Below are 57,118 nucleotides of genomic sequence, written 5' to 3'. Positions count from 1 at the left end.
TTCCGGCCACCGGCGGCTACCCCAACGGCCAGGACGGCTACTACGTGCGCAAGTACATCTACAGCGCGCTGGCCTCGGTGCGCTCGGCGCAGCGCGCGCAGTACGTGGAGGACAACTGGCAGGTCAACGACCGGCTGCTGCTCAACCTCGGCCTGCGCCTGGACCAGTTCACCAACTACAACCGCGACGGCGCGCCGTACATCAAGCAGACCAGCGGGCAATGGGCGCCACGGCTGGGCTTCAGCTGGGACGTCGACGGCGATGCGCGCTTCAAGGTGTACGGCAACGCCGGCCGCTACTACCTGGCGCTGCCGCTGAACCCGGCGTTTAATGCCGCCGGCGCCACCCTGGCCACCTCGACCTACTATACCTACGGCGGCATCGACGCCAACGGCTATCCGACCGGCCTGACCCAGATCTCCGGGGCGGTCTCGTCCAACAACTACTACGGCATCCCGCCCGATCCCAAGACCGTCGCCACGCAAGGCATCAAGCCCTCGTTCCAGGACGAGTTCATCCTCGGCTTCACCAAGGCCTGGGGCGACAGCTGGGTCTACGGCGCCAAGGGCACCTACCGCGTCCTGCGCAGCGGCGTGGACGACTACTGCGACAGCGAGACCGTGTTCGCCGCCGCCGCGGCGCAAGGGCACACGGTGACCCTGGCCAGCAATCCGGTCAGCTGCTGGCTGATCAACCCGGGCCGGGCCAACACCTTCACCCTGGTCGACACCTCGGGCAACTACGTCAAGGTGCCGCTGAGCAACGCGCAGTTCGGCTTCCCGGCGTTCAAGCGCAACTACTACGGACTCAACCTGTCGCTGGAGCATCCGTTCGACCAGCGCTGGTACGGCCGCCTCGACTACACCTGGTCGCGCAGCTACGGCACCACCGAGGGCCAGTTGCTGTCGGGCATCGGCCAGACCGCGGTGTCCACCACCCAGGCCTGGGACTTCGCGCAGCTGATGGAGCACACCAACGGCCCGCAGAGCAACGACCACACCCATCAGTTCAAGTTCTACGGCTACTACCAGCTCAACCCCGCATGGCTGGTGTCGGCCAACCTCAAGCTGATCTCCGGTTCGCCGTTCAGTGCGCTGGGCTCCTACGGCCCCGACCACAGCGACCCTTCCGGCTACGGCATCGCCTATCACTACTACCAGGGCCAACCGGCGCCTCCGGGCAGCCAGGGCCGCCTGCCGTGGCTGCAGCAACTGGATCTCGGCGTGTCGTGGCGGCCGGCCTACGCCGACCGCAAACTGGCCTTCACCCTGGACGTGTTCAACGTCTTCAACGGCCAGGCCACGCTGTGGAAGTATCCGTACTCGGAGACGGGACCCGGCAATCCGGATCCGGTGTACGGTGCGGCACTGCTGCGCCAGGCGCCGCGGTCGCTGCGGTTGAGCGTCAGCTACGACTACTGATCCGCTGCACAGCGATGCGAAGGACGCCGGCCACGCAAGGCCGGCGTCCGCGGCAGCCTTCAGCCGGCGACACTGGCGGCGTACAGCCGATCGGCGAGCGCCACGATCTCCGCGGCATCCTGGACCCGCGCGCGCCATGCCGCGGGAATGCCTTCGACGCCATAGAAAGCACCGGCCAACTGTCCGCAGATCGCGGCCGTGGTATCGGCGTCGTCGCCAAGATTGGCCGCGCGCAACACCGCGTCGGCGAAGCACTCAGTGGTCGCGAAACACCACAACGCCGCCGACAACGCATCGACCACGTAGCCGGTGCCGCGGATCTGCGTTGCCGGCACCGCCGCGTGGTCGCGGGTGGCCAGCGCGCGCAGCGCCGGGGTCTGCATCGGCGGCGCATCTGTCGGCTGCAGCACCTGCGCACGGTTCTCGCCCAGCAGCGCGGCCCGCAGTTGGAAGGCGAACAGCCGGCTGGCGTCCAGCGCCTCGGCCGCGGCATGCGTGGTGCGAGAACTGTCGGCGGCACGCGCGGCCAGTTCGTCGGGGAGGTGCGCGTAGAACATCGCCACCGGCGCCAGCCGCATCAGCGCGCCGTTGCCGGCCGCGCGCGGATCGTCGCTGCCGCTGAACGCCGGCCCGCCCTGCAGGTAGCGCTCCAGCGCCGCGCGCACCGTGTTGCCGATGTCGAAGCACGTGCCGGTGCTGCTCAGGTAACCGTGCCGGTACCAATTGCAGTAGCGGTTCATCTGGTCGGCGGCGTCGAAGCCCTGCCGGTACAGCAGGCTGTGCGCCAGGCACAGCGCCATCGAGGTGTCGTCGGTCCACTGCCCCGGCTGCAGCTCGAACGGGCCGCCGCCGACCATGTCGTCGATCGGCGCGAAGCTGCCGGGCGCCTTGAATTCCAGGGTGGTCCCCAGCGCGTCGCCGACCGCCAGTCCCAGCAGGCAACCGCGGAAGCGGTCGCCTGGCGTCACCGCGGCACTCACCGCGCGGCCCGCTGCGCCTGCTGCTCGGCCAGGGTCAGGGCGACGTTGTCGCGCAGGTAGGCCGGTTCGGCGCGCTCCGGCGCGATGCCTTCGCCGCGCGCGTACGCAGCCGCGGCCAGGGTCAGCACGTCGGCGGCATGCGGCAGCGCCTGCGCATCGGCACTGCGCCAGTGCGCGCCGAAGCGGCGCTGCAAGGTGCCATCGACCGCCGTCAGCCCGGTGCCGACCGCAGCCCAGGCCGCATCCGGCTCCGGCAACACGAAGGCCTCCGGACTCAGCACCTGCTCGGCGGTCAGCGCCTGCAGGCCGCCATCGGCCTGCCGTGCGTAGGCCGCGGTGTAGACCTCGCCCATGCGCGCATCGATCGCCGCCAGCACTCGCGGCGCGTCGGCCGGCGCGCGCAGCGCCAGCACCTGCAGCGTGGACACCGGCAGTACCGGCAGGTCCAGGGCCAGGGCGATGCCCTGCGCGACCGCGATCGCCAGACGCACGCCGGTGAACGCGCCGGGACCGCGGCCGAAGGCCACCGCATCGAGCTGGCGGCGGCCGATGCCGGCCTCGGCCAGCAATTGCTCGGCCCAGGGCAGCGCCAGTTCGGCGTGCCGCCGCGGCGCCAGGTCGAAGCGCTCCAGCACGCGGTCGCCGACCAGCACGGCGACGGAACAGGCTTCGGTGGAGGTTTCGAAGGCGAGCAGATTCATTGGAGGCTGGGAATCGGGAATGGGGATTGGGGAATCGGAAAAGCAAAGGCGGCGCGTCGGCTAGTTTGACGTGGCCGGTGGCGTCGCGGCCTCGGGATTATCGCCCAGCGCCGGGGCCTCGGCGGCGAAGAACTGGCGCACGTCCTCCACGTCGCGGGTGCGGGCGAACGGCGGCAACGAGTCCAGGAAGGTGCGGCCGTAGGACTTGGACAGCAGGCGCGGGTCGCACAGCACCAGCACGCCGCGGTCGCGCTCGCTGCGGATCAGCCGGCCCACGCCCTGCTTGAGCGCAATCACCGCCTGCGGCAACTGCTCCTCGCGGAACGGGTTGCCGCCGTCGCGGCGGATCGCCTCCAGGCGTGCTTCGAACACCGGATCGTCGGGCGCGGCGAACGGCAGCTTGTCGATCACCACCACGCTCAGCGCATCGCCGACCACGTCCACGCCCTCGCGGAAACTGGCCGAGCCGAGCAGCACGCCGTTGCCGGAGGCGCGGAAGCGCTCGAGCAAGGTCGCGCGCGGCGCCTCGCCCTGCACGAACAGCGGCCAGGGCCCGTCGCGCAGCGCCTCGGCCGCCTCGCGCAGCGCGCGGTGCGAGGCGAACAGCAGGAAGGCGCGGCCCTGCGAGGCCTCCAGCACCGGCTGCAACGCGGCGATCAATGCGGTGCCGAAGCCGCGCGCGGCGGGATCGGGCAGCGCCGGCAGGTAGCACAGCGCCTGCCGCGCCCAGTCGAACGGGCTGGGCTGCAGCAAGGTCATCGGATCGCGCAGGCCCAGGCGGGTGGCGATGTGCTCGAACTCGCCCTTCACCGCCAGCGTCGCCGAGGTGAACACCCAGGCCGCGCGCGAGGCCTCGCGGTGCGCGCGCAGCGGCCCGGACACGTCCAGCGGCGTGCGCTGGCAGCGGAAGCCGCGCGGGGTCAGTTCGTACCACAGCACGTCGTTCGATGGCGCGTCCGCTTCCGGCTCGGCTTCGAAGTCCGGAATCGGCGCATCCTCGCCGAGCCAGCGGCCCAGCCGCGTGCGCAGTTCGCGCGCGCGCGCCGCGCAGGCGTCGAAGCCGGGCGAAGCCTCGCGCAGCACCGCCAGCGGCTCCTGCAGCCGCGCCAGATCGGCCAGCAGCGCGTCGAAACCGTCGCGCACCTGCGGCTTGGCCAACAGCCGCCATTGCGTGCCGCGCGCCGGCAGCCCCTCCATCGCCGCGCGCAATTCGCGCAGGGTCTGTTCCAGCGCCTGCGCCGGCGCCTGCAGGCTGGCCAGCGCGCCGGCGACATTGCGACTCTCGGCCACGCAGTCGCGCGCCAGTTCCTGCAGCGGGCGCATGCCGAAACCTTCGCCGAAGAAGTTCGCCGCCAGCTCCGGCAACTGGTGCGCCTCGTCGATCACGAAGGCCTGCGCCCCGGGCAGGATTTCGCCGAAACCTTCCTGCTTCAGCGCCAGGTCGGCCAGCAGCAGGTGGTGGTTGACTACCACCAGGTCGGCCGCCTGCGCGCGCTGCCGCGCCTGCACCACGAAGCACTCGCCCCAGAACGGGCATTCGGTGCCCAGGCAGTTGTCGACGGTGGAGGTGACCAGCGGCAGCAGCGGCGAGTCGTCGGCCAGCGCGTCCAGTTCGGCGATGTCGCCGAAGCGGGTGCGCCCGCTCCAGGCGACGATGCGCTGGAACTGCGCGACCTGCTCGCGCGCGGTGAAGCGCGGCTCGCCGCGCGCCTGCTGCAGGCGGTACTTGCACAGATAGTTGGCGCGCCCCTTCAGCAGCGCACTGCTCAGGCCCACGCCCAGCGCCGCGCGCACCCGCGGCAGATCGCGGTGGTAGAGCTGATCCTGCAGCGCGCGCGTCCCGGTGGACACGATGGTCTTCAGCCCCGACAACAGCGCCGGCACCAGGTACGCATAGGTCTTGCCGGTGCCGGTGCCGGCCTCGGCCAGCAGCACGTCGCGCTGCTCGAACGCCTCGGCGATCGCCGCGGTCAACCGCAACTGCGCCGGCCGCGGCACGAACGCATCGAGCTGACGCGCAAGCGCCCCGCCTTCGCTGAGGGCTTCGGTGCTTGCGTGAGCTAACGACATGGGAATGGAGAGTCGGGAATAGGGAATGGTTAGAGCAGCAGCGCTACCCGCTCACTGTGACTGCCGTCGGCAGAGCGGGAAGACCGAACGCCGCCAGGGGGACGAGCCGCCAGAAACGCAGTTCTACCCATTCCCCAATTCCCGACTCCCCATTCCCGGCCCTCAGTACCTCTTGATCCCCGGCACCGTGCACCCGGCGATCTGGGCGTGCGCCGAGGCGGCGTTTTCCTTCTGCCCGCGCGCCAGGCGCGCCTGTTCGATGGTCGCCCAGTGGCGGCGGCACAGCGGGCCGGTCTGCGAGCCCAGGTCGATGGCGCGCTTGGCGAAGGCTTCGGCCTGGGCGTCGTCCTTCTGCAGCAGCGCCACTTCAGCGCGGTCCTGCAGCAGCGCCGGGTCGTCCGGCACCAGCTTCAGCGCCTGGTCCAGCGCGGCGGCAGCACCGGCCAGGTCGCCGGCACTGCGCTTGCGCTTGGCGCTCTCGCGCAGATCCTCCACTTCCGGATCGCGCAACGGCTGCACGCTCAGTTCGGTGTCGTCGGCACCGCCGCTGGCGTCGATCGCGGCGATGCGCTGCGCCGGCGTGGTGGTGTCCACCGGCGCGGCCGGCGGCGGCGGCGGCGGTGCGCTGACGCAGGAGGCGAGCAACAGGCTGAGGGCGGCGATGACGGGAAGACGTGGGGTCATGAGCGGTATCCGGGATCCGGGAATCAATGCGCCGGCGGCGGCGCGGCCGCGTCGGCAGGCGGGTCTTTCTTCTTGTCCAGGCCGAACCAGCTGCGCCAGCCGCCGCCCTGGTGTTCGCCCTCGGCGGGCGCGGCGTCTTCCGGCAGCGCCTGCGGCGGCGTGCACGCGGCATACGCCGGCACGAAGCCGACCACGAACGGGAACTGGCGCGCGCCGGGGCAGGTCGCGTCGGTGCTGTTGTACCCCACCGGGTCCATCCACTGCCAGTCGATGCCCTTGCCCTGCACCTGCAGCGGCGCGCTCGGCAGCCGCGAGAAGATGCCCGACCACACCCGCATCGCACCGGTGGCGCCGTACAGGCCGGTCTGCTTGTTCTGGTCGTTGCCGATCCAGATCACCGCCAGGTGATCGCCGGTGTAGCCGGCGTACCAGCTGTCCACACCGTCGTTGCTGGTGCCGGTCTTGCCGGCCGGCGACAGCTTGCCCAACCCGTCGCTGAGCAGTTGCCGCGCGGTGCCGTTGCTGACCACCTGCTGCAGCGCCATGCCGACCAGGTTGGCGGCGATGGAGTCGCCTTCCTGCGCCGGCGCCGGGGTCTTGTCGTAGCGCTTGAGCAGCTTGCCCTGCGGATCGAGCACGCCGCGCACCGCATGCAGCGGCTGGATTTCGCCACCGGAGGCCAGGAACTGGTACAGCTGCGCCATCGCGTACGGGCTCTGGTCGGTGGCGCCGAGGATCAGCGAGGGATTGACCTCGGCCTCGATGCCGGCCAGCACCTTCACCAGCTGCGCCACGCGCTCCGGCCCGACCTGCATGCCGATGCGCACCGTGGCCTGGTTGTAGGAATGCGCCAGCGCATCGACCACGCGCACCGTGCCGTGGCTGCGGCCATCGGAATTGCCCGGGCTCCAGGTGCGGCCGCGGCCCAGCTGCACGGTGACCGGGGTGTCGTCGACCCAGCTGGCCAGCGAGTAGCGGTCCGGCTGCGCCAGCGCCAGCAGGTACACGAACGGCTTGAGCAGCGAGCCGACCTGGCGCTGCGCCTCGATCGCGCGGTTGAAACCGGGCTGGGCCACGTCGCGGCTGCCGACCACCGCCAGCACCTCGCCGTTGTGGGTGTCGGTGAGCACCAGGCCGGCCTGCAGCGGCGGGCGCTTCTTGTTGGTTTCCAGCGCGGTGATGGTGCGCGTCACCGCGCCCTCGGCATAGGCCTGCGCCGACGGCGACATGCCGGTGAGCACGCTCAGGCCGGCGCCCTGCAGCGCGCTTTCGGGGTAATCGCGCGCCAGCTGGCGCCGCACCAGGTCGACATAGGCGGGGAACCGGTTGGCCGCGACCAGGCCGGGTTCGGCCGGCACGCCCAGCGGCGCGGCCAGCGCCTTGCGATAGGTCGGCTCGTCGATCAGTTCGCTCTCGCGCAGCTTGCCGAGCACGAAGTTGCGCCGGTCCAGCGCGCGCTCGGGATAGCGCCGCGGGTCGTAGTAGGACGGCCCCTTGACCAGGCCGATCAGCAGCGCCACCTGCTCCGGCGCCAGCGCATCGAGTTCGCGGCCGAACCAGAACTCCGCGCCCGAGGCCACGCCATGCACCGCCTGGCTGCCGCGCTGGCCCAGGTACACCTGGTTGAGATACGCCTCCAGGATGGTGCGCTTGTCGTAGCGCGCCTCCATGATCAGCGCGTACAGGATCTCGTTGAACTTGCGGGTGACGGTCTGTTCCTTGCCGATGCCGAGCAGGCCGCTGCGCGCCAGCTGCTGGGTCAAGGTGCTGGCGCCCTGCCGGCTCTTGCCGCCGGAGCGCACCATCACCCAGGCCGCGCGGACCATGCCGCTGAGGTCGATGCCGTGGTGCGAATTGAAGTCGCGGTCCTCGACCGCCTGCAAGCCGGTGACCAGCAGTTCCGGCACCTCGTCCACGCGCACCAGGCGCCGCTCTTCCTGCTTCTGCCCGTACAGCGTGGCGATGCGCGCCGGATCCAGCCGCGCGGCCTTGAGCGCCTTGCGGGTCTGCGCATCGCGCAGCGCCACCACGCGCCCGCCGGCCAGGCCCACCTCGATGCGCCGCGGCGCGACCCGCCCGTCGACATCGACGTAGCCGCGGCTGGCGATGGTGAAGCGGCTGCCGTCCTGCTGGTAGCTGCCGGGGCGCTCGGCACCGGCGTCGGCGCGATAGCTGGCCGCATCCAGTTCGGTCTTCAGCGTCTGTGAGTCCATCGCCGTGTCCGGCGCCAGTATCAGCGGCCGCGCGTACACACGGGTGGGAATCTGCCAGCGCAGTTCGCCGAAACGCTGGGTGACCTGTTTGTTCAGATAGACCGTGTACGGAATCAGGAAGCCCAGGCCGAGTGCGGCGGCGGCCAGGCCCCAGGTGAGCAGACGGCGGCGCCATACCGTGGCGGGGCTGTCCAGGGCGTCGTCCTGATCGTCGGTGTCGTGATCGTCGTAGCGTCGGGGCACGGGAATGCGAGAATGTAAATTCCGCCGAGTCTAGCGCAGCCCAGCGGGCAGCGCGGCGCGACGGCCTCTTCGTTTAAGTTGGAGTGGTACCGGATGTCGATGTCGTGGGCGAATACGCGCTACGCCCTGAACCGCCTGGCCGGCCTGGTCCGGCGCGGCCTGACCAGCCTGCGCACGCGCGGCTGGCGCAGCACCTGGGAGCGCCTGCGCGTGCATGCGCAACCGCTGCCGCCGCCGCAGCGCGCGCTGTTCGCGGTGCAAGCGGCGCCGTTCGCGCCGTTCGCGGTGCCGAACAGTCCTGCGCCGCTGGTCAGCATCGTGATCCCGGTCTACAACCACGTCGCGCACACCCTCGCCTGCCTGCGTGCGCTGGCCGCGCATCCGCCGGCCGCGCCCTGCGAGATCCTGGTGATCGACGACGGCAGCAGCGACGACACGGCGCAGTGGCTGCCGCAGGTGGTCGGCCTGCACTACCACGTGCGCGAGCGCAACGGCGGCTTCATCGCCACCTGCAACGACGGCGCGGCGCGCGCGCAGGGCCGCTACCTGGTGTTCCTCAACAACGACACGGTGCCGCAGCCGGGCTGGCTGGACGCGTTGCTGGACACGTTCGCGCAGCTGCCGCAGGCCGGCCTGGTCAGCGCGCAACTGCTGTATCCCGACGGCCGCCTGCAGGATGCCGGCGGCGTGGTCTTCGCCGATGGCAGCGCCTGGAGCTACGGCCGCTTCGAGTCGCCCGACGATCCGCGCTATGCCTACCTGCGCGACGTCGATTACGGCAGCGGCGCGGCGCTGGCGATCGAGCGCGCGCGCTTCCTGGCGCTGGGCGGTTTCGACACGCGCTACATGCCGGCCTACTACGAGGACACCGACCTGGCCTTCGCGGTACGCGCCGCCGGCTTGCGCACGCTGGTGCAGCCGGCCAGCCGCGTGGTGCACGACGAGGGCACCAGCAACGGCACCGACACCGGCAGCGGGATCAAGGCCTACCAGGTACGCAACCGTGCGGTCTTCGCCAGCAAGTGGGCCGAGGTGTTGGCGCAGCACCTGCAACCCGGCGAGGTACCGGTGCCAGCGCTGCTGCATCGCCGGCAGCGCCAGGTACTGATCCTGGACGAAGCGCTGCCGCAGCCGGACCGCGATTCCGCCTCGCTGCGCCAGCTCAACCTGATCCGCCTGCTGCTGGAGGAAGGCGCGCACGTGGTATTCGTGCCCAGCGAACGCAGCTATGCCAGTCGCCACAGCGAGACCCTGCAGCGGCTCGGCGTGGAGGTGTGGTACGCGCCCTACCTGAAGAACCTGACCTGGTTCCTGCAGCAGCACGGCGCGCGCTTCCATAGCGTACTGCTGGTGCGCCACCACGTCGCCCATGCCTGCCTGCCGCTGCTGCGCCGGTTCGCGCCGCAGGCACGGCGCCTGTTCGACACCGTGGACCTTCACTACCTGCGCGAGCGCCGCGGCGCCGAACTCGCCGGCGACGCGCGCCTGCTGCGCGAAGCCGAGCGCACCCGCGCGCGCGAGCTGGAGGTGATGGCGCAGGTCGACGTGACGGTGCTGGTCAGCGCGGTCGAACGCGAACAGTTGCAGCGCGAGGCGCCACAGGTGCGCACGGCGCTGATCTCGAACCTGCATGAGGTCGCCGGTCCCGGTCTGCCGTGGGCGCAGCGCCGCGACCTGGTGTTCGTCGGCGGCTTCCGCCATGCGCCCAACGTGGACGCGGTGCGCTGGTTCCTGCAGGAGGTGTTCCCGGCGGTGCGCCTGCGCCTGCCGGAGGTGCGCTTCCACTGCATCGGTGCGGACATGCCGGAGGACATCCGCCGTCTCGGCGAGGCCACCGCGGGCGTCGAACTGCTCGGCCACGTCCCCGAGATCGCTGCCTACATGGACGGCATGCGCATCGCCGTGGCGCCGCTACGGTTCGGCGCGGGGGTCAAGGGCAAGGTCAACCTCAGCATGGCCCATGGCCAACCGGTGGTGGCCACCGCCTGCGCGGTGGAAGGCATGCATCTGCGCGACGGCGAGGACGTGCTGATCGCCGACGACCCCGCCGCGTTCGCCGACGCCATCGCGCAGTTGTACGCCGATCCGGCGCTGTGGCAGCGGCTGGCCGACAACGGCCTGCGCAACATCGAAACCCACTTCTCGCTGGATGCCGCCCGCGCCACGGTGCGCGAGGCGTTCCTGGCCTGAGCGGTAATGGCGCACCGTCGTCGATCGCGTCGGGACTGAAGTCCCTCCCACAATGGTGTTGCGAGCATCGCCGCTCTGGCCGGCACCCGGCAGGCGCTGTCGCGCACCCACGTGCGCACTGCAAACCAAGACGCTCGCAGCCCCGGATATACAACCGATCGCCGGAACCTCTCAACACCCCCTGTGGGAGGGACTTCAGTCCCGACGCGCCGCACCATCAGCCTGGGGAAGCCCCCACTTCACTGCGCCCACTAACGCCCCGGACTGAGGCTGCGCAAGCGGCGCTCGAAGGCGGCCAGCTCCGGGGTCGCCGGATCGATCGCGCGGGCACGCTGCAACGCCTGCCGCGCGAAGGCGGCATCGCCGCCGCTCAGGCGCTCGTCGCCGACCGCCAGCCAGCGCTGCGCCAGGCGTCGCCGCGCGGTGGCCAGGCCATTGCCGCCCGGCGCCAGCGCGCGCCAGGCGTCGTAGCAGGCGCTCGCCGCCAGCACCCGATTGCCGCGCATGGCATCGTCGAAACAGCGTCGCAGCGCGGCCAGCACGCGCTGCTCGGCCGCGCGCACGCGCGCATCGCGCGGCGCCAGGGTCTGCGCCGCCAGCAAGGTGTCGTAGGCGCTGGCGCCGGGCGGGGTGAGCCAGGCGCCACGCGCCTCGGCGGCCTGCAGATCGGCCAGCAGGCGCTGCAGGCGCCGCTCGCGCTCGGCCGGCGACACCCGCGAAGGCGGCGTGGCCTGGCTTTGCCGGGCACGCTGCAACGCTTGCTTCGCGTCGGCCAGCGCGCGGCTGTCCGGCGCCAGGGCCTGGCCCTTGCGCAACGCGCGCTCGGCCTCGCCAAAACGGAAATCGGCGGCGGCGCGGCTCGCCTGCACGGCGTAGGCCGCCGCCACCCGCTCCAGGCCGTCGCTGGCGCCGGGCGCATCCGGCACCGCCGCGTGCCACTGCGCAAACGCGTGTGCCGCCGCATCCAGGCGCTGCCGGCGCAGGGCCTGCTCGGCCTCGCGCTGCAGGCGTTCCAGCGCCCGGTTCAGTTCCGCCTGGGTCTCGGGCAGGTCGACATGGCCGGGGTCGTAGCCACGCGCGCGCTCCACCAGCGCCGCTGCGGCGGCCAGGTCGCCGCGCGCCAGGTCGCTGCGTGCGTGCTGCAGCAATTCCGACAGCGCATCCTCGCGACCTTCCAGCGCCGCGGTGCGTTCCGGCGCGTACTCCAGGACACGCTGGTACAGCGGCAGGGCCGCGTCCGGGCCATCGTCCAGATGCCCGTCGTGGCGCGCCTGCGCCGCCCGTTGCAGCAGTTGATCGATGCCGGCGTGCGCGGCCTCGCGCGCGCGCAGTGCCGCCTCGATGCGGTCGGCATCGGCGCGCGGCACCTGCAGCGCGCGCGCCAGCGCCAGCGCCTCGCGCGCCTGCGGAAAGCGGCCGGCGGCCAGCGCCGCGCGCGCCTGCCCCAGCGCTGCGCGCCCGGTCGCGGCCAGCCCGACGCGCGCCTGCATGCGGTCGCTGTCCAGCGCCAGCGCGGCCTCGAAGCGCTCGCGCGCGCCGCTGCCGTCGGCGGCGCTGAGCCGGCCCGCGCGCAGCGCCGCATGGCCCTGGTCGAGCAATTGCTGGATGCGCGTCTCCGGCCAGATCAGGTCGGCCAGCGGGCGGCGAAACACCACCACGGTCATTCCCAGCACCAGCAGCACCGCCAGCGCCCAGCGCCAGACGCGCCGATCGCGCCACAGCGGCACCGGCCGCTGTCTGCGCGTGGGTTCGTCCCTGACCTGATCCGGCGGCATGCTCACCGCACAAGCTTAGCGTTGCCCCGATGACGAACAGCTGTGCGTCGCGCCGGCCGCGCGCACCGTGGGTGGCCCACCCGCTGGCATGCCTCCCGGCCGGGGCATGCCGAACGCACCTCAGCCCAGCCGCCGCGCCTCGTGCACACCCGGCAGCGCGTCGAGCTTGCCGAGCAAGGTGGACAGCTGCCCGTAGTCGCCGACCTTCAGCCGCAGCCGCAGTTGCGCCAGGCCGCTGTCGCGCACGTTCTCGCTGTTGATCTCCAGCACGTGCGCCTCTTCCTGGGCGATCAGGTTGGTGATGTCCTTGAGCAGCCAGCGCCGGTCCACCGCGCGCACCAGCACGTCGACCTCGTAGCCACCGCCGGCCTGGCCCCACTCCACCGGCAGCACCCGCTGCGGATGACTGGCGGCCAGCCGCGCGAACGCCGCACAGTCGCTGCGATGCACGGTGACGCCGCGGGTGCGGGTCAGGTAGCCGGCGATCGGCTCGCCGGCCACCGGCTGGCAGCAGCGCGCCAGTTGCACCAGCAGATTGCCGACGCCCTGCACGGTGAACTTGGACTTGCCCAGGCCGGTGCGGCGGGCGGTGGGCCGTGGCATGGCCGGCGCGGCCGGCTGCGCCGCGGCGCGCTCGGCCTCGTGCAGCGCGCGCCCGACCTGGCTGGGGCCGACGTCGCCCAGCGCCACCTGGATGTACAGCTCCTCCACGCCGTCGGCATGGAACTTCTTCGCCGCCGGCAACAGGTCGGCGTGCTGCAGCCCCAGGCGCTTGAGCTCACGCTCCAGCAGCTCCTTGCCGGCCTGCACGTTGCGCGCGCGGTCCAGCTTGTGGAACCAGGCGCGCACCTTGTCGCGCGAACGCCCGCTGGCCAGGTAGCCATTGGCCGGCAGCAGCCAGTCGCGGCGCGGCTCGGCCTCCTTGCCGGTGAGGATTTCGACGCGGTCGCCGCTGCGCAGCTTGTGGGTCAGCGGCACGATGCGGTTGTTGACCTTGGCGCCGCGGCAGCGGTGCCCGACCATGGTGTGCACGTGGTAGGCGAAATCCAGCGGCGTGGCGCCCTGCGGCAGGTCGATCACCTCGCCCATCGGGGTCAGCGCATAGACCCGGTCCTCGACCAGCTCGGCGTCCAGCGCCCCGGCCAGCCCGCCCTGCTCGCCGTCCTGCGACTGTTCCAGCAGTTGCCGCATCCAGGTGATCTTGCGGTCGAAGGCCTTCTCCGCGCCCTTGCCGCCTTCCTTGTACTTCCAGTGCGCGGCCACGCCCAGCTCGGCCTGCGCGTGCATGTCGTGGGTGCGGATCTGCACCTCGATCGTGCGCCCTTCCGGGCCGACCACGGCGGTGTGCAGCGAGCGGTAGTCGTTGGCCTTGGGCCGGGCGATGTAGTCGTCGAACTCACTGGGCACCGGCGCCCACAGCGCGTGCACCACGCCGAGCGCGGCATAGCAGGCGGCGACGTCGTCGACCATCACCCGCACCGCGCGCAGGTCGTACAACTGGTCGAAAGCCAGGCGCTTCTTCTGCATCTTCCGCCAGATGCTGTAGATGTGCTTGGGCCGCCCGCTGATCTCCGCGCGCAGGCCCTGCTCGGCCAGCGCCTTGGACAGGATCTTCTTGACCGCCTCGATGTAGCGCTCGCGCGCCACCCGGCTCTCGTCGACCTCGCGGGCGATGCGCCGGTAGGTGTCCGGCTCCAGGTGCCGGAACGCCAGATCCTCCAGCTCCCATTTCAGCTGCCAGATGCCCAGGCGGTTGGCCAGCGGCGCGTGGATGTCGCGGGTCAGCTGCGCCAGCGCGCGGCGCTGCGCCTCCGGCGCCTTGTCGGCCACGCGCATCTGCGCCAGTTGCCGCGCCAGCAGGATCGGCACCACCCGCAGGTCCTGCACGATCGACAGCAGCAGCCGGCGCAGGCCCTCGCTGTTGCGCCCGGCCTCGCGCCCGGCGTGCAGCGCCCACACCGGGTCGGCGGCGTCCTGCGCCTCCAGCAGGCCGGCCACCGCCTGCGCCCGCGCCGGTGGCGCCACCGGCAGCTGCGGCAACTGTGCGCGCAAGGCCGGCAGGTCGAACAGCAACGCCGCCAGCAGCGAGGCCTCGTCGGCAGACAGCAACGCCAGCGCGTCCAGGGTGTCGGCCAGCACCGGCCACGGCAGCCGCGGCAGCGGCTCGGCCTGTGCCTGCCAGGCCTGCAGCAGCGCCGCGCGCAGGGCGGGCGCCAGGGTCGCGGCCGACGGGCGCTGCAGCAACGCCTCCAGGCCGGAGTGGACGGTGTGGTTCAAGGACGGACGCAGTCGACGAAACGGTGCTGCCTACACTAACGCGCTTGTGCGCGTTCTCACAATTGCGCCGGCCGCACGCCGGGGGCGCCCCGCGGATACGCACCGCCGCGTCACTGTGATCCGGTTGCGACTTGCGGCGGTTTTACCGGAATTTCACAACCGCCCGAATGCCCGCGCCTATGCTCGAACGCGACGGCAACCCGCTGCTGTCTGCATGCGCCGCTGCCGTCGTCCCTAGACCGACTCGAAGAGGAAACGCACATGAAAAAGTGGAACAAGCCTGTGATCCGCGAAATCTGCGTCGGCGCGGAAATCAACTGCTACGCCTCCGGCGAGCTCTGACCCGCGCACTCCTCCCTTCCCGCGACCGAAGCGCGACCGGCCAGGCGCCATCAACGGAGACCGGATGCACCTCATCGTTTTGGGATCGGCGGCAGGCGGAGGGCATCCGCAGTGGAACTGCCACACGCCCGCGAGCCGACGCGCGTGGCAGCAGCACCCGGGTGCCCAACGCCGTACCCAGGCCAGCATCGCGGTCAGCGTCGATGGCCAGCGCTGGCTGCTGATCAACGCGTCACCCGATTTCCGCCAGCAGGTGCTGGCCACCCCCGCACTATGGCCGCAGCGCGACCAGCGCCATTCGCCGATCGAGGCGGTGCTACTGACCAGCGGCGAGATCGACCATATCGCCGGACTGCTGTCGATGCGCGAGAGCCAGCGCTTCGACCTGTACGCGAGTAGCCGCGTGCTCGACCTGCTGGCGCAGAACCCGGTGTTCGACGCGCTGCACCCGGCTTACGTGCACCGCCATCCGTTCGCCCTGGACACACCGCTGTCGCTGCTCGGCCTGCAGGTCACACCATTCGCGGTGCCGGGCAAGGTGCCGCTGTTCATGGAATCCCGCCACAGCGGCGACCTGGCCGGCTCGGCCGAGGAGACGCTGGGTCTGACCATCGACGACGGCACGCACCGCCTGCACTACATCCCCGGCTGCGCGGCGCTGACCGACGCCCTGCGCGAGCGCCTGCGCGGCGCCGAACTGGTGTTTTTCGACGGCACTCTGTGGCGCGACGACGAGCTGGTGCAGTTGGGCATCAGCGCCAAGACCGGCCAGCGCATGGGCCACATGAGCATCGACGGCGAAGCCGGCACCCTGCGTGCCTTCGCCGACCTGGGTGTGGCCCGCAAGGTCTTCATCCACATCAACACCACCAACCCGATCCTCGACGCCGGCTCTCCCGAGCGCGCCACCGTCGCCGCGCACGGCTGGGACGTGGCCCACGACGGCATGGAGATCGCGCTGTGACCCCTGCCGCCCCATCGCCTGCGAGACCGACCCCGTGAGCGCACTGCTGAGCCCGGAACAACTGGAAACCGCGCTGCGCGGGATCGGTGCGCGGCTGTACCATGACCAGCACCCCTTCCACGCCCTGCTGCACAGCGGCCGCCTGAATCGCGGCCAGGTCCAGGCCTGGGCGCTGAACCGCTACGAGTACCAGCGCTGCATCCCGCTCAAGGACGCGGCGATCCTGGCGCGGATGGACGACCCGGCACTGCGCCGGATCTGGCGCCAGCGCATCGTCGACCACGACGGCAGCGCCGATGGCGAAGGCGGCATCGCCCGCTGGCTGCACCTGACCGACGCGCTCGGGCTGGACCGCGACCTGGTGCAGTCCGGCCGCGGCCTGCTGCCCGGCACCCGCTTCGCGGTGCAGGCCTACCTGCACTTCGTGCGCGAAAAGAGCCTGCTGGAGGCCATCGCCTCGTCGCTGACCGAATTGTTCGCGCCCGGCATCATCGGCCACCGCGTCGCCGGCATGCTGCAGCACTACGATTTCGTCTCGCGCGAGGCGCTGGCGTATTTCGAGCATCGCCTGCACGAGGCGCCGCGCGATTCGGACTTCGCCCTGGACTACGTCAAACGCCACGCCGACACCGTGGAGAAGCAGCACCTGGTGCAGGACGCGCTGCGCTTCAAGTGCGGGGTGCTGTGGTCGCAACTGGATGCGCTGCACTTCGCCTACGTGCAACCGGGCGTGGCCTGGCCGGACGCGTTCGTGCCGGACACCGCGCAGGCAGCGGCATGAGCACGCTGGACGCGAGCAGCCAACCGCGGCTCGCCGCCGGCGTGCGCCTGCAGCACGACCGCGCCCGCGACCAATGGGTGCTGCTGGCGCCGGAGCGGGTGATCGAACTGGACGCCATCGCCCACGCCATCGTCTCGCGCTGCGACGGCGTCCGCAGCCTGGCGACGATCGCCGCGGAACTGGCCGCAGAATTCGAGGCCGACCCGGCCGAGGTCGAACGCGACGTGCGCGAGCTGGCGCAGCAGTTGCACGCCAAGCGGCTGCTGCGCGCATGAACACGCCGGTGCCGCCGCCGCTGTCGATCCTGCTGGAGCTGACCCACCGCTGCCCGCTGGCCTGCCCGTATTGCTCCAACCCGATCGAACTGGCCGGCCTGCGCGAGGAACTGGATACGGCCGGCTGGCGCTCGGCGCTGGACCAGGCCGCGGCGATGGGCGTACTGCAGGCGCATTTCTCCGGCGGCGAGCCGATGCTGCGCAAGGACCTGCCCGAGCTGGTCGCGCATGCGCGTGCGCTGGGCCTGTACAGCAATCTGATCACCTCCGGGGTGGCCGGCGGCGCACCGATGCTGGCCGCCCTGGCCGCGGCCGGGCTGGAACACGTGCAACTGAGCGTCCAGGACGCCGACGCCGCCGGCGCCGACCGCATCGCCGGCTACCGCGACAGCCTGGCCAAGAAGCGCGCGTTCGCCGCGGCGGTGCGCGCGCTCGACCTGCCGCTGACGATCAACGCGGTGATCCACCGCCACAATGCCGAACGCGTCCCGGCGATGATCGACTTGGCGCTGGAACTCGGTGCCGAACGCCTGGAAGTGGCGCACACCCAATACTACGGCTGGGGCCTGCGCAATCGTGCCGCACTGATGCCCAGCCGCGCGCAGATCGACGCCACCGTGGCCGCGGTGGAGGCCGCCCGGCTGCGCCTGCAGGACCGCCTGCACATCGACTTCGTCACCCCCGACTACTACGCGCACCGGCCCAAGGCCTGCATGGGCGGCTGGGGCCAGCGCTTCGTCAACATCTCCCCGCGCGGCGACGTGCTGCCCTGCCACGCCGCCGAAACCCTGCCGGACATGCGCTTCGAGAACCTGCGCGCGCGCCCGCTGGCGGCGATCTGGGAAGACGGCGAGGCCTTCGTGCGCTTCCGCGGCAGCGCCTGGATGCCCGAGGTGTGCCAGGGCTGTCCCAAGCGCGAGATCGACTGGGGCGGCTGCCGCTGCCAGGCGCTGGCGCTGAGCGGCGATGCCGCGACCCTGGACCCGGTCTGCGAACGCGCCCCAGGGCACGCGGCGCTGCAGGCGCTGGCGCAGCGCGAAGCCGCCACGCCGGCGCCGGACTTCGTGTACCGGCGACCGCCGCGCAGGTCGGACGCGCCCGCCGCCGCCGAGGACTGAACCGGGCGCCGACGCGGTCCCGGCGCGCCCGGCATCCCGTGCGCATTCACCGCTTGCGACTACACTACGGCGCATCCCACTGCCCGGATCCTCGCCATGTCCTTCGCGCGTCTCGCTCCCCTGGTCCTGTGCGCGGCGCTCGCCGTGTCCGCCGCCCCGGCGCTCGCCCAGCGCACCGTCTCCGGCGATCTGCAGACGCAGATGTCGCCGCAGGAGTTCAAGGCGGCCGGGCTGGACAAGCTGTCGCCGCAGGAGCTGGCCGCGCTGAACGACTGGCTGCAGGGCAAGGTCGCCAAGGAAACCGCGGTGGCGCTGGAGAAGGCCAAGGAAGAAGGCCGCCGCGAGGTGATCACCAAGAATCGCGGCTTCTTCGACTTCGGCAGCGCCGAGCCGATCGAGAGCACCCTGGTCGGCGAGTTCACCGGCTTCGGCAAGGGCCGCCACTACGTGCTGGCCAACGGCCAGGAATGGGAGCAGACCGAGGCGGCGAGCCTGTCCAGCGTGCACCTCACTGCGCCCAAGGTGAAGATCACGCCCGGCATCGTCGGCGTGTGGTACATGCAGGTCGGCAACTACAACACCCGCGCCAAGGTCCGTCGCGTCAGATAGGATCGCGCGCCGTGAACCTGCGTCCGCGGCCGGGACTGGCCGACGCCTCGCACAGCCTCGCCGACGCGCTGCGCCGGCGCCTGCGCGCCAGCGATGTCTGGTTCATCGCCCTGGCCCTGCTGGTCGGTGTGATCGCCGGCCTGCTGACCCTGTTGCAGAGCAGCCTGGCACACGGCGCGCAGGCCCTGCTGTACGGCCTGGAGGCAGACGAGCGGCTCAGCGCCATGTCCGAACTGAGCGTGCACCAGTTGCTGGTGCTGCCGCTGGGCGGGCTGCTGGTCGGCCTGCTCGGCATGGCCGCGCGCGCGCGCAAGCGGCAACTGGTCGACGCCGTCGAAGCCAACGCGCTGTATGGCGGGCGCATGTCGATGCGCGACAACCTGATCGTCTCCGTGCAGACCCTGTTCTCCAACGGCGTCGGCGCCTCGGTCGGCCTGGAAGCGGCGTACACGCAGATGGGCGCCGGCAGCGGCTCGCACCTGGGCCGGGTGCTGCGCCTGCGCCGCGCCGACATCCGTACCCTGGTCGGCGCCGGCGCCGGCGCGGCCATCGCGGCGGCCTTCGGCGCGCCGCTGGCCGGTGCGTTCTATGCGTTCGAGATCGTGATCGGCGCGTACTCGCCATCGGCGCTGGCACCGGTGGCGGTGGCCTCGCTGGGCGCGGTGTTCGTGTCGCAGCTGGCCGGGGTACAGCCGTACCTGCTGCCGGCCTCGGCGGCCTCGGCGCTGGAGGCGCGCGACTACGTGCTGTACGCGCTGCTCGGCGTGCTTTGCGCCCTGCTGGCAGTGGCGGTGATGCGCCTGATCGGCGCGATCGAACAGGCGATCAACCGCAGCCCGCTGCCGCGCTGGGCGCGCCCGGTCGCCGGCGGCCTGCTGCTGATCCCGCTGGCGTTGATCACCCCGCAGGTGCTGTCCTCCGGACACGGCGCGCTGCACCTGGACCTGACCAGCCCGACCTCGCTGCGCTGGCTGGGCATCCTGTTGCTGCTCAAGTGCCTGGGCTCGGCCATCTCGCTGGGCTTCGGCTTCCGCGGCGGCCTGTTCTTCGCCTCGTTGTTCATGGGGTCGCTGGTCGGCGGGCTGTTCGCCGGCGTGCTGAATCTCGGCAGCGGCATGGCCCTGGTCGACGGCACCGCCGCGTCGCTGGCCGGCATGGCGGCGATGGCCGCCGCGGTGATCGGCGCGCCGATGACGATGGCGATGCTGGTACTGGAAGGCACCCACGATTTCGTGCTGGCCAGCGCGGTGATGGTGGCGGTGCTGGTCGCCAACACCATCGTCCGCCAGATCTTCGGCTACTCGTTCTCGACCTGGCGCCTGCACCTGCGCGGCGAGACCATCAAGAGCGCGCGCGACGTCGGCTGGGTCAAGCACCTCAGCGCCGGGCGGATGATGCAGAAGGACGTGCATCCGTTGGCCGCCACCACCAGCGTGGCCGAGTTCCGCCGCCGCTTCCCGCTCGGCTCGGGCACCCGCGTGGTGCTGGAAGACGAGAACGGCCATTACGCCGGCCTGGTCACCCTGGCCGCCGCCTACGCCGACGGCGTCAACGCCGACGCAGCCATCGTCGACTACGCCGGCAACCGCGACGTGGCCCTGCCCGCCGACACCGACGTGGTCACCGCCATGCGCCAGTTCGACCTGACCCAGAGCGACGAGCTGGCGGTGGTCGACGATCAGGGCAAGGTCCTGGGCGTGCTCAGCGAAAGCTTCGTGCGCAAGCGCTACGCCGAGGAACTGGACAAGCGCCAGCGCGAGCTGATGGGCGAGCGGGTGGATGATTGAGGGGCGGGGATTGGGGATTGGGGATTGGGGATTCGGGATTCGAGATTCGGGGGGATTCGGGATTCGCAGGATTGCTGCCCCCCTGAGAGGTTGAGGGCCGTGATCGCATGTCGCAGGAGCGGCTGCTGTCGGAGGGGCTTCAGCCCCCACGCATGAACGCCAGAGCGGCGGGAATGCAGGGCACCTCCAATCGCCCTGGAGCGTACGCGCAGGAGCAGCTTCAGCCGCGACGCATGACGCCACGATGGGCGCGGCTGAAGCCGCTCCTGCGACACAACAAGACGCGACTGCGTTGGTGCGTGGCACCAACACCACGCGCCGTTGCAGAGCAGATCGCTTGACCGTCCAAGCGGCGCATCCCCGTTGTGGGAGGGGCTTCAGCCCCGACGCCTGCCGCTGAACGCGTCGGGACTGAAGTCCCTCCCACAAGAATGCTGCTCACGCCGGTGGTGCGGGAACAGCGCGGAAATCTCACACCCAATCCCGCGCGCTCTTCGGCAGCCGTAGGCTGTCCATCCCCACTCCCGGCTTTTCCACAGCCGAACGGCTGGTAATCACCGCAGCAGAGCCACCCGCTGCGCCAGCTTCTTGGCCGAGATGCCGGCGCGGGCGCCCAGTTCCTGGGCGAACAGCGACACCCGCAGTTCTTCCAGGTCCCAGCGCAGCGCTTGCCACTCCGGCGTGTCGCCACGTCCGGCCGCGGCCGCGTCGGCCAGTGCGTCGACGAACGGCTTCAGCTCCAGCATCCGCGACTGGTCGCGCGCCGGATCGCGCTTGGCGCGTTCGGCGCGCAGGATCATCGCGCGCAGGTAGCGCGGGAACTGCGCCAGGGCAGTGGCCGGGGTCTCGCGCAGGAAGCCCGGATGCAGCAAGGCCGCCAGTTGCGCGCGCAGGTCGTCGAGGTTGCCGCTGGCCCAGCCCATCAGCGGCGATTCCAGTTGCGGTTTCAGTTCAGCCGCCGCGCCCATGATCGCCTCGGCCAGCTTCAGCCGCTCCATCGCCTCGCCGAACAGCTGCCTGGCGGCGGCGTCGCGGCGCTGGGCAAAACTGTCCGCATCGCGGATCGCCTCCAGCCCCTGTTCCAGCAGCGCATTCAACGCCGCTTCCACCAGGTCGCCACGCAGGCGTTCCTGCGATTCGATCGCCGCGTACAACAGCCCGGTCTTGGGCGATACCGGCAACTGCTTGCGCGCCTGCTTGACCTTGTCGGCCAGGGCGATCTCCAGCAGCCGACGCACGCCGCGCGGATGCGCCGCCTCGGCCTGCGTACGGTCGGCGAAGATGCGCAGGGCGGCGCTGTCGCCCTCGTCCACCAACGCCGGATACGCCGGCACGCCGGCTTCGCCCGGCACCTGCAGCGGGATCGGCGTCGCCGGGAACTCGCGCAATCCGGTCGCGGCCATGGCGCGGCCGGCGCGCGCGGCGAAGGCCTGCCCGGCACGTTCGCCGAAGCGCGTGCGCAGCGCGTCCAGGTCGCGCGATTCGGCCAGCACCTTGCCCGCCTCGTCGCGCAGGCGCAGGTTCATGCGCAGATGCGGCTCCAGCGTGCTCTCGTCGAACTCCAGCGCACTCAGCGGCGCGCCGGTGGCGCGCTGCAGGAACCGCGCCAGCTCGCCACGGATGTCGTCGGCACTGGGCTGCGGGAACGCCTCGTAGAACGCACGCGCGAAGTCTGGCGCCGGCACGTAGTTGCGCCGCAGCGCCTTGGGCAGGCTGCGGATCAGCGCCGCCGCCTTGTCGGTGACGAAGCCCGGCGCCAGCCACGACAGCCGCGCCGGGTCCAGCGCGTTGAGCAGGTGCACGGGCACCTCCAGGGTCACGCCGTCGTCGGCCGCGCCGGGTTCGAACCGGTAATGCAGCGGCAGCCGCGCATCGCCCAGCGGGAAATACGTGGGATAGCGCTCGGCCGCGCTGCCCTCGCCCGGCAGCAGGTCGGCCAGCGACCAGTGCAGCGCGCGCCGTTGCTCCGGCGCCAGCGCCTTCCACCAGGCGTCCAGGCCGGAGGCGGAATGGATCTCGCCGGGAATCCGGTCCAGGTACCAGCGCGCCTGCCAGTCCTCGTCGGCGACGATGCCGGCGCGGCGCAGCTTGGCCTCTTCTTCGTGCGCCTGCGCCAGCACCTTCTGGTTGTCGGCGACGAAGCTGGCGCGGGTGTTGATCTCGCCCGGCACCAGGCCCTGGCGCACGAACAGCTCGTGCGCGCCGGGCGGATCGATGCGGCCGTAGTGCACCGGCTTCTTCGGCGCCAGCACCAGCCCGAACAGGCTGATCTGCTCGGAGGCCAGCACCTGCCCCTGCGCGCGCGACCAGTGCGGATCGAAATGCTTGCGCGCCAGCAGGTGCGGCAGCTCGGCGATCACCCAATCCGGCTCGATCGCGGCATTGGTCAGGCCCCATACCTTCTGCGTGTCCAGCAACGTCGCCGGCAGCACCCACGGCGGCGGCTTGCGGGCAAGCGCCGAGCCGGGGAACAACAGGAAGCGGCGCTGCCGCGGCGCCAGGAAATCGCCCTTCTCGGTGCGGTGGCCGACCTGGGTCGGCAGCCCGGCCAGCAAGGCGCGGTGCAGCGCCTGGTAGGCGGCGGCACGCTCGCGTTCGCTGGCACGCGGTGCCTCCCCGGCCTCGGCGGACGCCGGTGGCGCGGCTTGGGCCGCAGGTGCGGGCGTGGCCGGCGTACCGGTGCCGCGGCCTTCGCGGGCCAGCCGCGCAGCGCGGTGCAACTGCCCGCGGGTCGCACGCGCCGCGGTCTCGGCATCGCGCGCCGGCGCGGGCGCGGAAGCGCCGGCCAGCAGGGGCTGCAGGGAGGCCTCCGCCGGCTCCTCGGTCCAGCCCAGTTCCGCGCACAGCAAATGCAGTTGGCGGTGCAGTTCGCGCCACTCGCGCATGCGCAGGAAGCCGAGGAAATGCCGTCCGCACCAGTCGCGCAGCTTGGACTGGGTCAGGTCCTCGTGCGCCTGCCGGTAGCCGTCCCACAGGCGCAGGATGCCGACGAATTCCGAGCGCGCATCGGCGAACTTGGCATGCGCGTTGTCGGCGGCTTCGCGCGCCTCCGGCGGGCGCTCGCGCGGATCCTGGATGCCCAGGAACGCGGCGATCACCAGCATCGGCCGCAGGCAGCCGTGCTGCTGCGCCGCCACCAGCATCCGTGCCAGCTTCACGTCCACCGGCAGCCGCGCCATCTTGCGGCCGATCTCGGTGAGCTTGCGCAGGCCATGGCGGTCCGGCTCGCCGACCGCGCCCAGCTCCACCAGTTGCTGCCAGCCGTCGGCCACCGCACGCTCGTCCGGCGGTTCCAGGAACGGGAAATCCTCGATCCGTCCCAGCCCCAGCTGCAGCATGCGCAGGATCACCCCGGCCAGGCTGGAGCGGCGGATCTCCGGATCGGTGAACTCCGGGCGCGCCGTAAAATCCGCCTCGGCGTACAGCCGGTAGCAGATGCCCTCGGCGATGCGGCCGCAGCGGCCCTTGCGCTGGTTGGCACTGGCCTGCGAGATCGGTTCGATGTGCAGGCGATCGAGCTTCTGCCGCGGGCTGTAGCGCTTGACCCGGGCATAGCCGGGATCGACCACGTAGCGGATGCGCGGCACCGTCAGCGAGGTCTCGGCGACGTTGGTGGCCAGCACCAGGCGCCGCCGCTGACCAGGGTTGAACACCCGGTCCTGGTCGGCGTTGGAGAGCCGCGCGTACAGCGGCAGCACCTCGGTCTCGCGGTACTTGCGCCGTTCCAGCGCATGGTGCGCATCGCGGATCTCGCGTTCGCCGGGCAGGAACACCAGCACGTCGCCGCGCGGATCCAGCCGGGTGATTTCGTCGATCGCCGCCACGATCGCCTGGTTGACCGTGCGGTCGCCGGCGTTGTCGCCACTCTCGGCGTCGGCCTCCTCGCCGCCCGCCTCCTCCAGCGGCCTGTAGCGCACTTCCACCGGATAGGTGCGGCCTTCCACGCTGATCACCGGCGCATCGTCGAAATGCGCGGCGAAGCGCGCGGTGTCGATCGTCGCCGAGGTCACGATGACCTTCAGGTCCGGACGCTTGCGCAGCAACTGCTTCAGATAGCCGAGCAGGAAATCGATGTTGAGGCTGCGCTCGTGCGCCTCGTCGACGATGATCGTGTCGTAGCCGGACAGCCAGCGGTCGCTGGCGATCTCTGCCAGCAGGATGCCGTCGGTCATGAACTTGATCCGGGTCTGCTCGCCGACGCGGTCGTTGAAGCGCACCTGGAAGCCCACCGTCTCGCCCACCGGCGTGCGCAGCTCCTCGGCCACGCGGCTGGCCACCGCGCGCGCGGCGATGCGCCGTGGCTGGGTGCAGCCGATCATGCCGGCGGCGCCGCGTCCGGCGGCCAGGCACAGCTTCGGCAACTGCGTGGTCTTGCCCGAGCCGGTCTCGCCGGCGATCACCACCACCTGGTGCTCGCGGATCAGCGCGACGATGCGCTCGGCCTCGCGCGCGATCGGCAACTGCGGATCCAACGTAATCGCCGGCTGCTGCGCCGCACGCGCGGCGCAACGCGCCTGCGACGTCTGCAGCGCCTGCTCGAACGCCGTCTCCAGCGCGGCATTGCCGGGCGCGGCCTGCCAGCGCGACCATAGGCCCAGCAGGCGGCCACGGTCGCGGGTCAGCGCGCCGTCGATCGCGGCGCGGCGTTCGCGCAGGCGTGCCGGCACGGAAGGTTTTTCGATAGCGTTCATCAATCGGATGCCATTGAACGTTGAATCACAGCACATGCTTTAGTCTGTCTATTGTGACGCCATCTCGTCTGTAACCCCCAAAGAGGAACTCCCATGGCCAAGAACAAGACCCCCGGCAAGACCAAGAACGCCGCCAGCAAGGCCGTCGCCGGCCAGCCGCTGGCCGGCCTGGCGCCGTCCGCGCCCAACATCGATATCGGGATCGGTGGCGGCGATCGCAAGAAGATCGCCGACGGCCTGTCGCACTACATGGCCGACGCCTTCACCCTGTACCTGAAGACCCACAACTTCCACTGGAACGTGACCGGGTCGATGTTCAACTCGCTGCACCTGATGTTCGAGACCCAGTACACCGAGCAGTGGGCGGCGCTGGACGACGTCGCCGAGCGCATCCGCGCCCTGGGCTTCAACGCCCCCGGTTCGTACAAGGAATACGCGGCGCTGACCTCGATCCCGGAAGAGGAAGGCCTCAGCGACAGCGCCGACTGGCGCGAAATGGTGCGCCAGCTGGTGGTCGGCAACGAAGCGGTGTGCCGTACCGCGCGCAAGGTGCTCAAGACCGCCGACGACGCCGGCGACGACCCGTCGGTGGACCTGCTGACCCAGCGCCTGCAGACCCACGAGAAGTACGCCTGGATGCTGCGCTCGCTGCTGCAGTAAGGGATTCCGCCCTGCCTGCCTGGCAGGCAGGGCGCGCCGCCCGCGCGCCCCGCCGCGCGGCGCGGCGCGAGACGCTGGCTGGGTGCACTGCGGAAGGGACTTCAGTCCCGACGCCTTTCGATCTCGGCCCCGGCAGGCTTCGTCTGCCACGACCGCAAGACCGTCGCCTCCTACAGACCAGCGCGCGTTCGCCTGACACGCGCTTGCGCACACCAGGAAGCCAACCGCCCTTGCGCGGCGCGGTATCCTACACAGATGTCTTCCCCCGCCCACGCCTTGCTCAGCCGCGTCTTCGGCTACGACCAGTTCCGCGGCCTGCAACAGGACATCGTCGAACACGTCGCCGCCGGCCACGACGCGCTGGTGCTGATGCCCACCGGCGGCGGCAAGTCGCTGTGCTACCAGATTCCCTCGCTGCTGCGCGACGGCACCGGCATCGTCATCTCGCCGCTGATCGCGCTGATGCAGGACCAGGTCGAGGCGCTGCGCCAGCTCGGCGTGCGTGCCGAATACCTCAATTCCACCCTGGACGGCGAGACCGCGCAGCGTGTCGAGCGCGACCTGCTGGCCGGCGAACTGGACCTGCTGTACGTCGCTCCCGAAAGGTTGCTGACCCCGCGTTTCCTGTCGCTGATCGAGCGCAGCCGCATCGCCCTGTTCGCCATCGACGAGGCGCATTGCGTGTCGCAATGGGGCCACGACTTCCGCCCCGAATACCGACAGCTCACCGTGCTGCACGAGCGCTGGCCGCAGACCCCGCGCATCGCCCTCACCGCCACCGCCGACCCGCCGACCCAGCGCGAGATCGCCGAGCGCCTGGACCTGGCCCAGGCGCGCCATTTCGTCAGCTCCTTCGACCGCCCCAACATCCGCTACACGGTGGTGCAGAAGGACAATGCGCGGCGCCAGCTGCTGGACTTCCTGCGCGCGCACCGCGGCAGCGCCGGCATCGTCTACTGCATGTCGCGGCGCAAGGTCGAGGAGACCGCCGACTTCCTCGCCCGCGAGGGCCTGAACGCCCTGCCCTACCATGCCGGCTTGCCGGCCGAGGTGCGCGCCGACAACCAGCGCCGCTTCCTGCGCGAGGACGGCATCGTGATGTGCGCCACCATCGCCTTCGGCATGGGCATCGACAAGCCCGACGTGCGCTTCGTCGCCCACACCGACCTGCCCAAGTCGCTGGAGGGGTACTACCAGGAGACCGGCCGCGCCGGCCGCGACGGCGAGGCCGCCGAAGCCTGGCTGTGCTACGGCCTGGGCGACGTGGTGCTGCTCAAGCAGATGATCGAGCAGGGCGAGGCCGGCGAGGAACGCAAGCGCGTGGAACGGCGCAAGCTCGACCAGTTGCTGGGCTACTGCGAGTCGATGCAGTGCCGCCGCCAGGTGCTGCTGGCCGGCTTCGGCGAGACCTATCCGCAGCCCTGCGGCAACTGCGACAACTGCCTGCAGCCGGCCGACGCCTGGGATGCCACGGTGGCCGTGCAGAAGGCGCTGAGCTGCGTGTACCGCAGCGGCCAGCGCTTCGGCGTCGGCCACCTGATCGACATCCTGCGCGGCAACGAAGGCGAGAAGATCAAGCAGTTCGGCCACGACCAGCTCAGCACCTACGGCATCGGCAAGGACCTGGACGCGCGCGCCTGGCGCGGCGTGTTCCGGCAACTGGTCGCCACCGGCCTGCTGGAAGTGGACAGCGACGCCTACGGCGGCCTGCGCCTCACCGACGCCAGCCGCCAGGTGCTCAAGGGCGAACGCAAGATCATGATGCGCCGCGAACTGCCCAGCCGCGGCCGCGAGCGCGGCGACCGCAGCGGCAGCCCGCGCACCGGCGTGCCGGTGCAGGCGCAGGACCTGCCCCTGTTCAATGCGCTGCGCGACCTCCGCGCCGGCCTGGCCAAGGAACAGAACGTGCCGGCCTTCGTGATCTTCCACGACAGCACCCTGCGCAACATCGCCGAGCAGCGTCCGAGCAGCTTGGACGAACTGGCGCGGGTCGGCGGCATCGGCGGCAGCAAGCTGGCCCGCTACGGCCAGCAACTGCTCGACGTGGTGCACGGACAGGGCTGAAGCGCGGCAGCGGCGCCTGCAGCATCGGCACGTCGCGGCGCGGCCCGCGGCGCCGACAGGCCGGGTTCAACGTGGTATTGATAGCGTCAGCGTCACGGCGGAGCGTCTGACAGGCTCCGCCGGGCCCCTCTCTTCTGGCGGATGCCCGATGAACCGCAGCCTCCTTCTCCTCGCCTGCGCCCTGCTTGCCGGCCCGGCCCTGGCCCAGACCGCCGATGCCACCAGCGACAGCGAGGCGGCCAAGCGCAAGCTCGACCTGAGCGTGCCGCAACAACCGATCACCTACGCCGATCCCGGCACCAAGGCCGATCCGCCGGGCGCGTACTACGGCGATACCAGCGGCACCTCGGCCTCGGCGCAGAAGGCGGCGGCCGCGCAGGCGCGCGCCGAGGCCCTGCAGGCGCAGGCCGACCGCTGCAACGGCGACGTGCACGGCAGCGTCGCCACCGGCATCGGCTATTCCACGCATGGCGGCAACAGCAACTACCAGGCCGCCAATCTGAACCTGTGCAAGACCTCCTACACCGATGACGGCAAGCCGCGGCAAATGGGCATCAGCATCAGCGTCGGCCGCGGCGACGGCCCGGTGTTCGGCCGCGGCTACTATCCCGGCGCCTACGGCCCGCCGCCGTTCGGCTGGTAAGCACGGCGACACGAGGGCAGCGCCAATGATCCGCTCCCGCCACGCTCGAACCGATGTACGTTGTGTCATCCCCCCCACGGGGCGTTCCCGGTAACGCCCGTCGCGGCTGAAGCCGCTTCTACCGCGCACTTCCCGAAGTTGACAGCAGTACCCGCCGGACTCCCAGGCTGGTCCGCATGCGGCCTGGAACTTTCCGGCAGCACGTGTCCCCCTGTCCACATCCGCAATCGCAGCACCCCGCGGTGCGTCGTGTCGTGCCGGCACCACTGAAACCGCCCGCTCCCACGCTCGCGCTCCAGCACCCAGTCATGCAGCCGTGCCCGCTGCGTCCATTGCGCGCGAAGTGCGCATCGACACCCCCACTCGAGAGTGCCGCCCGTCACGGTGGTGGCTATGGGATCGACCGACTTGCCGCCGCACGCGCGACCGCGACGCATCGCGTCTACAATCGCGCTGCCTTTGTCGGCATGCCGTCCGCGGCGGCGTCACGCATCGCGTGCGCGTCGCGGCCGGTCGCCCGGCATACCTCCCCTTCATGTGGCATCGCTTCCCCCCGAGCTCACGCCATGTCCAACGTAGTCCGGCTGCACAGCGCCCGCGAACGCGAGCAGCGCCTGCACGATGACCTCCTCGATGCGGCCGAGCGCTGCATCGTCGAGAACGGCCTCGGCGCCACCACCTTCGAACTGATCGCCGGGACTGCCGACGTCTCCTGCAGCGCGGTACGTCGGCAGTTCGACGACAAGCGCAGCCTGGTCCAGGCGCTGATGGAACGCGGCTACGAGCGTGCGATCCGCACCATGTGGCTCCTGCAACCGCCGCCGCACCAGGACGCGACCACGTTCATCGCCGGGGCATTGGAAGACTGGCTGGTGGCCGATGCCAACCAGCGGCGGCGGCGCCTGGATCTGGAGATGGACCTGGCCGCCGCACGCGACCCCGAACTGGCGCAGTACGCGCGCCGGCTCAACGTGTCCCTGGTGCAGAACCTCGGCGACCTGCTGCGGCGCATGCTGCGCGACCACGGCTGGAGCGGCAGCGAAGCCGAATTCCAGGCCCGCGTCTACGCGGTCGCGGCGATGTGCGGCGGCCTGCACATGATGATGACCACCGGCGTGGAGCTCAACCGCATGCATCTGCAGTTGATCCTGAGCGAGAGCCTGGCCGGGATCTTCAGCACGGCGCAGGCCTGATGCCGTCGTCCGCCGTTCCCTTCTCCCTGACGGCTCGTCCCCCCATCACCGACGCCTTGACCGGGATCCTGATGCGCCCTGCGGATACAGACGCCGGCGCTGCGTTCCTGCACGAGGCGGCATGAGGCCGAGCGGCGTCATCCGCGAAACGACCCTGACCTGATCCCCGGCAGCACTCGACGTCGATGCACTGCTGCCGTCACAAGCAGGAGGTCGCCCTGGACGATGATCGGCGCCGGAGCAAGCGACCCACCGCGAGCGACGCTCAGGCAAGCGGCGCTGACGCGTGCATGCCCTCCGCTGCGGCACGCAGCGCCTGAGCGATGTGCTGCAGCGTCCTGGAACGGACCGCGACATGCTGCCAGTACAGCGGCACGTCGAGCCAGCGCTGCGCATCGACGACCACGATCTGCCGCTGCCGCAGCGCGGCCACCAGCATCGGCTCCGGCGCCAGGCACCAGCCCAGTCCACGCGCGGCCGCCTCGACGAAGCCGATGGAGGTCGGCAGATAGTGGATCGGCGGGTGCAACCGCGCGCGGGTGATGCGCCGCACGAACCGCGCTTGCAGCGCGTCCTTGCGGTTGTAGACGATCATCGGGGCGCGGGCCAGCGCCGCCGCATCCAGGCCGTCGGCAAAGTAGCGGGCGAAAAACGCCGGCGAGGCGATCGCGCGGTAGCGCATCGCGCCCAGCGACAGCACATTGCAGCCCTGCAACGCCTTGCCGACGGAGGTGACGGCACCGAGGACCGCGCCGCTGCGCAACAGCTCCAGCGTGTGGTCCTGGTCGTCCACCTGGATATCGAACAGGTAGCCATGCGCGTCGTGCAGCGCCGCCAGCGCATCCAGGAACCAGGTCTGCAGCGAGTCGTCGTTGACGGCGATGGCGATGCTGCGTGCCGCTGCGCTGCTCGCAGGCGCGGGCGACAGGTCGGTCACCGCCTCGGCCTCCAGCACCTGCATCGGCCGCACGCTGCGCAGCAGGCGCTCCCCGGCGGGGGTCGGCCGGCATGGAGCCTGGCGCACGATCAGCACCTGGCCAAGCCGGTCTTCCAGCGCCTTGATCCGCTGCGAGACCGCCGACGGCGTCAGCGCCAGACGGCGCGCGGCGGCCTCGAAGCTGCCTTCCTCCAGGACGGCGGCGAAAGCGGACAGCTGGGGGTGGAGCAAATCCATGGGAGCGATGGAGATTAGGAATGCTTCATAGCCTACAGAAAAATTAGTTTGGCTAATCCCGCTGGCACATGCAGCATGCCCGCCCACGTCACCGGGCACTCCTCATGTTGCTGCACGCACTGTTGGCCGGCCTCGTCGCCGGCGCCGGCCTGATCGTCGCCATCGGCGCGCAGAACGCCTTCGTGCTGCGCCAGGGACTGCAGCGTCGGCATGTCGGCCTGGTCGTGGCCGTGTGCGCCGCCAGCGACATCGCGCTGATCGTCCTCGGCGTGTCCGGCATCGGTGCCGTGGTGGACGCCTGGCCGGGCGTGCTGCAGGGATTGCGCTTCGGCGGTGCGGCCTTCCTCGGCGCCTACGCGCTACTTGCGGCACGACGCGCCTGGCGCGGCAGTGGCGGCCTGCTGGCGCACGGCGAGGATCAGCGGAGCTGGCAACGCGTCCTGCTGACCTGCCTGGCCTTCACCTTCCTCAATCCGCATGTCTACCTGGACACCATGGTGCTGCTGGGCAGCCTCTCCACGCGCTACCCGGGACCACTGCGCTGGGCCTTCGCACTCGGCGCCTGCCTGGCCAGCGCGACCTGGTTCGGCAGCCTGGGCTACGGCGCGCGGTTGCTGCAGCCGGTGTTCCGCAAGCCCGCTGCGTGGCGGTTGCTGGATGCGGCGGTCGCGCTGTTCATGCTGGGCTTGTGCCTCGCGTTGCTCCTGCAGCCTTTGGGTGAGCGATCGGGTACGGTGGCTGCCAACCAGTGCGATTGGCCACGCTTGCAGCTTTCGGGCAATGGTGGAAGTGAATGCAGCAAGCCGACGACCGCGCAATCCCGACAAGGAAGCAGCGCACCTCGCGTTGAATTCAGGAGTGATGTCCGAAGCTGGCGAAAAAACCGCCAAAGGCGACGCGCAACCCGCTGAGCGGAGTGGTGGGCCGTGATGGATTCGAACCATCGACCAAAAGATTAAAAGTCTTCTGCTCTACCGACTGAGCTAACGGCCCAAAACAAGACCCCGGCGTTGCACCGGGGCGCGTAGTCTACCCCAGCACGGGGCGTTTCGCGAAATCAGGCGTAGCGGGTCGGGTCGGCGACGCCGGCGTCGGCGAAGCCGGCCGCGCGCAGGCGGCAGGCATCGCAGTGGCCGCAGGCGCGGCCGGCGTCGTCGGCGCGGTAGCAGGACACGGTCAGGCCGAAGTCCACGCCCAGGCGCACGCCTTCGCGCACGATGTCCGCCTTGCTCATGTGCTGCAACGGCGCATGCACGCGCAGCCCGGCACCCTCCACGCCGGCCTTGGTCGCCAGGTTGGCCAGGGTCTGGAACGCGTCGATGAACTCGGGGCGGCAATCGGGATAGCCGGAATAGTCCACGGCGTTGACCCCGCAGAAGATGTCGGCCGCGCCCAGCACCTCGGCCCAGCCCAGCGCCACCGACAGCATGATGGTGTTGCGCGCCGGCACATAGGTGACCGGGATGCCGTCGCCACCGGCGTCCGGCACCTCGATGTCGTCGGTCAGCGCGGAGCCGCCGATGCTGCGCAGGTCGACGTTGACGGTCTTGTGCGCCACCGCGCCGAGCGCCGAGGCAACACGCGCGGCGGCGTCCAGTTCGGAGGTGTGGCGCTGGCCGTAGCGCACGCTCAAGGCATGCACTGCGAAACCCTGCGCACGGGCGATGGCGACGACGACGGCGGAGTCCATGCCACCGGAGAGAAGGACGACGGCGTTTTTCATCTGGGTGCCGGGAGTGGGGAAACGGGAATGGGAAAAGCGTAGCAGTCAGGCTGCACCGGGAAGATCGAAGGTCTTCGAGAAGCGAAAGCGGATCAGGTAGAGCCACGCCGACCGCGCGGCGCTCTCCGATTCCCGTTTCCCCATTCCCGATTCCCAGCTGCGCGCCAGCGCGCAGCTACCGCCCCGGCTCGTCGTTCCAAAGCAGCTTGTGCAACTGCATCTGGAACCGCACCGGCAGGCGGTCGGCGACGATCCAGTCGGCCAGGTCGCGTGCGGTCAGTTCGCTCTTGCTCGGCGAGAACCAGACCGTGCAGCGGGTGTCCAGTCGGTGTTCGGCGACCACGGCGCGCGCCCACTCGTAGTCGGCGCGGCCGCACAGGACGAACTTGATCTGGTCGCGCGCGGTCAGCAGCGGCAGGTTCTCCCAGCGGTTGCGGTGCGCTTCCTGCGACGCCGGGGTCTTGATGTCGAGCACCCGCGACACCCGCGGGTCGACCTCGGCGATGTCCAGCGCGCCGGAGGTCTCCAGCGACACGTCGTAGCCGGCGTCGCACAGGCGCTGCAGCAGCTGCAGGCAGCGCTTCTGCGCCAGCGGTTCGCCGCCGGTGACGCAGACGTGGCGCACGCCGTGGCGCGCCACTTCTTCGAGAATCGCGTCGATGTCCCACCACTGCCCGCCATGGAAGGCGTAGGCGGTGTCGCAGTAGCTGCAGCGCAGCGGGCAGCCGGTCAGGCGCACGAACACGGTGGGCCAGCCGGCGCTCTCGGCTTCGCCCTGCAGCGACAGGAAGATCTCCGTCAGCTTCAGGCGGGGCAGCGGGCTTTGGACGATATCGCTGGGAACGGCGGCCATGGCGGGAGAAAGATGCTCCCGCGACGGCGGCGGCAGCGTAAGGGGCTCAGCGCAGCTGCTGGCCGAGACGGATCGACTGCAGGCGGTCCTGCGCGGTCCGCGCGGCATCGGACCCAGGATACTTCGCGCCGACCTGTTGCAGGGTCTGCTCGGCATCCTGGACGCGGCCTTCGCCGTACTGGGACAGGCCCAGCTTGAGCAGCGCGCCCGGCGCCTTGTCGTGGGTCGGATAGCGGCCGATCAGGTCCTGGAACTGGGCCTCGGCCAACTGGAAGTTCTTGGTGGCGTAGTAGCTCTCGCCCAGCCAGTACAGCGCGTTCGGCGCATACACGCCGTTCGGGTAGGCCTGCAGGAAGTTCTGGAACAGGTTCGCCGAGTCGGCGTACTTGCCCGCCTTCAGGGCATCGAAGGCGACATTGTAGACGGCCCGCTCGTCACCGGCGGCGGCCAGGGTGCCGGCGTCGCCGTGCACCGACGGCGGCGGCTCGGCGACGGCGGACGGCTTGCCTGCGGGCGCGGCCGGCGCGACAGCCGGTGCGGTGCCATTGGCCGGCGGCAGCGACGGCGTCGCCCCTGCCCCTGCACCACTCTCCAGCCGGCCCACGCGGCCATCCAGGTCCAGGTACTGGTCCTTGATCTGCTGCTTGAGCTGGTCGTTGCTGTGCTGCAGTTGTTCGATCGTGGCTTCCATCGACTGCATCTGCGTGCGCAGCTGGTTGAGCTGGTTCAGGATGTCGGTGTTGGCCTGGGTATTCATGGCCTGCTGCTCGAGCGCGGAAACGCGGTCGGCCAGGCTTGCGCGCTGCGCATGAGCCGGCGCGGCGGCCACGAGGGCCGCCGCGACGATCATCGATGTAAGGACACCGATACGCATCTTTTCTTACTGCGCCGTGTAGACGATCTCGACGCGACGGTTCTGCGACCAGCAGGACTCGTTCGACTCGGTGCAGACCGGACGCTCTTCACCGTAGCTGACCACGGTCAGCTGCGCAGCCGAGCCACCGTTGGCCTGCAGCGCCGAGGACACGGCGTTGGCACGACGCTCGCCCAGGCCCATGTTGTACTCGCGCGAACCGCGCTCGTCGGTGTTGCCCTGCAGGGTGATGCGCGAGGACGGACGGTCACGCAGGTACTTGGCGTGGCAGGCCATGATCGCCTGGAACTCCGGCTTCACGGTGTCCTTGTCCAGGTCGAAGTAGACCACGCGCTGACGCAGGCAGGAATCGGTGTCCAGGTCGCCCGGGCCGTACAGACCGGAGGTCGACGGGCCGGTCGGGGCGGTGGTACCGGTGGTGCCGGTGGTGTCGGTCTGGGGCTGTTCCTTGACCTTCTTGGCGCAGCCGGCCAGAGCTGCAACGGACAACAGCGAAACAAGCAGAACGCGGGTGGTCTTGTTCATGGCGATACCTTGTGGCTCCTGGGCCGATGAGGGGTTCAACAGCGAAATATTAACACCAAACTTACATGTCAACGTGCGGTGCGATACGGCGACCAGGACGGCTCGCGCACGTCGCCATCGGCGAGCACCAGGCGCTGCCGCACACGGGCATCGGCCGAGACCGCGTACAGCACGCCACGGCCGCCTTCACGCGCCGCATACAGCACCATGCTGGCGTTGGGGGCGAAGCTCGGCGACTCGTCCAGCGAACCGGTCGACAGCGTGCTCCAGCGCGGCGAACCCAGGCTGCGGTCCATCATCGCGATCTTGTAGGTGTTGCCGCTGCCCTGGGCCACGACCAGCTTGTTGCCGTCGAAGGACACGCTCGGGGTCGCGTTGTAGTTGCCCTGGAAGGTGATGCGGGTGGCGCTGCCGCCGGTGGCCGGCACCTGGTAGATCTGCGGGCGGCCGCCGCGATCGGAGGTGAAGTAGATGCTGTTGCCGTCCGGCGCCCAGGTCGGCTCGGTGTCGATGCCGAAGTGGTTGGTCAGCTGGGTCAGCTGCTTGCTGCCCAGGTCCATCACGTAGATCTCCGGGTTGCCGCTGCGCGACAGCGCCAGCGCCAGCTTCTTGCCGTCCGGCGAGAACGACGGGGCGCCGTTGATGCCGCGGAAGCTGGACACCAGCTGGCGCGCACCGGTGGCGATGTCCTGGATGTAGATCGACGAGTTGCCGCGCTCGAAGCTCACGTAGGCCAGCTTCTTGCCGTCCGGGCTCCAGTTCGGCGACAGCAGCGGCTCGGCCGAACGGACGATGGTCTGCGGGTTGTAGCCGTCGGAGTCGGCGACCATCAGCGCATAACGCATCGCCCCGCCCTTGCCGCTGGCGGTGACGTAGGCGATGCGGGTCCAGAACGCGCCGCGCACGCCGGTGATCTTCTCGTAGATGGCGTCGGCCATCTGGTGGGCGACGTCGCGCATGGCGTTGGCGCGGGCGGTCATGGCCAGGCCGAGCATGCGCTCGCCCTTGCCCACGTCGAACAGTTCGTACTCGACCCGGTAGGCGCCTTCGCCGGCGTCCATCACCCGGCCGACGACCAGATAGCTCTGCTTCAGCGCACGCCAGGTGGCGAACTGCACCTCGCTGCCGCGGGTCGGGCGCTCCACGATCTGCGACTCGGGCAGGTTGCGGAACTGGCCGGAGCGATCCAGATCGGCGCGCACCACGGCGGCGACGTCGGTGCTCGGCGGGGTCGCCGATCCCTGGTACGGCATCGGCACGACGGTGATCGGGGTCGCCGAGGCATTGCCGCCGACGATGTCGATTTCCAGGCCCTTGTCCTGCGCGGACGCGGCGAGAGGCAGCAACAGGGCGGTGAGAACGGCAAGCCAGCGCGGCAGTTTCTTCATGGGTCGCTCAGCAGGATCGGAAAGGCGCAAGAGATAGCAATGCGCGGGTGAACGTATTCGCAATCATGAACCATCGCCGTGTGAAGCCGATGGCAGGACGCGGCACATTATCGCCCATCGCATGTCGGGTGGATGGCGCGCGCGATGCGGCGCCAGCCGCCGGTGTCATTGGTCCTGGGCGGTGAAGTTGAAGGTCAGGTTGCGCGCGAACACGGACTCGAAGCCACGGTAGGGCAAGGGCTGGGCACGCAGCACCGCGGCCTCGATCGAGCGGCGGCCGGCCTCGTCATAGGGACAGTCGGGGCTGACCTTGGCCTGCATGACCTGGCCGCCGGGAATCTGCGTGATCGAGATCTTGCACTTCTGCCCCAGCGGCACCGAGTCCGGGCGCACCCACTGGCTCAGCACCGCCTGCTGGATCGCCGCGGCGTACTTGGCCTGCAGATCGGTGTTGGTACCGTTCTGACCCGGTGCCTGCTGCGGCGTGGTGGCCGCGGCCGCGGACGCCTTCTTGGCGTTCAGGTCGGCGATCTGCTGCAGCTTCTGCTGCGCCAGTTGGGCCTCGCGCTCCAGCTTCTCGCGCTGCTTGCGGATGTCGGCGATCTTCTTCTGCCGCTCCTCTTCCTGCTGCGCGGCCAGGCGCTGCTTCTGCTCGGCCTCCTGCTGGCGCTTCTGCTCGGTCAGGTCGATCTGTTCCTGGCGGCGCTTGGCCTCCTGCTCCTGCTTCTCCTTTTCCTGGGAGATCGCAGTGCGGGTGGCGCGGTCCTGGTCGACCTTGTCGGGCACCGGGACGAAGTCCTGCGCCTTCTGCTGCTGCGGGGTCGGCGCCTGCTGCGGCTTGGGCGTGGGCAGCGGCTGCGGCGGCGGCACCGTGTCTTCCTCGGCGACGTCCTTGACCGGTTCGGGCAGCGGCTCGGGCAAGGGCTTGGGCGCGTCCTTCACCGCTTTCTGCGCCGAGCGCACGTCGGCGGCCGAGACCACCAGCGAGGCCTCGACCATCGGCGAACCGGCGGCGGGTTCGACCTGACGCACCGGCGACCACCACCAGGCCAGGAAGAACAGCAGTGCGATCAGCACGTGCACCAGCAACGCCAGGGCGACCCCGAAGATCAGCCCCTTGTCGTCGCCGCGCTGCTGCGGCGGGCGGGAATCGGCTTCAGCGTGCATTGTTTCCGGGCTGACTCATCAGGCCGACCTTGGGCACGCCGGCCTGCTGCAGCATGACCATGGTGTCCATGACCAGTTGGTAGTTCGAGGTGCCGGGCGCGGCGACGAACACCGGCACGTCCTTGTTCTGGCCGACGAAGGCCTGGATCTTGGCCTTCAGCTCCGGCGCGGCGATCTTCTCGGGCTTGCCGTCCTGCAGGGTCAGCGTGTAGCGGCCTTCGGCATCGACGGTGACGATCACCGGATCCTTCTTGCTCTCCACCGAGCGCGCGGTGGAATCGGGCAGGTCCACGTCCACGCTCAGGCTGAGCAAGGGCGCGGTGACCATGAAGATGATCAGCAGCACCAGCATCACGTCGATGTATGGCACGACGTTGATCTCGGACTTGAGCTTGCGGCGCTTGCGGCGGGAAATGGCGGCAGTCATGCGGGAATCCTGGGAGTCGTGGACAGGCGGGCGACGCTCAGTCGCCGCTGGCCTGGCGCTGCAGGATGGAGCTGAACTCTTCGGAGAAGGTCTCGAAGCGCACGGCCAGGCGCTCGACCCGGGTGGTGAAGCGGTTGTAGGCCCACACCGCCGGGATCGCCACGAACAGGCCGATGGCGGTGGCGAACAGCGCCTCGGAGATGCCCGGCGCGACCGCGGCGATGCCCGCCTGCTGGCCGCTGTTGATCATGTCGTGCATGGTCACCATGATGCCGAACACGGTGCCGACCAGGCCCACGTACGGGGCGGTGGAGCCGATGTTGGCGAGCAGTTCCAGGTTGCGCTCCAGGCGGTCGACCTCGCGCGCGTAGGTCGCGCGCATCGCCCGCTGCGCGCCTTCCAGTTGGATGCGTGCATCGAGCCGGCGCTTGTCGCGCAGGCGGGTGAACTCGCGGAAACCGGCCTCGAAGATCGCCTCCAGCCCGCCGACCACGCGGTTGCGGTCGGTGGCGCCGGCGTAGAGCTTGCTCAGGTCGGTGCCGGACCAGAAGCGGTTCTCGAAGTCGTCGGCCTCGCGGTTGGCGTCCTTGAACACCTTGCCCTTGCGGAAGATGATGACCCAGCTGATCAGCGAGCCGAGCAGCAGCAGCAGCACGATCACCTTGACCGGCAGGCTGGCCTTGACCATCAGGTCCAGATAGTTGATGCCGCCATGGGCGGCGGTGCTGGCGACGGCCTGGGTGGCGGTCTGGGTCACGTCCTGCGGCAGCGCCTCCACCACCGTGTCCTGCAGGGCCAGGAGCAATGCGATCATCCGTCGTTCCTCAGTAATTCGGCTTCAGTGATTTCAAGAACTTTCAATGCATCGTGCAGCGCGTCGTCCATGCCGCGCGGGCGGAAGCTGCCGGCGCTGAGCGCGGCCACCCGCACTTGCGCGCGCAACAGCAGCTCCCCGTCGTCGCGGCGGATCGACTGCGCGAACACCAGGCTGGCGCGCTTGCATTGCGACAGCGCGACGCCGACCTGCAGGGAATCGTCCAGGCGTGCCGGGCGCAGGAAGTCGAGCTGCATCGCGCGCACCGCGAACACTAGATCGTGTTGCAGGCGCAGACGCTCCTGACCATACCCCAGCGCCCGCAACCACTCCGTGCGCGCCCGCTCCAGGAAGGCCACGTAGCGCGCGTGGTAGACCACGCCACCGGCGTCGGTATCTTCCCAGTAGACGCGTGTCGGCCAACTGAATAGCCGGGAATCGGGAACGGGGAATGGGGAATCGGCAGTCAAGAGCGGCGCTCCTGTCGATAGCTGGGTAACCAGAACATCCTAGAACAGCGCCCCCGATTCCCCACTCCCGATTCCCAATTCCCGGTGCTTGGGCTGCAGGCCCAAGTGCAGATAGGCCTTGTTGGTGGCCATGCGGCCGCGGGCGGTGCGGATCAGGTAGCCCTGCTGGATCAGGTAAGGCTCGATCACGTCCTCCAGGGTGCCGCGCTCCTCCGACAGCGAGGCGGCCAGCGACTCGACACCGACCGGGCCGCCGTCGAAGTACTCGATGATGGTGCGCAGCATGCGCCGGTCCAGCTCGTCGAAGCCCTCGGCGTCGACCTTGAGCATCTGCGTGGCGGCCTGCGCCACGGCCAGGTCGATCTGCCCGCCGGCGCGGACCTGCGCGAAGTCGCGGACCCGCCGCAGCAGGCGGTTGGCGATGCGCGGGGTGCCGCGCGCGCGGCGCGCGATCTCGGCGCAGCCGTCGGCGTTGCAGGCGATGCCGAGGATGCTGGCGGAGCGGCGCACGATCTGCGCCAGCTCGTCCGGGGTGTAGAAGGCCAGGCGCTGGACGATGCCGAAGCGGTCGCGCAAGGGCGCGGTCAGCAGGCCGGCGCGGGTGGTGGCGCCGATCAGGGTGAACGGCGGCAGGTCGATCTTGATCGAGCGCGCGGCCGGGCCCTCGCCGATCATGATGTCGATCTGGAAGTCTTCCATCGCCGGGTACAGCACTTCCTCGACCACCGGCGACAGGCGGTGGATCTCGTCGATGAACAGCACGTCGTGCGGCTGCAGGTTGGTCAGCAGCGCGGCCAAGTCGCCGGCCTTCTCGATCACCGGGCCGGAGGTGACCCGCAGATTGACCCCCAGCTCGTTGGCGATGACATGGCTGAGCGTGGTCTTGCCCAGGCCCGGCGGCCCGAAGATCAGCACATGGTCCATCGCCTCCCCGCGCGCCTTGGCCGCCTCGATGTAGATCGACAGCTGCTCGCGCACCGGCTGCTGGCCGAGATAGTCGTCCAGCCGCTTGGGGCGGATGCTGGCCTCGGCCGCGTCATCCTCGCGGGTGGCGCTGCTGGCGATGATGCGGTCCATGGAAAGCCGGGATTGGGGAATCGGGAATGGGGAATCGAGCGGACAATAGTAGCGGTTGGCGGCACGGCTGGCGCTTACTTTGATGGTCGCCGCCTGGTTTCAGGCCAGACGCCGCGGCCGTTGCCTTTCCCTGTTCCCCATTCCCGCCTCCCCATTCCCAAGGCCGCGACACCGTCGCGGCCTCAGATCTCCACCTGCGCGCCCAGCTCCACCAGGCGGTTGCCGGGGATGCGGAAGAAGCCGGTGGCGGGGGCGGCGTTGCGGTGCATGACCGCGAACAGCTTGTCGCGCCAGATCGGCATGCCGCGGTTGGCGCTGGCCACGATGGTCTCGCGGCTGGCGAAATAGGTGGTGTCCATGGGGTCGAAGTAGATCCCGCCCTGGTCGCAGGAGCGCATCAGCGCCAGCGGCACGTCCGGGGTCTCCATGAAGCCGAAGCGCACGTAGACCCGGTAGAACTCGTCGCCGATCGCGTCGATCTTCAGCCGCTGCCCGGCCGCCGCGTACGGCACCTGCAGGGTTTCGACGGTCAGGAACACGTTGCGCTCGTGCAGCACCTTGTTGTGCTTGAGGTTGTGCATCAGCGCGTGCGGCACCACCATCGGGTCGGCGGTCAGGAACACCGCGGTGCCGGGCACGCGCACCGGCGGCGCCAGCATCAGCCCGGGCAGGAAGGTATCGAGCTTGATGCCGTCCTTGCGGATCTCGTCGTGCAGCAGCTTGCGGCCGCGGCGCCAGGTGCGCATCAGGGTGAACAGGATCAGGCCCAGCAGCAGCGGGAACCAGGCGCCGTCCAGGAACTTGATGATGTTGGCGTAGAAGAACGCGCAGTCCACGGCCAGGAACACCAGGGCGAACAGCCACAGCAGCGGCGCCGGCACGCGCGGGTTGGCGCGCGCGTAGATCACCATCAGCACGGTGGTGATCAGCATGGTGCCGGTGACCGAGACGCCGTAGGCGGTGGCCAGCGAGGTGGAGTCGCCGAAACCGATCACCGCCACCACCACCAGCGCCAGCAGGCACCAGTTCACCGCCGGCACGTAGATCTGGCCGATGGTGGAGTGCGAGGTGTGGCGGATGTGCATGCGCGGGATGTAACCCAGCTGCATGGCCTGGCTGGCCACCGAGTAGGCGCCGGTGATCAGCGCCTGCGAGGCGATCACCGTGGCCGCGGTGGCCAGCACGATCATCGGGTACAGCGCCCACTCCGGCACCGCCTCGTAGAACGGGTTGCTCACCGCCGCCGGATCGCGCAGCACCAGCGCGCCCTGCCCCAGGTAGGTCAGGGTCAGCATCGGCAGCACCACGCACTGCCACGAGCGGCGGATCGCCTTGGCGCCGAAATGGCCCATGTCCGCGTACAGCGCCTCGCCGCCGGTCACCGCCAGCACCACCGCACCGAGCACGAACACCGCGTGCCAGTTGTGTTCGGCGAAGAAGCGCACGCCCCACCACGGGTTCAGCGCATGCAGCACTTCCGGCGCGCGGGTCATGTTGTAGACGCCGATCGCGCCCAGCGCCACGAACCAGACCAGGGTGATCGGCCCGAACGCCTTGCCCACCCGCTCGGTGCCGTAGCGTTGGGCCATGAACAGCATGCCCAGCACCACCAGGGTGATCGGCACCACGAACGGTTCCAGCTTGGGCGCGGCCACCTCCAGGCCTTCCACCGCCGACAGCACCGAGATGGCCGGGGTGATCACTCCGTCGCCGAAGAACAGCGAGGCGCCGAAGATGCCGAGGATGCCGACCACGTACATCGAGCGCGAGCCGCCCGGCAGGGTCCGCTGGGCCAGCGCGGTCAGCGCCATGATGCCGCCCTCGCCGTCGTTGTCGGCGCGCATGATCACGGTGACGTACTTGACCGTGACCACCAGCATCAGCGCCCAGAACACCAGCGACAGGATGCCCAGCACGGTGTCGTGGTCCGGGGTCAACCCGTAGTGCGGCGAGAACGCTTCCTTGAGCGTGTACAGCGGACTGGTGCCGATGTCGCCGAAGACCACGCCGATGGCGGTCAGCATCACCCCAAAGCCCGTCTTGGCGTGCGGATCGTGGCTGCCCGGGCGGGCGGCGGAACTGGAGGAGCTGGACATGGTGGGAAGAGTAGCGCCAGAACGTGAAGAAAGAGCGGGGAGCCGAGCCGACCCGAGGTCAGCGCAGCGCCGCCTGCAGGGCCTTGCGGATCACCGTGGCGACCTCGTCGCCGTCGGCGGCGGCGTCGCGCGCCATCTTCGCCGCCTCGGCCGGCTTGTAGCCGAGTTGCTGCAGCGCCACCGTGGCCTCGGAGACCGCGTCGGTACCCAGTTGTCCGGTCACCGGCGCACCGCCGCTGAAGTCGGCCGCGCGGTCGCGCAGTTCCACCACCATGCGCTCGGCGGTCTTCTTGCCGATGCCGGGGATGCGGGTCAGCGCGGTGACGTCGGCGGCGGTGATCAGCCGCGCGAACTCGTCGACGCTGACCCCGGACAGCACCGCCAGCGCGATCTTCGCGCCGATCCCGCTGACCCGCTGCACGTCGCGGAACAGCCGCCGCTCGCCCTCGCGCAGGAAGCCGTACAGCGACACGCTGTCCTCCTTCTGCGCATAGTGGGTGAACAGGATGACGTCGCGACCGACGTCGGGCAGGTCGTAGAAGGTGCTCATCGGCGCCTCCAGCTCATACCCCACCCCACCCACGTCGATCACCAGCCACGGCGGCTGCTTGTAGGCCAGGATCCCGCGCAGACGGCCGATCATTGGGCGCCTCGTGCGAGGCGCCGGGATTGGGGAGTGGGGAATGGGGAATCGGCAAAGCGGGCGACCGCTTCACCGCTTCTGCTGTTCCGATTCCCGATTCCCGACTCCCGACTCCCAGCCTTTGTCATTTTCTGCTCCACGCCTGCTGCGTGCTGACGCCCAGGCGCTGCGCGGTGGCGCGCACGTGGGCATGGGTGATGGCGACGGCCAGTGCGTCGGCGGCGTCGGCCTGAAGTTTGCCGGTCAGGCTCAGCATGAGACCGACCATGTGTTGCACCTGCTGCTTCTCCGCCGCGCCCTTGCCGACCACGGCGAGCTTGATCTCCTTGGCGGCGTACTCGTGCACCGGCAACTCGCGCAGCACCGCCGCGCAGATCGCCGCGCCGCGGGCATGGCCGAGCTTCAGTGCCGCGTCGGCGCTCTTGCCCATGAACACGCGCTCGATCGCCACTTCCTGCGGCCGGTACTCCTCGATCAGCGCGTCCAGCCCGTGCAGCAGGCGCTTGAGCCGCAGGGCGAAGTCGCCCTCGCCGAGCAGTACCAGCGGCGCGTGGTGCACGTGCCGGGTACGGCCAGCCGCGTCCACGTCGATGATGCCCACGCCGGTGCGCTGCGAGCCGGGGTCGATGCCGAGGATGCGGGTAGAGCCGGGATTGGGGAATCGGGAATCGGGAATCGGGAAAGCAGCGCCCGTGCGGGCAGAGATGCCCGTGGCAGCCATCGACGTCGGCGATGCCTCCGGCACCGGCACGACGCCGCTCCGGGTTCCGGGTCTTGGGCCCCGGGCCCCGGGTTTCATGGTGTCAGCCCCCGTCACTCAGCGCGGCCTGGTCGACGTTGGAATAGACGTTCTGCACGTCGTCCAGGTCTTCCAGCATGTCCAGCAGCTTGCGCACCTGCACCGCGGTATCGCCGTCCACGGCGATGTCGTTGTCGGCGCGGAAGGTGATTTCGGCATGGTCGGCGGACAGGCCGGCCGCGTCCATGGCGTCCTTGACCGCCTGGAACGCCTCCGGCGCGGTCAGCACGTCGATCGCGCCGTCCTCGGGGTAGACCACGATGTCGTCGGCGCCGGCCTCGATCGCCACCTCGGTGATCTTCTCCTCGTCGGCGCCGGCGGCGAAGCTGAGCACGCCCAGGCGCTTGAACATGAAGGCCACCGAGCCGTCGGTGCCCATGTTGCCGCCGCACTTGCTGAAGGCATGGCGCACGTCGGCCACGGTGCGCACGCGGTTGTCGGTCAGGCAGTCGACGATCACCGCCACCCCGCCCGGGGCGTAGCCCTCGTAGCGCACTTCCTCGTACTCCACGCCTTCCAGTTCGCCGGTGGCCTTCTTGATCGCGCGCTCGATCACGTCCTTGGACATGTTGGAGGCCAGCCCCTTGTCCATCGCCACGCGCAGCCGCGGGTTGTTGGACGGATCGCCGCCGCCGGCGCGCGCGGCGACGCCGATCTCGCGGATGATCTTGGTGAAAATCTTGCCGCGCTTCGCATCGGATGCGTTCTTGCGGGCTTCGATCGAGGGGCCTCTACCCATGGGGCGTTCCGGACAGTTGTAAGGACAAGACGCGGATTTTACCTGATGCCGCGCACATCCCGCGGCCCGGCCGCGCCGACGACCGACCGCGCGTGCGACCGGCGCATGCCGCCGGTTCCCCGGCCGGCGCCCACTCCAGCGCACGTCGGCCCGTGCTGCCGGTCGAACCTTGGCGGACTGTCTACCCATGCGCGCCACATCGCTGCCAGAACTGTCACGCCCCACCTGGAGGCTGAACCCGTAAGTCGCGCCCGCTTTCCATCGCACCGAAAGGAGATCCCTCATGTCCCGCACCACCCCCGCCCCGTTCCTGTCGCTGGCCCTGCGCTGCCTGGGCCTGCTCGCCCTTGCCGCCCCGGGCCTGGCCAGCGCCCAGACCGATGCCTTCCGGGGCCGCTACAACGCCGGCGTCACCACCTATGCGATCAGCGGCCAGGAACCCCGCGCGACGGGCAAGTACCCGGTCTACGTGCATATCGGCGGGACCGGCGAGAACTACCAGAGCAACTGGGCGATGGCCGCGGTGAATGCCGCCGCGGCCAAGGGCTTCGTGGCGGCCTCGGTGGAGTACGACAACGCCAGCTTCGGCAGCTGCGGCGTCATCGGCAACCGCGCCAAGGCCATCTTCGACGCGCAGAACATCAACAGCGCCATCGCCCAGCTCTGCGCCCGCGACAAGGCCGATTGCTCCAAGGGCGTGGTGACCGGCGGGCTCAGCCAGGGCTCGATCATCTCGGTGCTGGCGCACGACTACGATCCCCGGGTCGCCGCCTCGTTCGGCCAGGGCACCGGTACGACCTACACCGCCTACTACAACCTGGCCTCCTGCATCGCCGACGGCAACCACAGCCTGCCGTCCGATCGCCTGCGCATCATCAACGGCGAGCGCGACATGTTCGTCGGCGGCACCGAGAACGTCGCCCGCACCCAGGCGCAACTGGTCACCGGCCTGCGCTGCGACGGGCAGCAGTCGTGCTTCCGCAGCAACGGCAGCGGCTGGTACGTCGTCAAGGACCGGGAGGTGCAGGACCTCTACGCCGACCACTGCTTCATGGGCTTCGGCGGCTATCCAGGCACCCAGTGCACGGGCGTGCTGGTCGACGGCAACTACCGCAGCGGCACCGCCGCCTGGGCGCTCAACCCCACGCTGGACTGGCTGAAGACCTTCGTGACGCCGTAAGCGGCGGCATCGCCTGTGCCGGCACCAAGGCGGTCGCGCGGACACCGCGACGCGGCGCCGGCCACCGCCGCCGCCGGACGCTCGATGTCTGGCGACCGGCTCAGGCGGCGAAGCGGCCGTCGCGCAGGAAGGCGGCGGTCTGCCGCGCGGCCTGCGCCGAGAACAGCAGGCCGCTGTGGCTGGCACGCACCCGGCAGTGATCGCCCAGGCCGGGCACGCGGGTCTCGGCCAGGGCCACGCTGCCGTCGGACTCCGGCCCCAGCGCGACAAAGCGTGCGCCCAGCCCGCGCGCCACGGTGCCGGCGACCATGCCGACCTCGGCCGGCCCCTCCCAGCGCGCCACACCCTGCTGCAACAGCGCCGCGCTGCGGCCCAGCGCCAGTCCGAGCCGCCGTTGCGCCAGGGCGCGCGCGGCGGCACTGCCGGCCAGCGGGCTGCCCAGGCACACCACCCGGGTCACCGGCAGCGAGGGCACCTCCCGCAAGGCCTGCAAGGCGATCAGGCCGCCGAGGCTATGCCCGACCAGCGCCACCGGACCGGTGGCTGCCATACGTTCGATGCGGGCGTGCAGCCGTGGGAGCGCGACCTCGGCGCCGCCGAACGCGGTCGAATAGCCGAAGCTGGCGACGCGCCAGCCCTCGCGGCGCAGGCGCAGCGCCAGCGGCAGCAGCCACGGCCGCGCGTTCCAGATGCCATGCAGCAACAGCACCTGGGGCGCGGCGGCCATCGGCGACTCAGCCGCAGGTGGTGCGAACGATGTGATTGCTGCCATCCAGGAACACGTTGAGCCGATCCAGGCGCAGGTCGCGGGTTACCGCCTGGCCCGGCGCGATCGGCCGTACCACGCCGGCTCCGCTCTCCTTCCAGACCCGGCTCATGGTCGCCTGGGTGGCCTCCTGGCCCACCGCCCAGGCCACGGCCTCGACGTTGCAGCGGCCATCGCCCTGCACCGTCGGCCCGGCACTGGCCGGCTGCAGCGACGCCGGTGGCGCGCACGCGGCCAGCAGCGGCACGACGGCGGCGATTCCCATCCACGGTCGGAACATGGCGTGCTCTCCTCAAGCTGGACAGGCCAGCACTGTAGCGCGCGCTCGTTGCCGCTGTGTCGACGCGGCATGCCCGGACGAGGTCCGGCGGCAGGCGTCAGGCCGCGCGCGGCGGCCGGCGCAGGATGAATTCGAGATCGCGCACCCGCCCCACCGGGAATTCGTAGGTGCCGACCTTCTCGAAGCCGTAGCGCGCATAGAAACGCTGCGCGCCGAGGTTCTCCGACCACACGCCGAGCCACAGCGTGCGCGGGCCGTCGCGCTCCAGCCAGGCCAGGGCGGTGTCGAACAGCCGGGCACCCCAGCCGCCGTTCTGGTGGGCACGCAGCAGGTACAGCCGCTTCAGTTCGCCATCGCCAGGCTTCACGTCGGGATGCGGCAGGCCGCAAGGGCCAGCGGCAGCGTGTCCCACCACCTCGCCGTCATGCTCGACCAGCCAGATCGCGTAGTCCGGATGCGCCAGCACCACCTGCGCGCGCTCGATCGAATAGGCTTCGTCGAGGAAGGCCTGCAGGTCCTGCGCAGGATACAGATGGCCGAAGGTTTCGCAGAAGGTGGCCGTGGCGATGCGGATGACCGCCGCGGCATCGTCCGGCGTGGCACGGCGAATCAGCACGACTCAGCGCGCCGGGTGCGCGGCGTCGGCGTCGGCCTCTTCGCCGTCGTCCTCGTCTTCGTCCTCGTCGTCGCCTTCCTCTTCCTCGTCCTCTTCTTCCTCGTCGCCTTCCTCGTACTCGTAATCGTCCTCGCCGAAGTCCTCGCCGTCCCAACGGCCCTCCGGATCCGGCACGAACGCCAGCGGCGCGTTGGCGCCGCTGCCGGCGCGCACCAGCCAGCCGCCGAACACGCGCGCGCGCTGGGTGACGATGGCCTCCACTGCGCCCTCGTTGCCGAGGGTTTCCCACTCCAGATTGAATGCGGTCTCGCTCATGTGTCGGCCTGCGCTACGGTTGGAAGAAAGGGATCACTGCGCCTGCGGGCGCACCTGCACGTGCACTTCGGCCAGCTGCGCGTCGGCGATCGGCGACGGCGCGTCGGTCATCAGGTCCTGTGCGCCGGTGGTCTTGGGGAACGGGATCACGTCGCGGATCGACTCGGTGCCGGCCATCAGCGCGGCGATGCGGTCGATGCCGAAGGCGATGCCGCCGTGCGGCGGCGCGCCGTAGTTCAGCGCGTCCAGCAGGAAGCCGAACTTGGCGCGCGCTTCCTCGGCACCGATGCCGAGCAGCTCGAACACCGCGCTCTGCATGTCCGGGCGGTGGATACGGATGGAACCGCCGCCGATCTCGTTGCCGTTGAGCACCATGTCGTAGCCGCGCGACACCGCGGTCTTGGCATGGGTGCGCAGTTCGGCGATGTCGTCCACCGCCGGCGCGGTGAATGGGTGATGCAGGGCCACGTAGCGCTGCGCCTCCTCGTCCCATTCGAACATCGGGAAATCGGTGACCCACAGCGGCCGCCAGCCATCGGCGATGAGGTTGAAGTCCTTGCCGGCCTTCAGGCGCAGCGCGCCCATGAAGTCGGAGACCTTGCCGTAGGCGCCGGCGCCGAAGAACACGATGTCGCCGTTGCCGGCACCGACGTGGGCGAGCAGCGCGGCGAACGCGGCTTCGCCGAAGAACTTCTGGATCGGCGAGCTGATCTCGCCGCTGTCGGCGATCTTGACGTAGGCCAGGCCCTTGGCGCCGTACTTGGCGGCGTGCGCGGCGTACTCGTCGATCTGCTTGCGCGAGAGGCTGGCGCCGCCGGGAATGCGCAACGCGGCGACGCGGCCGTCGGGGTCGGCGGCCGCCGCAGTGAACACCGCGAAGTCGCTGTCCTTGACCAGGTCGGCGACATCGGTCAGTTCCAGGGCAATGCGCAGGTCCGGCTTGTCAGAGCCATAGCGGCGCATGGCCTCGGCCCAGGTCATGCGCGGGAATTCGGCGGCCAGCTCGACGTCGACCACCTCCTTGAAGATGGCGCGGACCATGGCTTCGACGAAGTCCTGCACGTCGCGCTCGCGGACGAAGGCGAACTCCATGTCGAGCTGGGTGAACTCGAGCTGGCGGTCGGCGCGCAGCGCCTCGTCGCGGAAGCAGCGCGCGATCTGGTAGTAGCGGTCGAAGCCGGCCACCATCAGGATCTGCTTGAACAGCTGCGGCGACTGCGGCAGCGCGTAGAACTCGCCCGGATGCATGCGCGCCGGCACCAGGAAGTCGCGCGCGCCTTCCGGGGTGGCCTTGGTCAGAATCGGCGTCTCGATGTCCTGGAAGCCACGCTCGTCCAGGTAGCGGCGCAGCGCCTGTACCAGCTTGATGCGGGTGCGCTGCATGCGCTGCATCTCCGGGCGGCGCAGATCCAGATACCGGTACTTCAGGCGGGTTTCCTCGCCCGGGTTCTCGTGCGCGTGGAACGGCAGCGGCGCGGCCTTGTTGAGCACGGTGATGGCGGTGGCGATCACCTCGACCTTGCCGCTGCGCAGCTTGTCGTTGACCGCATGCCGCGCGCGCACCACGCCCTCGACCTGCAGCACGTCCTCGTAGCCGAGGCTGGCGGCGACCTTGAACACCTCCGCGTTCTCCGGCTCCACCATCACCTGCACGATGCCTTCGTGGTCGCGCAGGTCGATGAAGCACACGCCGCCGAGGTTGCGGGCCACGTCGGTCCAGCCGGCCAGGGTGACGGTTTGGCCGATCAGGGTCTCGTCGACCAGGCCGCAGAAGTGGGTACGCATCGCTAGCTCCAAACAGGGGGCGCCCGGCGCAGAAGGCGCCGGCAAGCCCGGTATTCTGCGGCGGCGCGTCGGCCCGGGCAAATCGCGCATGACTCATCCTGGCTTAAGTTGGCCTGCGGCTATAGTCCGCGCACCATTCACGGGGAGGAGAGAACCCATGTTGAAGCACCTTGGTGGCTGGCTGGTGATCGCCGCGCTGGCCCTGGCCAGCGCCCCAGCCGCGGCCCAGAGCGCCCGTGCCTACGCGCCGCAGGACCTGCGGCAACTGTCGGTCCCCGGGCGGGTCCGGGTGATCGAGCGCGAGTACGCCGACCAGTCGCGCGGCCGGCAGATCCCCGACGACCAGCTCGAGTTCTACCTGGACCAGATCGACCGCGGCTGGGGCTTCGGCAACATCCAGCAGGACATCGCCACCTCGCTGCGCGGCAGCGGCGGCGGCTGGCGGCAGGAACCGGGCTTCGACGGCCGCACCGTCGCCTGCTCCAGCAACGACCGCCGTCGCCAGCAATGCGCCACGCCGTTTCGCGGGCCTGCGCGACTGGTCGGCACGCTGTCCGATTCGCCCTGCATCGAAGGCCGCACCTGGGGCTCGGCGCCCGGCGTGGTGTGGGTGGACCAGGGCTGCCGTGGTCGCTTCGTCGAAGGTCGCGGCAATTGGGGCGGCAACTGGGGCGACGGCGGCGGCAGTGGCGGCGTGGCCGGCACCGTCCGCTGCGAGAGCCAGGACCAGCGCCAGCGCATCTGCCCGACCGGCTGGCGCAACGCCATGCTGGTGCGGCAGCTGTCGGACACCCGCTGCATCGAGGGCCGCACCTGGGGCTCGCGCGACGGCGCGGTGTGGGTCGACGACGGTTGTCGCGGCGAGTTCGCCCAGGGCCGCGGCGGCGGTGGCTGGGGGCCGGGCCGGCCGCCGCTGGACAGCGGCTACACGGTGACCTGCAGCAGCGACGACAAGCGTCTGCGCACCTGCGCCTGGGACCGCCGCCAGGGCCGCCCGGAACTGATCGAACAGCTGTCCGGCACCACCTGCGCGGAAGGCCGCACCTGGGGCTACGAAGGCAATACGGTGTGGGTCAACGGCGGCTGCCGGGCACGCTTCGGGGCGCGCTGAGCCAAGGCAACGGGCCGCGCGGCGTGCTGCGTGGCCGGATCCATGGCGTGACAGGTCGACTTCGGGAGCGGCTCTTGCTCTTTTGGATCGACCGCGACCGGGCAAGGCTCGGTCGCGGCTGAAGCCACTCCTACGAGAGGCCGCGGGCTTGGCGCGGCCTGGCGGGACTCAGGTCGCCGCAGGCTTGGCCGCGGCAGGCGCGGCGGCAGGCGTGGCCGCCGCAGCGGGCTTGGCCGGCGCGTCGGACGTCGTCGCGGCGGCCGCGGGCTTGCTGTCCCCGCTGCTGGCCGTACTCCCCGACTCGGCCAGGTTGCGTTTCTTGTCGCCGTCCTTCTTGAAGTCGGTCTCGTACCAGCCGCTGCCGGACAGGCGGAACGCCGGCGCGGTGAGCTGGCGCTTGACCGCCGGGGCGGCGCAGGACGGACAGGTCTCGGGATCCGGATCGGACAGTTTCTGCAGGCGGTCGAAGCTGTGACCGCATGCGGCACATTGGAAAGCGTAGATCGGCATGGCGGCAAAAACGCGAGAGCAACGGAGGCGGCCAGTATGGGGGCCGCACGCTGGCTTTCAAGCGTCCCCGCTCATCACGCCGGCCCGGGCTGGGGCCGCGGCGCCGTTTCCGGCGCGCCGGCAGGCGGCGTCGGTGCGTCCGCCAACGGCGCCTCGGCCACCGGCTCGTCCGACGCCGTCGGTGCCTGCGCCGACGCGGGATCTGCCGCTGGAGCCGGCGCCGCCTCCAGCGGGCTGACATCGAACGGCATGCGCAGCAGCAGCGCCGGCAGCAGCGTGGTCAGGGCCGCGTACAGCAGCAGGGCGCCGAACAGCGCGTCGGCGATGGCGAAGCGGTCGCGCAGGATGCCGGCCAGCACCAGGGTGAAGATCAGCGTCGGCGACAGCGCCAGCGACACCCGCAGGCTGCTGCGCGCGCCTTCGCCGAACAGCACCCGCCGCTGCAGCCAGAGGATGCCGATGCGCAGCGGCAGCACGCAGGCGGTCAGGGCCAGGCCCAGGCCCAGTGCATGCAGGCTCAGCGCCCCGCTCGGCACCTTGGTGCCGGCGTTGAAGAAGTAGAACGGCACGAAGAACGAGGCGAACAGGCGCACCGCCTGCAGGTTCTCGTCGGAGGCCAGCAGCGGCATGCGCTGGCGCAGCAGCCGCGCCACCAGCCCGGCGATGAACGCACCGACCAGGTAGTACACGCCCAGCGAATAGGTGATGTAGGCGGCGATCAGGCCGACCATCACCAGCAGCGAGAACTCCGACCCCGGCGCCTGCGGCGCCACCCAGCGGCCCAGGGCCACGAACAGCAGCGGCAGGCCGACCAGCATCGCCAGCAGCGCCAGGCTGGACAGGCCCATCTGCCAGGGATCGCCGGCCTGCAGGATCACGAACAGCGCCGCCAGCGCCAGCAGTTCGCCGGCGATGGCCTTGCTGGTGACCCAGAAGCGCTCTTCTTCGTCCAGCCCAAGCCGCCCCAGCGACTCGATGATGAAACCGGTGGAGGGGGTCAGCAGGGCCAGCGCCAGCAATCCGGCCGCCTGCCACGACAGCCCGGCGTAGCGCCAGGCCAGCCAGCCGACGCCGAACAGGGTGCCGCCACGCACCACCAGGTGCAGCAGCAGCGGCCACAAGCCGCGGCGCAGCGCCTTCGGGTCCACTTCCAGGCCGGCGAACAGGAACAGCGAGGAGATGCCGAGCGTGGCCAGCAGGGTCACCACCGGGTCGTGCGCGCGCGGCCCCATCGCCAGCATCGCGATGATGCCGAACAGCAGGCAGGTCAGCGGCGCCGGCATCTTGAAGCGTTGCAGCGCGCGCGGGATCACCAGCAGGGCGAAGATCAGCAGCAGGTAGATCAGTTCGTGGCTCATCGGGCAGGAGATTCCGGTGGGACCCGCCGGCGGCGGCAGCGGCGATGATGCCGGGTCGGCCGTGTGCTGTGCCATCACGGAGCGCTGGCGTGCCAATCGCTCGCGCCGCGATGGCACAGGCCGCGTGCGATCCCAGACCCCCGCACTGCACAGGCCATGTCGCAGCAAACGCGACACGCCGCTGAAGACAGCCAACAGCGCCAACAGCGCGGCGTCGCAGCGCCCTCATGGTCGACCTGTCACCGGCGCCGTGGCAGTCTCGCGGCGGCGGCCGATCCCGGCCGCCGCCGCTTTGCGCTTCCCCGGACCCCCATGACCGACCAGACCCGCCGCCGGCTGCTCCGCGCCGGCCTCACCGCCAGCGCCGCCGCCCTGCTGCCGCCGAGCATCGCTCGCGCCGCCGCGATCGCCCCAGACGTGCGCAGCGGCACCCTCGACGACCTGCAGCACGTGGTGATCCTGATGCAGGAGAACCGCGCCTTCGATCATTACTTCGGCAGCCTTCCCGGCGTGCGCGGCTTCGGCGACCGTTTCCCGATCCCCGCCCCGCCGCTGCCCGACACCGCACCGCGCACGGTCTGGCTGCAGCCCAGTGCCGACGGCAGCCGCCAGCTCGCGCCGTTCCCGCTGCGCACTGCACGCGACTTCGCCACCATGCGCGTGCAGGGCACCCCGCATACCTGGCCGAACGCGCAGCAAGCCTGGGACCACGGCCGCATGGGCCAGTGGCCGGCAGCCAAGCGCGACCACGCGCTGGCCCACTACGAACGCGACGACCTGCCGTTCCAGTTCGCCCTCGCCGACGCCTTCACCATCTGCGACGCCTACCACTGCGCGATCCAGGCCGGCACCAATCCCAACCGCGTGTTCCTGTGGACCGGGCAGAACGATCCGCATGCGCGCGCCGGCGGCCCGGCGATCGCCAACTCGCACGACAACTTCCCGGAACTGGGCGGCGACCCGGACGACTACCGCTGGCCCAGCTACGTCGAAGCGCTGCAGCAGGCCGGCGTGTCGTGGCAGATCTACCAGGACATGGCCGACAACTTCACCGACAACCCGCTGGCCGGCTTCGCGCCGTTCCGCGCGGCCTGGCGTGGTGCACCCGGGCACGATCCGCAACTGCGCGCACGCGGCGTCTCCAGCCGCAGCCTGGCGCAGTTGCGCGAGGACGTGCTGGCCGCACGGCTACCGTCGGTGAGCTTCATCATCGCCGACGCCGCCGGCAGCGAGCATCCCGATCCGTCCAGCCCGGCGCAGGGCGCGGCCTACACCGCGCGCGTGCTCGATGCGCTGACCGCTGATCCCAAGGTGTGGGCACGCACCGCGCTGCTGCTGATGTTCGATGAGAACGACGGCTTCTTCGATCACGTGCCGCCACCGGCCCCGCCCTCGCCCGACCCGTCCGCGGCCGGCGGCTGGGCCGGCGCTTCCAGCGTCGCCACCGACGGCGAATACCACCTGCATCCTGCGCCGGGCGACGCCAAGGCCGATCCGCCGGAGCTGCGTGGGCGTCCCTACGGCCTCGGCCCGCGCGTACCGCTGTACGTGATCTCGCCGTGGAGCCGCGGCGGCTGGGTCGATTCGCAGGTCTACGACCACACCTCGGTGCTGCGCCTGCTGGAGCGCCGCTTCGGTGTCGCCGCCGCCGGCCTGACCCCGTGGCGCCGCGCGGTCTGCGGCGACCTGCTGAACGCCTTCGATTTCCGCCAGGCCGACACCCGTCCGTTCGTCGCCGACCTGCCGGACGTGCGCGAGGCGGCCGCGCGCGCCGCGGCGTTGCACGACCACGCAGTGCCACCGCTGCCGGCGCAGTTGCAGGCACCGCGTCAGGCGTTCGGCGTGCGCCGCGCACGTGCCTTGCCGTATCGGCCGACGGTGCAGTTGCAGCACGTGCCGGAGCGCGGCGAGGTGCAGTTGCGCATGGCCAACACCGGCGCAGCGGCGGTGCTGCACGTCTACGACCGCTACCTCCTGGAGTCGATCCCGCGCCGCTACACTGTGGGCGCCGGCGCGACCCTGGACGGCACCTGGACCACCTACGACGGCAGCTACGACCTGTGGCTGCTCGGCCCCAACGGCTTCCACCGCCACTACTGTGGCGACCTCAGCGCCCCGCTGCTGCAGGCCGAGATCGTCCAGGAGCCGACCGACGCGCAGGCGCTGTGCCTGGTCCTGCGCAATCCGGGTGCCGCGCCACTCAAGGTGTCCCTGGAACCGGCCGCCTACGCCCAGGCACAACCGCGCCAACGGGTGACGCTGGCGCCCGGCGCCGAGCAGCGCATTCGCTGGAATGCCAAGCCGAGCGGCGGCTGGTACGACCTGTGGCTGATCCAGGACAACGCCCGCCAGCGCCTGGCCGGCCGCGTGGAAACCGGCAAGCCCGGCATCAGCGATCCGGCCATGGGCGGGGCGGCGCGGCTGTATCAGGAGCCCGCCGGAGGCGGGCGGGATTCGGGAATCGGGATTGGGGATTCGTGACAACGTCCGGGATTTGGGATTGGGGATTCGTGAAAGCGCAATCCGCGCACTGACACGCTCTTGCCAATCCCGAATCCCGAATCCCTAATCCCGGCCCTCAAGCACCCCGATCGTCCGCAGCCAGGTCTCCACCAGCTGCGGCCACTGTGCGATCGGCAGGTGCTTCGCGCGCAGGCCGAAGGCGTGGCCGCCCTGGGCATAGATGTGCATTTCCGTCGGCACGTCGGCATGGTTGAGTGCGACGTAGTACGCCAGCACCTGCGAGATGCCGTCGACATAGTCGTCCTGCGCCTGCAGCAGGAAGGTCGGCGGGGTGTCGGCGACGACGCGGATGTCCGGACGCAACGCCAGATCGGTGGGATTGCGGGTGTCGGCGTCCTCGTCCTCGTGCACCCACAGATGGCCGGGATACACGGCGATGGCGAAATCCGGGCGGCAGCTCACGCGATCGGCGGCATCCACCAGCGGATAGGTGCGCTTGGCGAAATGCGTACTGGTCGCGGCGACCAGGTGGCCGCCGGCGGAAAAGCCCATCACCCCGATCTTGTGCGGGTCCACGCCCCAGGTGGCGGCCTGCTGGCGCACCAGGCCCAGCGTGCGCTGCGCGTCCTGCAGCGCGGTCTGCACCTTGGGGTAGTAGCGCCGGTCGTTGACCCAGGTCGGCCCGGAGTTCGGCACGCGGTATTTCAACAGCACGCAGGTGATGCCGCGCGAGACCAGCCAGTCGCAGATCTCCGTGCCCTCCAGGTCCATCGCCAGCATCTGGTAGCCGCCGCCGGGAAACACCACCACCGCGGCGCCGGTGTTGTGGCCCTGCGCCGGGTACACCGTCATGGTCGGCCGGCTGACGTTGTCGATCCTGGCCCCGGGCCCAGCCGTTTCCGGCTTCGGATGCGGCAGCGCATCCGGCACCGCGCCAGGCCAGATCGGCACCTGCACGTGACCCGGCGTGGGTTCCCAGACCCGCGCCTGCGCGGCGTGGGCAGACAGACCGAGGGCGATGGCCAACGAACAGCACACGAATCGACGCATGGGACGCTCCGAACAGGGTTGGGAATGAAAGGGACCGCACGATCAGTGAGCACGGCCGCGATGGCCGTGGCCGTTGGTACAACGCGGGCAATCGCGCGCGGCATCGACACGTGGCGTCGCCGATGATTGCGAGCAGCGTCTCGTACGCTTGGCTCCGGCTCCCGCTCGTGGGATCAGCCGCGACTGACCTTCGCGATAAAACCTGTCGCAGCCGAAGCCGCGCCTACGGGAGATCGACCTGCATCCGGCGCGACAGCGCGCAACGCGCCTAGCCAGTACGCAGCGTCTGCGCAGGCAGCGAGGCAACGACCGCCTGCGCCACCGCTTTCAGCGTCGCATCGCGCGCGGCGCTGTCGACCGTGGCGCCGTTGAGATATGCGGTGAGCAGCAGCGGCGTGGGCCGTCCCGGCGCCCAGACGATGGCGATGTCGTTGCGGGTATCGGTGCCGTTGCTGCCGGTCTTGTCGCCGATCCGCCAGCCCGCCGGCAAGCCGGCGCGCAGGCAGTCGTTGCCGGTACGGTTGTCGCGCATCCAAGCAATCAGGCGCTGCCGCGACACCGGCTGCAGCACCTCGCCGAGCAACAAGGCACGCATCGTCGCCGCCATCGCGGCCGGCGTGGTGGTGTCGCACGGATCGCCGGCGACGAACTCGTTCATGCCCGGCTCGTTGCGGTCCAGTTGGGTCTGCGTATCGCCCAGCGCACGCAGGAAGCGGGTCACGCCGGGCGGGTCGCCGACCAGCGGCAGCAGCAGGTTGGCCGCGGTGTTGTCGCTGTAGATCATCGACGCGCGGCACAGTTCGACCACGCTGAGCGTGCCGCCGACATGACGCTCGGACACCGGCGCATTCGCCAGCAGATCCGCCTTGCGCACCGGCACGCGCCGCTCCAGGGCCAGTTCACCGCGGTCGACCCGCTGCAGCACCGCCCCTGCCAATAGAAATTTGAAGGTACTGCACAGCGGGAAGCGCTCGTTCTGGCGCTGTCCGCCGAGCGTTGCGCCGCCACCGTCGAGCAGGCTGACGCCGAGCCGGCCGCCACTGCGACGCTCGATCTCGGCCAGTCGCCGCGGTAGCGTCGGCGTCGGGTTTTTCGCGTTTTTTGCCTGTGCACCAGCCACGACCAGCAGGCTCGCGCCCATTCCCACGCCCTGCAGGAACCGTCGTCTCGTCAGCATCGTCCACCTCCGTCGGGAGCCAGGATGATGGCCGCATTGGCCCACCCCCACCAGCGA

The 57,118-nt window shown here is 70.3% G+C and carries 48 protein-coding genes, 1 tRNA gene and 1 pseudogene (1 of these 50 cut by a window edge); 17 read left to right on the top strand and 33 right to left on the bottom strand.

Translation table 11 applies throughout. The annotated features are described in order from the left end of the window. Window positions 1-1,421: the end of a TonB-dependent receptor gene (locus tag RAB70_RS09595; protein WP_148829450.1), read on the top strand. It extends 1,579 nt beyond the left edge of the window; the window shows 1,421 of its 3,000 coding nt (coding positions 1,580-3,000); the start codon falls outside the window, past its left edge; the stop codon is at window positions 1,419-1,421. Window positions 1,422-1,480: 59 nt separating this feature from the next. Here the strand turns inward: RAB70_RS09595 and RAB70_RS09590 are convergent, their stop codons facing one another. From RAB70_RS09590 to mrcB, 5 genes are all read right to left on the bottom strand, one after another. After that, a complete protein-coding gene (locus RAB70_RS09590; protein ID WP_148829449.1) occupies window positions 1,481-2,389 on the bottom strand; it encodes an ADP-ribosylglycohydrolase family protein in 909 nt (302 codons plus the stop codon). Window positions 2,390-2,397: 8 nt separating this feature from the next. Then, entirely contained in the window at window positions 2,398-3,102 is a 705-nt protein-coding gene (gene tsaB / locus RAB70_RS09585; RefSeq protein ID WP_148829448.1) for a tRNA (adenosine(37)-N6)-threonylcarbamoyltransferase complex dimerization subunit type 1 TsaB, read from the bottom strand. Between the two features lie 60 nt (window positions 3,103-3,162). Continuing rightward, a complete protein-coding gene (locus tag RAB70_RS09580; protein ID WP_148829447.1) occupies window positions 3,163-5,172 on the bottom strand; it encodes an ATP-dependent DNA helicase in 2,010 nt (669 codons plus the stop codon). 162 nt (window positions 5,173-5,334) lie between these two features. After that, complete coding sequence (locus RAB70_RS09575) at window positions 5,335-5,856, bottom strand: tetratricopeptide repeat protein (RefSeq protein ID WP_148829446.1); 522 nt, start codon at window positions 5,854-5,856, stop codon at window positions 5,335-5,337. 23 nt (window positions 5,857-5,879) lie between these two features. After that, window positions 5,880-8,312, bottom strand: a complete 2,433-nt coding sequence (gene mrcB / locus RAB70_RS09570) for a penicillin-binding protein 1B (protein WP_148829445.1) — start codon at window positions 8,310-8,312, stop codon at window positions 5,880-5,882. 93 nt (window positions 8,313-8,405) lie between these two features. On the opposite strand from mrcB, the gene RAB70_RS09565 reads away from it, so the two are divergent. Then, on the top strand, window positions 8,406-10,502 hold the full coding sequence (locus RAB70_RS09565) for a glycosyltransferase (protein WP_148829444.1): 2,097 nt from the start codon (window positions 8,406-8,408) through the stop codon (window positions 10,500-10,502). 251 nt (window positions 10,503-10,753) lie between these two features. Here the strand turns inward: RAB70_RS09565 and RAB70_RS09560 are convergent, their stop codons facing one another. Beyond that, window positions 10,754-12,166 carry a hypothetical protein gene (locus RAB70_RS09560; protein ID WP_148829451.1) on the bottom strand — a complete coding sequence of 471 codons (1,413 nt, stop codon included), beginning with the start codon at window positions 12,164-12,166 and terminating at the stop codon, window positions 10,754-10,756. A gap of 231 nt (window positions 12,167-12,397) precedes the next feature. After that, window positions 12,398-14,554 carry a bifunctional (p)ppGpp synthetase/guanosine-3',5'-bis(diphosphate) 3'-pyrophosphohydrolase gene (locus RAB70_RS09555; RefSeq protein WP_170268106.1) on the bottom strand — a complete coding sequence of 719 codons (2,157 nt, stop codon included), beginning with the start codon at window positions 14,552-14,554 and terminating at the stop codon, window positions 12,398-12,400. A gap of 261 nt (window positions 14,555-14,815) precedes the next feature. Here RAB70_RS09555 and pqqA point away from each other — a divergent pair, with 261 nt between their 5' ends. From pqqA to RAB70_RS09520, 7 genes are all read left to right on the top strand, one after another. Next, the gene (gene pqqA, locus RAB70_RS09550; protein ID WP_010344287.1) at window positions 14,816-14,896 is read left to right on the top strand and encodes a pyrroloquinoline quinone precursor peptide PqqA; all 81 of its coding nucleotides are present in this window, start codon (window positions 14,816-14,818) and stop codon (window positions 14,894-14,896) included. Between the two features lie 64 nt (window positions 14,897-14,960). Next, entirely contained in the window at window positions 14,961-15,860 is a 900-nt protein-coding gene (pqqB, locus tag RAB70_RS09545) for a pyrroloquinoline quinone biosynthesis protein PqqB (protein ID WP_148829442.1), read from the top strand. A 34-nt stretch (window positions 15,861-15,894) separates the two neighbouring features. Next, window positions 15,895-16,641 (top strand): pyrroloquinoline-quinone synthase PqqC, encoded by a 747-nt coding sequence (gene pqqC / locus RAB70_RS09540; RefSeq protein ID WP_148829441.1) that lies wholly within the window; start codon window positions 15,895-15,897, stop codon window positions 16,639-16,641. Next, on the top strand, window positions 16,638-16,916 hold the full coding sequence (gene pqqD / locus RAB70_RS09535; RefSeq protein WP_148829440.1) for a pyrroloquinoline quinone biosynthesis peptide chaperone PqqD: 279 nt from the start codon (window positions 16,638-16,640) through the stop codon (window positions 16,914-16,916). Before pqqC ends, pqqD begins: the two co-directional genes overlap by 4 nt. Then, window positions 16,913-18,034 (top strand): pyrroloquinoline quinone biosynthesis protein PqqE, encoded by a 1,122-nt coding sequence (gene pqqE / locus RAB70_RS09530; protein ID WP_148829439.1) that lies wholly within the window; start codon window positions 16,913-16,915, stop codon window positions 18,032-18,034. Before pqqD ends, pqqE begins: the two co-directional genes overlap by 4 nt. 96 nt (window positions 18,035-18,130) lie before the next feature. Continuing rightward, complete coding sequence (locus RAB70_RS09525; RefSeq protein WP_148829438.1) at window positions 18,131-18,643, top strand: hypothetical protein; 513 nt, start codon at window positions 18,131-18,133, stop codon at window positions 18,641-18,643. Between the two features lie 11 nt (window positions 18,644-18,654). After that, complete coding sequence (locus RAB70_RS09520) at window positions 18,655-20,430, top strand: chloride channel protein (protein WP_150409796.1); 1,776 nt, start codon at window positions 18,655-18,657, stop codon at window positions 20,428-20,430. 554 nt (window positions 20,431-20,984) lie between these two features. Here RAB70_RS09520 and hrpA read toward each other — a convergent pair. Then, window positions 20,985-25,121, bottom strand: a complete 4,137-nt coding sequence (gene hrpA, locus RAB70_RS09515) for an ATP-dependent RNA helicase HrpA (protein WP_148828950.1) — start codon at window positions 25,119-25,121, stop codon at window positions 20,985-20,987. Window positions 25,122-25,214: 93 nt separating this feature from the next. On the opposite strand from hrpA, the gene RAB70_RS09510 reads away from it, so the two are divergent. The 4 genes from RAB70_RS09510 to RAB70_RS09495 all read left to right on the top strand — a co-directional run bounded on the left by RAB70_RS09510 (window position 25,215) and on the right by RAB70_RS09495 (window position 29,681). Continuing rightward, on the top strand, window positions 25,215-25,781 hold the full coding sequence (locus RAB70_RS09510; protein WP_010344296.1) for a Dps family protein: 567 nt from the start codon (window positions 25,215-25,217) through the stop codon (window positions 25,779-25,781). Between the two features lie 255 nt (window positions 25,782-26,036). Beyond that, window positions 26,037-27,845, top strand: coding sequence for a DNA helicase RecQ (recQ, locus tag RAB70_RS09505; protein ID WP_043091807.1), 1,809 nt, complete (start codon window positions 26,037-26,039; stop codon window positions 27,843-27,845). A 148-nt stretch (window positions 27,846-27,993) separates the two neighbouring features. Further along, complete coding sequence (locus RAB70_RS09500) at window positions 27,994-28,488, top strand: hypothetical protein (RefSeq protein WP_148828951.1); 495 nt, start codon at window positions 27,994-27,996, stop codon at window positions 28,486-28,488. Between the two features lie 566 nt (window positions 28,489-29,054). Continuing rightward, window positions 29,055-29,681: a TetR/AcrR family transcriptional regulator gene (locus tag RAB70_RS09495; protein ID WP_148828952.1), complete on the top strand. Its 627-nt coding sequence runs from the start codon at window positions 29,055-29,057 to the stop codon at window positions 29,679-29,681. A 265-nt stretch (window positions 29,682-29,946) separates the two neighbouring features. Here the strand turns inward: RAB70_RS09495 and RAB70_RS09490 are convergent, their stop codons facing one another. Next, window positions 29,947-30,855, bottom strand: a complete 909-nt coding sequence (locus tag RAB70_RS09490; protein ID WP_148828953.1) for a LysR family transcriptional regulator ArgP — start codon at window positions 30,853-30,855, stop codon at window positions 29,947-29,949. 104 nt (window positions 30,856-30,959) lie between these two features. Here RAB70_RS09490 and RAB70_RS09485 point away from each other — a divergent pair. Further along, a pseudogene (locus tag RAB70_RS09485) lies at window positions 30,960-31,562 on the top strand (LysE/ArgO family amino acid transporter); the annotation flags it as partial. A gap of 210 nt (window positions 31,563-31,772) precedes the next feature. Here the strand turns inward: RAB70_RS09485 and RAB70_RS09480 are convergent. The 15 genes from RAB70_RS09480 to RAB70_RS09410 all read right to left on the bottom strand — a co-directional run bounded on the left by RAB70_RS09480 (window position 31,773) and on the right by RAB70_RS09410 (window position 44,450). Next, window positions 31,773-31,848, bottom strand: a tRNA-Lys gene (locus RAB70_RS09480). 64 nt (window positions 31,849-31,912) lie between these two features. Then, entirely contained in the window at window positions 31,913-32,578 is a 666-nt protein-coding gene (gene queC, locus RAB70_RS09475) for a 7-cyano-7-deazaguanine synthase QueC (RefSeq protein ID WP_026143259.1), read from the bottom strand. A 175-nt stretch (window positions 32,579-32,753) separates the two neighbouring features. Further along, window positions 32,754-33,431 (bottom strand): 7-carboxy-7-deazaguanine synthase QueE, encoded by a 678-nt coding sequence (queE, locus tag RAB70_RS09470; RefSeq protein ID WP_043091803.1) that lies wholly within the window; start codon window positions 33,429-33,431, stop codon window positions 32,754-32,756. A gap of 46 nt (window positions 33,432-33,477) precedes the next feature. Continuing rightward, window positions 33,478-34,305, bottom strand: coding sequence for a tol-pal system protein YbgF (gene ybgF / locus RAB70_RS09465; protein ID WP_192578943.1), 828 nt, complete (start codon window positions 34,303-34,305; stop codon window positions 33,478-33,480). Between the two features lie 6 nt (window positions 34,306-34,311). Then, window positions 34,312-34,830 carry a peptidoglycan-associated lipoprotein Pal gene (gene pal / locus RAB70_RS09460; protein WP_010344309.1) on the bottom strand — a complete coding sequence of 173 codons (519 nt, stop codon included), beginning with the start codon at window positions 34,828-34,830 and terminating at the stop codon, window positions 34,312-34,314. Window positions 34,831-34,898: 68 nt separating this feature from the next. After that, entirely contained in the window at window positions 34,899-36,218 is a 1,320-nt protein-coding gene (gene tolB, locus RAB70_RS09455) for a Tol-Pal system beta propeller repeat protein TolB (RefSeq protein WP_148828954.1), read from the bottom strand. A 165-nt stretch (window positions 36,219-36,383) separates the two neighbouring features. After that, complete coding sequence (gene tolA / locus RAB70_RS09450; protein ID WP_017914750.1) at window positions 36,384-37,385, bottom strand: cell envelope integrity protein TolA; 1,002 nt, start codon at window positions 37,383-37,385, stop codon at window positions 36,384-36,386. Then, window positions 37,375-37,812 carry a protein TolR gene (gene tolR / locus RAB70_RS09445; RefSeq protein WP_017907449.1) on the bottom strand — a complete coding sequence of 146 codons (438 nt, stop codon included), beginning with the start codon at window positions 37,810-37,812 and terminating at the stop codon, window positions 37,375-37,377. Before tolR ends, tolA begins: the two co-directional genes overlap by 11 nt. 37 nt (window positions 37,813-37,849) lie before the next feature. Further along, window positions 37,850-38,626 (bottom strand): protein TolQ, encoded by a 777-nt coding sequence (gene tolQ / locus RAB70_RS09440; RefSeq protein ID WP_017907448.1) that lies wholly within the window; start codon window positions 38,624-38,626, stop codon window positions 37,850-37,852. After that, window positions 38,623-39,096 (bottom strand): tol-pal system-associated acyl-CoA thioesterase, encoded by a 474-nt coding sequence (ybgC, locus tag RAB70_RS09435; RefSeq protein ID WP_039725849.1) that lies wholly within the window; start codon window positions 39,094-39,096, stop codon window positions 38,623-38,625. Before ybgC ends, tolQ begins: the two co-directional genes overlap by 4 nt. Before the next feature lie 39 nt (window positions 39,097-39,135). Next, window positions 39,136-40,173, bottom strand: coding sequence for a Holliday junction branch migration DNA helicase RuvB (ruvB, locus tag RAB70_RS09430; protein WP_017907446.1), 1,038 nt, complete (start codon window positions 40,171-40,173; stop codon window positions 39,136-39,138). 182 nt (window positions 40,174-40,355) lie between these two features. Further along, window positions 40,356-42,269: a potassium transporter Kup gene (locus RAB70_RS09425; protein WP_017907445.1), complete on the bottom strand. Its 1,914-nt coding sequence runs from the start codon at window positions 42,267-42,269 to the stop codon at window positions 40,356-40,358. A gap of 58 nt (window positions 42,270-42,327) precedes the next feature. Then, complete coding sequence (ruvA, locus tag RAB70_RS09420) at window positions 42,328-42,912, bottom strand: Holliday junction branch migration protein RuvA (RefSeq protein ID WP_010344317.1); 585 nt, start codon at window positions 42,910-42,912, stop codon at window positions 42,328-42,330. Between the two features lie 124 nt (window positions 42,913-43,036). Next, window positions 43,037-43,633, bottom strand: a complete 597-nt coding sequence (gene ruvC / locus RAB70_RS09415; RefSeq protein WP_225851636.1) for a crossover junction endodeoxyribonuclease RuvC — start codon at window positions 43,631-43,633, stop codon at window positions 43,037-43,039. 82 nt (window positions 43,634-43,715) lie between these two features. Then, the gene (locus tag RAB70_RS09410; RefSeq protein WP_148828955.1) at window positions 43,716-44,450 is read right to left on the bottom strand and encodes a YebC/PmpR family DNA-binding transcriptional regulator; all 735 of its coding nucleotides are present in this window, start codon (window positions 44,448-44,450) and stop codon (window positions 43,716-43,718) included. A 283-nt stretch (window positions 44,451-44,733) separates the two neighbouring features. Here RAB70_RS09410 and RAB70_RS09405 point away from each other — a divergent pair, with 283 nt between their 5' ends. Beyond that, a complete protein-coding gene (locus RAB70_RS09405; RefSeq protein WP_017907442.1) occupies window positions 44,734-45,630 on the top strand; it encodes a hypothetical protein in 897 nt (298 codons plus the stop codon). A 100-nt stretch (window positions 45,631-45,730) separates the two neighbouring features. On the opposite strand, the gene RAB70_RS09400 is transcribed toward RAB70_RS09405, so the two are convergent. The 5 genes from RAB70_RS09400 to aspS form a co-directional block, all read right to left on the bottom strand. Next, the gene (locus RAB70_RS09400; protein WP_148828956.1) at window positions 45,731-46,357 is read right to left on the bottom strand and encodes a triacylglycerol lipase; all 627 of its coding nucleotides are present in this window, start codon (window positions 46,355-46,357) and stop codon (window positions 45,731-45,733) included. Between the two features lie 7 nt (window positions 46,358-46,364). Then, on the bottom strand, window positions 46,365-46,676 hold the full coding sequence (locus tag RAB70_RS09395) for an I78 family peptidase inhibitor (RefSeq protein WP_223875595.1): 312 nt from the start codon (window positions 46,674-46,676) through the stop codon (window positions 46,365-46,367). Window positions 46,677-46,773: 97 nt separating this feature from the next. After that, on the bottom strand, window positions 46,774-47,292 hold the full coding sequence (locus RAB70_RS09390) for a GNAT family N-acetyltransferase (protein WP_148828957.1): 519 nt from the start codon (window positions 47,290-47,292) through the stop codon (window positions 46,774-46,776). A gap of 3 nt (window positions 47,293-47,295) precedes the next feature. After that, a complete protein-coding gene (locus tag RAB70_RS09385; RefSeq protein WP_148828958.1) occupies window positions 47,296-47,607 on the bottom strand; it encodes a DNA primase in 312 nt (103 codons plus the stop codon). Window positions 47,608-47,640: 33 nt separating this feature from the next. Then, window positions 47,641-49,392 carry an aspartate--tRNA ligase gene (aspS, locus tag RAB70_RS09380; RefSeq protein ID WP_148828959.1) on the bottom strand — a complete coding sequence of 584 codons (1,752 nt, stop codon included), beginning with the start codon at window positions 49,390-49,392 and terminating at the stop codon, window positions 47,641-47,643. Between the two features lie 157 nt (window positions 49,393-49,549). Between aspS and RAB70_RS09375 the strand changes: the two genes are divergently transcribed. Then, the gene (locus RAB70_RS09375; protein ID WP_148828960.1) at window positions 49,550-50,503 is read left to right on the top strand and encodes a DUF3011 domain-containing protein; all 954 of its coding nucleotides are present in this window, start codon (window positions 49,550-49,552) and stop codon (window positions 50,501-50,503) included. 168 nt (window positions 50,504-50,671) lie between these two features. Here RAB70_RS09375 and RAB70_RS09370 read toward each other — a convergent pair whose 3' ends face one another. Together RAB70_RS09370 and RAB70_RS09365 are read right to left on the bottom strand one after the other, a co-directional pair. Beyond that, entirely contained in the window at window positions 50,672-51,013 is a 342-nt protein-coding gene (locus tag RAB70_RS09370) for an FmdB family zinc ribbon protein (protein ID WP_148828961.1), read from the bottom strand. Between the two features lie 74 nt (window positions 51,014-51,087). Next, window positions 51,088-52,371, bottom strand: coding sequence for a cation:proton antiporter (locus tag RAB70_RS09365; RefSeq protein ID WP_148828962.1), 1,284 nt, complete (start codon window positions 52,369-52,371; stop codon window positions 51,088-51,090). Between the two features lie 312 nt (window positions 52,372-52,683). Between RAB70_RS09365 and RAB70_RS09360 the strand changes: the two genes are divergently transcribed. After that, window positions 52,684-54,852: a phosphocholine-specific phospholipase C gene (locus RAB70_RS09360; RefSeq protein WP_148828963.1), complete on the top strand. Its 2,169-nt coding sequence runs from the start codon at window positions 52,684-52,686 to the stop codon at window positions 54,850-54,852. Window positions 54,853-54,936: 84 nt separating this feature from the next. Here the strand turns inward: RAB70_RS09360 and RAB70_RS09355 are convergent, their stop codons facing one another. Together RAB70_RS09355 and bla are read right to left on the bottom strand one after the other, a co-directional pair. Next, on the bottom strand, window positions 54,937-55,860 hold the full coding sequence (locus RAB70_RS09355) for an alpha/beta hydrolase (RefSeq protein WP_148828970.1): 924 nt from the start codon (window positions 55,858-55,860) through the stop codon (window positions 54,937-54,939). A 292-nt stretch (window positions 55,861-56,152) separates the two neighbouring features. Beyond that, window positions 56,153-57,061, bottom strand: a complete 909-nt coding sequence (bla, locus tag RAB70_RS09350; protein WP_148828964.1) for a class A beta-lactamase — start codon at window positions 57,059-57,061, stop codon at window positions 56,153-56,155. Window positions 57,062-57,118: the final 57 nt, after the last annotated feature.

The sequence above is a fragment of the Xanthomonas sontii genome, from assembly GCF_040529055.1.
Lineage (GTDB): Bacteria > Pseudomonadota > Gammaproteobacteria > Xanthomonadales > Xanthomonadaceae > Xanthomonas_A > Xanthomonas_A sontii.
The sequence above is the reverse complement of the archived record's forward strand: the minus strand, read 5'-3'. Positions and strand labels throughout refer to the sequence as shown.

Excerpts from the sequence above, each read along its gene's own strand:
- tsaB (WP_148829448.1), bottom strand. The coding sequence starts at position 3,102 with ATGAATCTGCTCGCCTTCGAAACCTCCACCGAAGCCTGTTCCGTCGCC.
- RAB70_RS09580 (WP_148829447.1), bottom strand. The coding sequence starts at position 5,172 with ATGTCGTTAGCTCACGCAAGCACCGAAGCCCTCAGCGAAGGCGGGGCG.
- RAB70_RS09575 (WP_148829446.1), bottom strand. The coding sequence starts at position 5,856 with ATGACCCCACGTCTTCCCGTCATCGCCGCCCTCAGCCTGTTGCTCGCC.
- RAB70_RS09565 (WP_148829444.1), top strand. The coding sequence starts at position 8,406 with ATGTCGATGTCGTGGGCGAATACGCGCTACGCCCTGAACCGCCTGGCC.
- RAB70_RS09560 (WP_148829451.1), bottom strand. The coding sequence starts at position 12,166 with ATGACCGTGGTGGTGTTTCGCCGCCCGCTGGCCGACCTGATCTGGCCG.
- pqqA (WP_010344287.1), top strand. The coding sequence starts at position 14,816 with ATGAAAAAGTGGAACAAGCCTGTGATCCGCGAAATCTGCGTCGGCGCG.
- pqqB (WP_148829442.1), top strand. The coding sequence starts at position 14,961 with ATGCACCTCATCGTTTTGGGATCGGCGGCAGGCGGAGGGCATCCGCAG.
- pqqD (WP_148829440.1), top strand. The coding sequence starts at position 16,638 with ATGAGCACGCTGGACGCGAGCAGCCAACCGCGGCTCGCCGCCGGCGTG.
- pqqE (WP_148829439.1), top strand. The coding sequence starts at position 16,913 with ATGAACACGCCGGTGCCGCCGCCGCTGTCGATCCTGCTGGAGCTGACC.
- RAB70_RS09525 (WP_148829438.1), top strand. The coding sequence starts at position 18,131 with ATGTCCTTCGCGCGTCTCGCTCCCCTGGTCCTGTGCGCGGCGCTCGCC.
- hrpA (WP_148828950.1), bottom strand. The coding sequence starts at position 25,121 with ATGAACGCTATCGAAAAACCTTCCGTGCCGGCACGCCTGCGCGAACGC.
- RAB70_RS09510 (WP_010344296.1), top strand. The coding sequence starts at position 25,215 with ATGGCCAAGAACAAGACCCCCGGCAAGACCAAGAACGCCGCCAGCAAG.
- recQ (WP_043091807.1), top strand. The coding sequence starts at position 26,037 with ATGTCTTCCCCCGCCCACGCCTTGCTCAGCCGCGTCTTCGGCTACGAC.
- RAB70_RS09500 (WP_148828951.1), top strand. The coding sequence starts at position 27,994 with ATGAACCGCAGCCTCCTTCTCCTCGCCTGCGCCCTGCTTGCCGGCCCG.
- RAB70_RS09495 (WP_148828952.1), top strand. The coding sequence starts at position 29,055 with ATGTCCAACGTAGTCCGGCTGCACAGCGCCCGCGAACGCGAGCAGCGC.
- RAB70_RS09490 (WP_148828953.1), bottom strand. The coding sequence starts at position 30,855 with ATGGATTTGCTCCACCCCCAGCTGTCCGCTTTCGCCGCCGTCCTGGAG.
- queC (WP_026143259.1), bottom strand. The coding sequence starts at position 32,578 with ATGAAAAACGCCGTCGTCCTTCTCTCCGGTGGCATGGACTCCGCCGTC.
- queE (WP_043091803.1), bottom strand. The coding sequence starts at position 33,431 with ATGGCCGCCGTTCCCAGCGATATCGTCCAAAGCCCGCTGCCCCGCCTG.
- ybgF (WP_192578943.1), bottom strand. The coding sequence starts at position 34,305 with ATGCGTATCGGTGTCCTTACATCGATGATCGTCGCGGCGGCCCTCGTG.
- pal (WP_010344309.1), bottom strand. The coding sequence starts at position 34,830 with ATGAACAAGACCACCCGCGTTCTGCTTGTTTCGCTGTTGTCCGTTGCA.
- tolB (WP_148828954.1), bottom strand. The coding sequence starts at position 36,218 with ATGAAGAAACTGCCGCGCTGGCTTGCCGTTCTCACCGCCCTGTTGCTG.
- tolA (WP_017914750.1), bottom strand. The coding sequence starts at position 37,385 with ATGCACGCTGAAGCCGATTCCCGCCCGCCGCAGCAGCGCGGCGACGAC.
- tolR (WP_017907449.1), bottom strand. The coding sequence starts at position 37,812 with ATGACTGCCGCCATTTCCCGCCGCAAGCGCCGCAAGCTCAAGTCCGAG.
- tolQ (WP_017907448.1), bottom strand. The coding sequence starts at position 38,626 with ATGATCGCATTGCTCCTGGCCCTGCAGGACACGGTGGTGGAGGCGCTG.
- ruvB (WP_017907446.1), bottom strand. The coding sequence starts at position 40,173 with ATGGACCGCATCATCGCCAGCAGCGCCACCCGCGAGGATGACGCGGCC.
- RAB70_RS09425 (WP_017907445.1), bottom strand. The coding sequence starts at position 42,269 with ATGTCCAGCTCCTCCAGTTCCGCCGCCCGCCCGGGCAGCCACGATCCG.
- ruvA (WP_010344317.1), bottom strand. The coding sequence starts at position 42,912 with ATGATCGGCCGTCTGCGCGGGATCCTGGCCTACAAGCAGCCGCCGTGG.
- ruvC (WP_225851636.1), bottom strand. The coding sequence starts at position 43,633 with ATGGCTGCCACGGGCATCTCTGCCCGCACGGGCGCTGCTTTCCCGATT.
- RAB70_RS09410 (WP_148828955.1), bottom strand. The coding sequence starts at position 44,450 with ATGGGTAGAGGCCCCTCGATCGAAGCCCGCAAGAACGCATCCGATGCG.
- RAB70_RS09405 (WP_017907442.1), top strand. The coding sequence starts at position 44,734 with ATGTCCCGCACCACCCCCGCCCCGTTCCTGTCGCTGGCCCTGCGCTGC.
- RAB70_RS09400 (WP_148828956.1), bottom strand. The coding sequence starts at position 46,357 with ATGGCCGCCGCGCCCCAGGTGCTGTTGCTGCATGGCATCTGGAACGCG.
- RAB70_RS09395 (WP_223875595.1), bottom strand. The coding sequence starts at position 46,676 with ATGTTCCGACCGTGGATGGGAATCGCCGCCGTCGTGCCGCTGCTGGCC.
- RAB70_RS09385 (WP_148828958.1), bottom strand. The coding sequence starts at position 47,607 with ATGAGCGAGACCGCATTCAATCTGGAGTGGGAAACCCTCGGCAACGAG.
- aspS (WP_148828959.1), bottom strand. The coding sequence starts at position 49,392 with ATGCGTACCCACTTCTGCGGCCTGGTCGACGAGACCCTGATCGGCCAA.
- RAB70_RS09375 (WP_148828960.1), top strand. The coding sequence starts at position 49,550 with ATGTTGAAGCACCTTGGTGGCTGGCTGGTGATCGCCGCGCTGGCCCTG.
- RAB70_RS09370 (WP_148828961.1), bottom strand. The coding sequence starts at position 51,013 with ATGCCGATCTACGCTTTCCAATGTGCCGCATGCGGTCACAGCTTCGAC.
- RAB70_RS09365 (WP_148828962.1), bottom strand. The coding sequence starts at position 52,371 with ATGAGCCACGAACTGATCTACCTGCTGCTGATCTTCGCCCTGCTGGTG.
- RAB70_RS09360 (WP_148828963.1), top strand. The coding sequence starts at position 52,684 with ATGACCGACCAGACCCGCCGCCGGCTGCTCCGCGCCGGCCTCACCGCC.
- bla (WP_148828964.1), bottom strand. The coding sequence starts at position 57,061 with ATGCTGACGAGACGACGGTTCCTGCAGGGCGTGGGAATGGGCGCGAGC.